The following is a 57671-nucleotide window of genomic DNA, read 5'->3' as shown; positions in this document are numbered from 1 at the left end:
CCCCAGCTTGATCGTCGTGTCGACGGGCAGCCGGTCACCGTCGGCGATCAGCAGCGCCGCCGCCAGCTGCGGGTCGTCGGCGAGGTCGTACAGGTTGCGATGGACGATCATGGCGCCCTGCGAATAGCCGGCCAGGATCACCTTGCTGGCGGGGCAGCGCTGGGTGAACGCTTCGTACTGGTCGGCGGTCGCCTCGGTGCCGTCGCCGACGCTGCCGAGAAACCCGAGCCAGCCGCCCAGGCTGCCCTCCAGCGGGACAGCCGTCGCGGGGTATTGCACGGCCTCGGCGTCGATGGTCCGGCCTTCGGCGGCCAGTTGTGCCTTCAGCTGCTGGTAGGACTGGTAGACCACCGAGCCCATGCCGCCGTTGGCGGTCAGGCCCGCGCCGTCACGCTGGCCGGATCCCGCTGCGCCGATCCAGTGAAAATCGGCGCATTCGGGGGCCGCCGACGCGGTACCGGTGGCCAGCCCGGCCAGCCCGATTCCTGCCGCCAGCACGACCGATCCAACCCGCCCAATCACCATGACTTCCTCCACGCTTGTCGCCATGTTGATCGCCGGCGGCGCCCCGTCGCGTTACGCCGCCACCACAGGTGGGCCGAACCACCTGGTGAGCGCGTCGATGAGCCCGGCTGGGGAGCGCTGGCCCACCCACGCCACATGTCCGTCGGGACGGATCAACACCGCGCCGGGCGCGCTGACCGTACCGAGCACCGGAAGCTCCCACCTTCCGCCGTAGCGGCCCGATACCAATTTGATTCGATCGGCCCAGCCGTGGATGTCGATCTCGGATGGTGCGGTGAGATCGAGCAGCACCGGGCGGGCGTCGTGGAGGAGCTCGAAGATACGCACCGAGCCGGTGGCGGTGCGCAGTTCGAGATCGGGCATGCGCCTGCCGAGCAGCGGGTGCCCGTCGCCAAGCTCGTACCGGATGTCGAGCCCGGACATGCGGGCCGCGTACCGCTTGCGGGGTTCGGCCATGCTCAGCAGTTCGGAGACGTTGTCGTGCAACGCCTTTGTGCGTTCGTCGGTGCGTAGCAGCGCGATCTGCGCCATCGTGGTGCGCAGCACCCGCGCGGCCACCGGGTGTCGTTCGGCGTGGTAGGTGTCCAGCACGGTGTCGGGTGCCCACCCGTTGATCACCTGCGCCAGCTTCCAGCCCAGATTGACCGCGTCCTGCACCCCGGTGTTGAGGCCCTGCCCACCCACCGGGTGGTGGATATGGGCGGCGTCGCCGGCCAGGAGAACCCGCCGGTCCCGATACGCCGCCGCCTGCCGCGTCGCATCGGTGAACCTGGCAATCGATGTGGGACTGTGGATTCCGAAGTCCGTACCGTACACGGCGGTGAGCGCGGCACTCAGATCTTCCAATGTGGGTTGGGTGGAAGGCCCGAGTTGCCGTTCGGTGACCATGACCCGGACCGGTTCGCCGTCCTTCTGCCGGTCCAGGCCGTGGATGCCGATGGCGTCGCGGTGGATTCCCCACTTCGGCTCATCACGCACCTCCACCGCAGCGATCAGGTAGCTCGTCGTCGGGTCCCAGCCCGTGAAGTCGATGCCGGCCGCCTTGCGGACCCTGCTGCGGCCGCCGTCGCAGCCGACCAGATATCGGGCGCGCAGCATTCGGCCGTCGGAGACCTCGACGACCACGCCGCGCTCGTCCTGGGTGAAACGCGTCACCTCCGATCCGCGCCGGATCGGTACTCCGAGTTCGCCGACCCACTCGGCGAGGAGACGTTCGATATCGCTCTGCCACAACGCAAGTCCGTAGGGGTGCGGTGTGGGAAAGTCGCTGATGTCCAGCCGGATCTGGGCGAACCCGGCAACCTGCACGGCCTGCCCGGCCGCGAGGAACCGCTCGGCGATCCCCCGCTGATCGAGTACCTCGAGCGTGCGGCAATGCAGCCCGCCGGCCCGCTGGCCGATCACCTGCTGACTGGTGCGGCGTTCGACGATCGCGACGTCCACCCCGGCCAGCGCCAGCTCGCCGGCCAGCATCAGCCCGCTGGGTCCACCCCCGGCGATCACCACGGCGTGATCGTGTCCACATTGGCGCACTCGCATACCCCCTGTGCAGTGAGTTTTCTTTCAGGGCAGCGATTCTGCAACGCACCGGGGGCCTTGCCGCAAGCCCCCCGGTGCGCTATATGTTGAAAGTGGCAGGGAGTCGTTCTCCCTGCCGGCCGCCTTTCCCGGTCACAACTGATTCGGAGGGCGATTGAACAACCCGCGCGAGGCAAAGCCGGCCACGGCCGCCGACGTTGCACGCGCGGCTGGGGTTTCACAGGCGACCGTCAGCTACGTGCTGAACAACGTCAGCGGGCAGTCGATCTCGCCGCAGACCACGGCGGCAGTCCTGCAAGCGGTAAAGCGCCTGGGATACCGCCCCAATCTCGTGGCACGCAACCTCCGCGTCGGTGGCAGCGGCCTTGTGCTCTACGTAGTTCCGCGGATGGCGCTCGGCGAGGTTCTGATGGAAGTCGGTAGCCGCCTGACGGCCGCCCTGGCGCAACGCGGGATCGTGCTCTCGCTGCAAATCGAGACCAACGATCCGCACGACGTGATCGCCGCCATTCATAACCTTCGCCCCGTTGCGGTAGCCAGTGTGTTTCCCCTGAGTGGCACTGTGCTCGACGCGGTGGCCGCCGCGGGCCTCCCACAGATCTACTTGGGCAGCGGCACCCTGCAGGCGCTCGGCGAGCTCAACGATGTCGTCGGCGAGCTGTGGGTGCAGCACCTCACGGCGCGAGGTCACCGTCAGTTGGCATTTGCGTATTCCGACGACGAGACAATGCGTCCACAAGGTGATTACTGGCTCGCCGGGCTACGCCGCACGGCAGCTGAACACGCCCTCCCGGAAGTGCTGTCGGCCACCGCGGCGAGAGTGGACGAAGACTCTGCCGCCGTCGCTCGATGGCACACCGCAGGGGTGACGGCGGTCTGCGCCCAGACCGAGCCGACCGCAATCGTCGTGATGCGGGCCTTGCGCCGGCTCGGTCTTCGATGCCCCGACGACGTCGCCGTGACCGCGGCAGACGCCGGGGCCTTCGGAGAACTGAGCGATCCGCCGCTGACGTCGGTGGCCTTCGATGCCGACGCGATCGCCAGCGCTTCAGTGACAGCCTTTCTGACCGAGCTCGGCTTTCCTCCGGACGAGGCGGCACCCACTCGGGCGTTTGCTTCCCTCGTGGTCCGCCGGTCGACGTAGGCAGCCGCGGTTCTTCCCTTCCAGACTCGCGGGTGTTAGATTGCCTACTTAATCGTATAAGTTTGTGCTGGAGAAATGGGCGATCCATGACGGTTACCGGCGCCGAGCGGGTCTATTACGACCCGTACGACTTTGCACTCAACGCCGATCCATATGCGGTTTTTCGCCGGCTGCGCGATGAAGCACCGCTCTACTACAACGACCGCCACGACTTCTTCGCACTCAGTCGTCATGACGACGTGTCGGCCGCGCTCGTCGACCACCGCACGTTCAGCTCGGCCCGCACCGCGATTGCAGAACTCATCAAGGCGAATATCGAGGTTCCGCCCGGGGTGTTGATCTTCGAGGATCCCCCACTACACGACGTCCACCGCAAGTTGCTGTCGCGGATGTTCACGCCGCGCAAGGTGCAGGCGCTAGAACCCCGCATCCGCGAGTTCTGCGCTGAAAGCCTCGATCCATTGGTGGGCACCGGCCGCTTCGATTTCGTCAAGGACCTCGGAGCACAGATGCCGATGAAGACCATCAGCATGTTGCTCGGTATTCCCGAGGCTGACCGCGAGGCGGTCCGTGATCACTCCAACGCCCAAATGCGAACACGCGACGGACGACCTCTCGACGCCTCTTTCGACGGCCTGTCCCAGGGTGCCGACATGTTCAGCGAGTACATCGAGTGGCGGGCGAAGAACCCGTCCGACGACATCATGACCGACCTGCTCAATGCCGAGTTCGAGGACGAGACGGGGACGGTGCGTCGGCTTACCCGGGCCGAATTGCTGAATTACGTCAACGTGGTGGCGGGTGCGGGAAACGAGACAACTGTCAGATTGATCGGCTGGGCAGGAAAAATACTTGCCGACCACCCTGGGCAGCGACGCGAGCTCGCGGAGAACCCGGAGCTCATTCCGCAGGCGATCGAGGAACTGCTTCGCTTCGAGACACCGGCACCCAACGTCGCGCGTTACGTGACGAGAGACGTTGAAATACATGGGCACACCGTCCCGGAAGGCAGCGTCATGTTGCTTCTCCTCGCCTCGGCAACCCGCGACAGTCGTCAGCATCCACCCGATGGCGATGTGTTCGACATCCACCGCGAGCAACACCCACACATAGTCTTCGGAGGTGGGGCCCACTACTGCCTCGGGTCGGCTCTGGCTCGGTTGGAGGGGCGGATCGCATTGCAGGAGATCCTCAACCGATTCCCGGAGTGGCAAGTAGATACCGGCAATTCACGGTTTTCGTCGACGTCTACCGGCCGCGGCTGGGACAGCCTGCCCACGATCACGTGAAAACCGTTCTGATCACCGGAGCGACGGCCGGCATCGGCTTGCACTGTGCCGAGCAGATCGCCGCTCGAGGACATCACATGGTCCTGGTCGGGCGCAGTGAGGACAAACTCGCCGCGGCCAGCACCCGCGTTCGCGCCGCCGGGGCACCGCGTGTCGACGCGCTGCTGGCAGACTTCGCGTCTCTGACTGCCGTGGACGCGCTGGCCGATCAGGTGCTGGCAACCTACGGGCATCTCGACGTTCTGATCAACAACGCCGGCGGAATGTTCCTGCACCACAGTCAGACTCAGGATGGCATCGAGGCCACCTTTGGGGTGAACCACCTTGCCGGCTACCTGCTGACCGAACGACTCAGACCGCTCATCGTCGCCAGCGCACCGGCGCGCATCGTCATCACCGCGTCGTCCGGGCACTACCGAGCAGCACCACCCCGTTTCGACGACTCCGACTTTCCGAAGGGGTACAACGGCTTTGCCGCGTACTACCGGTCAAAACTGGCAAACGTCCTCTACACCAGGGCATTGGCCAGCCAACTCGAGGGGACGGGCGTCACCGTCAACGCTCTGCACCCCGGAGCTGTCGCCACCGACATCTGGAACAGCACCCCCGGCTTCGCGCGCCCGCTCGTGGCGCTCACGAAACGACTGGTGATGATCTCACCGGCCGAGGGCGGCTCTCGGGTCACCCATCTGGCGCTTGATCCCGCGGTCGCGGAGCGGACCGGCAGTTACTTCGACCGCAACCGTGTGAAGCAGCCCTCCGGACTCGCGCGGGACGGCGCGCTGGCGGAACGGCTTTGCGAGGTAAGCGCCAGGCTTACCGGAATCGACGGAGATCGGAGCACGCAGTGAAGGCATGGCAGCTGACCGGTGCGAACCAACCTCTGCAACGTGTCGAGTGCCCCGACCCCTCACCTGGGCCGGGCGAGGTGGTCGTCGACGTCCGTGCCGCCGGCCTCTGTCACAGCGATCTCGGCTTCCTCGACGGCACCCTCACAGCGCTGCTTCCGAAGCTGCCCATCATCCCCGGTCATGAAGTGGCCGGCATCATCTCGGCGGTCGGCGCCAACGTATCCGGCCTCGACATCGGCGACCGTGTCGTCATCGCGCTCACGGAATCCGGCGCACCCGGCTGGTCGTGCGACGGAGGTTTCGCCGACAAGTGTCTGGCCTCGGCAAGCGGAGTCATCAAGCTCCCCGACCACCTGGACTTCAGCCAGGCCGCGACGGCCACCGACGCGGGCCAGACCGCCTACGCCGCGGTGGTGGAGATCGGTCGGCTGAGGCCGGGTGAGCGTGTCGGCATCGTCGGACTCGGCGGCCTGGGCCTGACCGGCGCCCGAATCGCCGTGCTGTGCGGCGCCGAGGTCGTGGCAGCCGAACCGAGATCCGAGGTGTGGGACCTCGCCAAGGAACGCGGCGTCGTCGAGGTGGTCAGTGATGTGCACGCCTTGGCGCCACATCAACTCGACATGATCATCGACTTCGCGGGCGTCGGCAGCACCACCGCGGGTGCGATCAGCGCCGTGCGGATGGGGGGACGCGTCATCCAGGTCGGCCTGGGTCGAAACGAAGCCACAATCCCCACCGCTGAACTCGTCTTCAAGGAGGTCGCGCTACTCGGTGCGCGGGGTGGCCACCCTGGAAACCTGGAAGCGGTCCTGGATTTCATGGCTGCAGGTGATCTCACCATCCCCACCGAGGCAATCGCCTTCGACGACATACCGAATGCCATCGAACGACTCAAAGCCGGAGCCGTCACCGGCCGACTGGTCGCCGAATCCTGATGCCAGGCCGGCCGTGACTGTGAACCGTCAGCTGCCGGAGTTGTGGGCGGCTTCGAAGAATTCGAGTTCCAGGCCCATAGCCCGCCGGTAGGCACGGCGCACCGGCGGGGTGTCCTCGGCCTCATCGTCGAGCAGCCGTTCCAGCAGATGAGCGATCTTCTCGAATTCCGGATCTGCGTAGGTCTGCACCCAGTGCCCATAGGGCCCGGCACAATCGGGGTCGAGGGACTGACCAAGCCACGCGTAGAGGCGCATACACGGCGTCATCGCCGCGTAGATGACACCGGTCTGCTGCGTCCCCGCGGTCGCGAGAAGGAATTCGGTGTAGGCCGACGTTGCCGCGAGCGGCTGCTCGCCGGCCATGTCGATCCCCCACGACTCGGCGTAGGACGCGTGCAGGTTCAGCTCGTCCCGGACGCCGGCGATCAGATCGGCCAACGCGAGCAGCGTCGAGGTGTCCGGACTGCGCGCTAGGGCCAACGCATATGCGCGGGCGAAGGATTCCAAGAAGTAGGCGTCTTGGGCCACGTACGTCGCGAACCGCTCACGCGGCAGCGACCCATCGGCGATCCCGCGCACGAATGGATGTGCCAGCACCTCGGCGGCCAGGTCGGCGTTGTCGGCCCACAACTGTGCGGACAGTGTCACCGCTGCGCCTCGGCGAGCAGGACACGCGCCACCCACTCGACATGGTTCAGCGACTCGTCCAACGTCAGCCGTCCGACTCGCAAGCCGGCGAGCGCGGCACTGAGTGCGGCGTTGAGGCCGAAGGTCACTTGCGGAATGACTTCGGGCGCAACGCCGGCCAGCAGGCGGTTGAACAGCTCGACGTTGGTGCGCTCCATCTGATCCAGAGCCGAGCGCACCTCGGGATCCGTCGACGTCATCATCTGCAGCATCAACGCGGTCATCTCGGGGTTGCGATTGAACGCCCGCTGGGCACGCCGCAGATAGTCCAACACCCCGGGTACCGGATCACTGTCCGAGGGACCTCCGCCGGCCAGGATTCGTCGGGTCAACCGCTTCTGCCAATCCGCCAGTGCGGCGGCCAGCAGGTTTTCCTTCGAGCTGAAGTACCGGTACAGGGTGGCCAGGGCGACTTCCGACCGCTGAGCGACATCGCGCATCTGAACGGCGTCGGCACCGACCTCGGCGATCAGACCGATCACCACTTCGATGATCTTCGCGCGACGCGCGAGTTGGCCGCTGGTCATCTCCGAGAGCGGGACGACACGTCCGGCCGGCGACACCAGATCGGGGACTGGCGTGTTGACTGTAGTCACCTCCCGTTCGAGAACACTCTTCTACGATGCTACGACATCTTGGCGCATAGAAGGGGCGTTATACCAGCTAAAACGGCATCCTATTCTTGACATGAGGTAGAACGGTGTTTCACTATGGTCTGCGCGACGGTATCCGCCGCGGTCTTGCGATGGGAGGACAGGATGTCCGGACCGGTTGGCCTGCCGGTGATCGACACGATGATCGGATTTCCCCACGAGGGAACCGCTCAATACGATTTCATCCGCAAGCAGACCAAGGACCGCCAGTCCAAAGAGGACTTCGACTTTCCGGTCGAGTACATGTTCAAGGACGTACCCAAGGGCCTTCCCACCGACGACCCGGTGTCGCTGCTGCTGCAGCAGATGGACCGGTTCGGCATCGAGAAGTCGATGATCGGGGTGAGCGAGGGCTCGGCGGCGGAGCTGGCGCTCAAGATGTTCCCCGACCGCTTCATCCCCTCGGGCGCCATCTCGGACCCCAATGACGTGATGGGTTCGGTGGCAGCGATCCGCCGCGAGTACGAGACCTACGGCATCCGCGCGACATCCGTTTTCCCGTCGGGCACCTTCCCGCAGGTGCCCATCGACGATCCGAAGATGTACCCGATCTACGCCACCTGCGTAGAGCTCGGGATCCCGATCTTCGTCTGCGCAGGCGTCCCAGGTCCGCGAATCCCCATGGCACCGCAAGAGGTTTCGCGGATCGACGTGGTGATGTTCGACTTCCCAGATCTGGTGTTCGTCACCCGCCACGGATGCGAGCCGTGGCAGGACCTTGCGGTGAAGCTGATGCTCAAGTGGCCGAACCTCTACTACTCGACATCGGCATTCGCACCCAAGTACTACCCCAAGGCCATCATCGACTACGCGAACACCCGCGGTGCGGACAAGGTGATCTACGCCGGCTACTTCCCGATGGGGCTGTCACTGGAACGCATCTTCAGTGATCTGCCCAAGGTTCCGTTCAAAGACGAGGTATGGCCGAAGTTCTTGTACGGCAACGCGGCCCGAATTCTAGGACTGGAGAGTTAAGGTTCCATGACTCTGCCAACCAGCGTGGCGATCACTATCGAGCAGGAGCAACTGGCCGAGGCAGTGGCCCAGTTCGCGGCACGGCATGCCCCGATCGACAAGACCCGAGCCGCCCTTGACTCGATTGCCGCCGGCGAATTGCCCACCTGGTGGGAGGAATTCACCGCTCACGGCTTCCACGCGGTACACCTTCCCGAGGATGCCGGCGGCCAGGGCGGCACTCTCGGCGACATGGCCTGCGTCATCGAAGCCGCCGCGGCCGCCCTGCTGCCCGGTCCGCTTCTGAGCACGGCGGTCGCCAGTGCGGTCGCCTGCCTGGCCGACGACTCGGCAGCGCAACTCATCTCCGACCTGGCCGCCGGCGCGACCGCGGCCGTCGTGCTGCCGGAGGACTCCGCGGTGCGGGCAGTGCGCGATGGCGCGGGCTGGCGCCTGTCCGGTTCGACCGGCAGCACACTGGGCGTCTGTGTGGCACAACATGTCTTGCTACCGGCACGCACCGACGACGGCGCCGATCTGTGGTTCGCCCTGGACCTGCGATCCGCAGACGAGAGCCTGCAGCTCGAGCAACAGCGCGGAACCGACCTCAGCACCGACGTCGGCGTGCTCATCCTGGCCGACTGTCCGGCCGACGATGCGGTGTCCGGGATAGACACCGAGCGGGCGCGCTGCGTGGTGGCCGCGCTGACGGCATGTGCGTCGGCGGGCACGGTCCGCAGAGGCGTCGAGACCGCCGTGGACTACATCCGCACCCGCGAACAGTTCGGCAAACCCGTCGGCTCGTTCCAGGCCCTGCAACACAAGGCCGCGGTCCTGCTGGTCAATGCCGAGCTGGCATCCGCGACGGCTTGGGATGCGGTGCGGGCGAGCGATGAAAGCATCGAGCAGCACCGACTGGCCGCCGCGTCGGCCGCCTTGATGGCCGTGTGTGCGGGACCCGACCTGATGCTGGACGCACTGCTGATGTTCGGCGCCGTCGGATACACCTGGGAGCACGACACCCACCTGTACTGGCGGCGGGCCACCAGCCTGGCCGCATCGCTGGGAACCAGTACGCGCTGGGGCCGCGAAGCCGGCGAGCTGGCCCGAACGCTGAAGCGTTCCACCGCAGTCAATCTCGGCGACGTCGAATCGGAGTTCCGCGCCGCTATCGCGAAGACACTCGATGAGGCCTCGGCACTGCGGAACGAGACGCCGACCGACGACACGCGAGCACCGGGCCTTGCCTACGGGTCGCAGCGGGACCTGCTGGCCAAGGCCGGCCTGGTCGCTCCGCACCTGCCCGCTCCGTGGGGTGTGGGGGCATCCCCCGTGCAGCAGGTGATCATCACCGAGGAGTTCGACAAGCGACCCGGATTGGTCCGTCCCTCGCTCGGCATCGCCGAGTGGATCCTTCCCACGATTCTCGCCAGCGGAACCGACGCACAACGTGAACGATTCGCGGAGCCGATTCTGCGCGGCACCCAACGGTGGTGCCAGCTGTTCAGCGAGCCGGGCGCCGGTTCTGACCTCGCGTCGCTGGGCACCCGCGCTGCGAAGGTCGACGGTGGCTGGCTGGTCAACGGCCACAAGATCTGGACCTCGTCGGCGCACGTCGCCCAGTTCGGCGCCATGTTGGCGCGGACCGACCCCGAGGCGCCCAAGCATCGCGGTATCAGCTACTTCCTGGTCGACATGGCCTCGCCCGGCGTCGAGATCAGCCCGATCAAGCAGGCCAGCGGCCACTTCGATTTCAACGAGGTCTTCCTGACCGACGTCTTCGTCCCCGACGAGATGCTGGTCGGCCAGCCCGGCCACGGCTGGGACCTCGCCGTGGCAACCATGGCCGTCGAACGCACCGCAATCGGCAACTACGTCAACATCGACCGCTCCGCGGCGTTGCGCCGGATGGCCGACGACGACGGTCCCGATCACGATGCGACTCTGCAGGCGCTCGGCGGCATCGAGGCCCACACCACCGCGATCAAAGCGATGGTCCTGCGTGAGACCTTGCGCCTGGTGCAGGGGCAGGGTCCCGGACCGACGTCGAGCATTGCCAAGTACGCGATGGTGTTGCTGCTGCGGCGCGCCTCCACCGCGACCCTCGGTCTCACCGGGCGCCTTGCCATGCTGGAGGATTCGGATCCCGCGGTGATCGCGCCCTACTTCGACATGCCGTCCGAGCTCATCGGCGGCGGCACCCCAGAGATCCAGCTGACCGTCATCGCTTCGATGATTCTGGGCCTGCCGCGGAAATAGCAGAAAGGACAGCCGCGATGACCACTGCACTTCCCTTCCAGTTCTTCGACTGTGACAACCACTATTACGAGGCCGAGGACGCCTTCACCCGCTATATCGAGCCGGCGTTCAAGAAACGCGGCATCCAGTGGGCGCAGCTCGACGGCCGGCAACGACTGATGGCCGGCGGCAGGGTCAACAGGTTCATCCCGAACCCGACATTCGACCCGGTGGGGAAACCCGGCGCCCTCGACGAGTACTTCCGCGGCCGCAACCCCAAGGGCGCGGACTTGAATTCTCTGTTCGGTGAGCTGGAACCGATCCGGGCCGAGTACCGCGACCGCGATGCGCGGATCGCCGCCATGGATGCCCAAGGCATGCAGGGCTGCATCATGCTGCCGACCCTCGGGGTCGGGATGGAACAGGCACTGCTGCCCGACCTGGACGCGACGGTGGCGACGTTCAAGGCATTCAACCGGTGGCTGGAGGACGACTGGGGCTTTGCCTATCAGGAACGGATCTTCGCCGCCCCTTACATCACGATGTGCCGCCCCGAAAACGCCGTACGCGAACTCGAGTGGGCCCTGGAACGCGATGCCCGATTCATCGTCATGATTCCCGGGCCGATCACCACCGAGATCGGCATGCGCCCACCGGGTGATCCGATGTTCAACGAATTCTGGCAGCTCGCCAACGATTCCGGGATCACCGTGTGCTACCACTCGGGTGAGACGTACTACGAGAAATTCATGCCGGCGTGGGGTGAGTCGGACTACATGATGTCGTTCCAGACGCTGCTCGGATTCCGAAGTCTGTTCAGCGGTGACGCGATCCAGGACACCTTCGCCAACCATCTGCACAACGGCCTGTTCCTGCGTTTCCCGAACCTACGGATGGCGTGTATCGAGAGTGGTTCGACCTGGGTGTTCCATCTGTTCGAGAAATTGACCAAGTCCTACGGCCAGATTCCGTTCATCTACAAGGAAGATCCTCGCGAGACGTTCAAGCGCCACGTCTGGGTCTCGCCGTTCTACGAGGACGAACTGGCCAGCCTGCAACGGCTTCTCGGTGTCGAACGGCTCATCATGGGCTCGGACTATCCCCACGTCGAGGGCCTGGCCGACCCGGCCTCCTACATCAAGGATTTGGAGAACTTCGACTACACGCCGGAGCAGTGTCGAAGCGTCATGCGGGACAACGGGATCGAGTTGTCGATTCGACGGCCGGCGTAGCACTTTCCGTGAAGGTCGCAAAGGCCGGCCTGGTCGCAATGCTGCTGGAGGCCGGTGAGGAGAACGCCGCTGTGTTGTTGGCCCGCTCCACGCTGCCCGATGAGCTCGACACCGAGCGCGACCTCGACGTCCTGCTCACCTTCGGACTGGAGCCTGAGCAGGTCGACGAGGTGGCGCGGATGACGATCGGCGAGATCGAGCCCGACGACGTGAACACCCGGCGCCGCCGTGACGCCATGGACAAGGCCGTCTCTCGGCGCTGGGCCGATCTGGTGGACCGCTGGCTGACCTAGGCGGTGGGTTCACCGGGAGTGGGGGATATCGGTGAGATTTTTGCAAGTTTCGACGACGACCCCCACGGTCGGCGTGCACAGGGTGAGGACAACGTTCAAGGACGTCAACGGGCCAGATCCCACTGACCGAAGTCGGGGGCCAGCACGTCGTCCACGTCGACGTGGACGCCGTCGATGACCGCTCCGGGATCGGAGGCGGTCACCACCTCGGTCTGAAACAGCACCGCGGCGGGCTCTCGGGCACCGCCAGACCAGGCCTTGGTCTGCCAGGCCCAGCGATATCCCGGCGTGCTGGAGTGCCCGACGACGCCGTCATCGATCGCCCAGCGGCATTGGCGAGCACCACCGTAAATGCCGGTCCGCTCGGCGCCGAGCACCGAGTTGATACCCCGAAACCACTCGATCGCGGTGGTCTTCCAGGCCTCTGAGCCGATGTCCTCGTCGACGCTGAAGAAGATCGGCGCGGAATCCGGGCCGCCCGCCGCACCGTGGAGGCGAAGGGCGGTCTGCGCATCGGCGACGCCGCCGTCGTAACCACGGGTGAAGTCCGACGGCGTCGGCCAACCTGGTTTGCCGAACTGGTAGCAGCTGACGACGTGCAGGCCCGCTGCGATCAAGCCGTCGGCGTAGTCACGGGTGACCGGCTTGAAATCGAAGGTGGCGCCCGGACGCAACTCGGACACGTACACCAACGCCCCGTCGTAGCCCGCGGCTTTGATCTGTTCGGGCGCGACCAGTCGCTCGGCGAAGTCGATCAGCCGCAGGCCGTCGGCGGAGGCCCTCGGTGCTCCGAGGACCGCCGCGCCGGCGAACGTCGCCAGGGCGAATCTGAAGACGTCGCGCCGGGACGCCGCCGGCGTCATGACCGGGCCGGAATCAGCGACGGGTCTCCCACACCGATGGTGATCTGCGGATTCGCGGCGGGGTCGAGCCAGTTCAGGATCGACCGCATCTCGTCGCGCCCGATGGCGACGCATCCCCAGGTGGGATTGCCGTCGGTGACATGCAGGAAGATTCCGGCGACCTTGCCCGGGATCCGCTGCGGATTGGAGGTGATGTTGACCGCGTAGTCGTAGACCGGACCTGAGTCGTAGAGGTTCTCGGCGATCCCCGACGGTTTCTGCGGGCTGCGCACATGGGTGTTGTACGTCGGTGACTTGGCGTCCTCGTCCCACCAATCCTGGTTGGTGGCCTGGAAATACGGCATCTTGGTGCCGGGATCGGGCTGCCGGCCGAAGGCCTGGTCGAAGCCGAAGGTGCCCTCGGGAGTGCGGTAGACACCGTCGGCGGGCGCTCCGACTCCGAGCTCACCCACCTTGGCCGGGGTGGGGCCCAATACCGCCTTCCAGTCCTGCCCGACCCGCTGGAAGGCGGTGAGCGTGCCGGTGGTCGCGCTGGCGGCGGGCACGCCGACGACGATCCACTGCGAAGGCTGGGCTGTGGGCTCGGCCACCGCGGTCGCGGCGAGCGGAATGCTCAGCAGCACCGCGCCGGCGCGCGCCGCTACTGTCGCCAGCTTCTTGAACGTGTTCACACAGCACCCCGGGGTATCGGACTCAGCTCAGAGCAGGTTCATGGTAACCGCGTCCAGCGGGCCTACCGGGTAGCGAAGCGCCTCAATCGTGGCTGTAGCCCAATTCGACGATGACTTCGTGATGGTGCGCAGCGGCATCGGAGAAGTCGACCGTTACGTGCTCGACCACGCCGCCGCGCAGGGGATTGGGCGAGGCGTAGTCAGCCGACACCGAATAGCCGACACTGCGACCGGCCGAAAGCGCCTGCAGCGGATCGAGAACCGGCATCCGCATTCCGGAAAACGTTGCGACCTCGCGATCATCAACCGTCAGCACCAAATCGCCAACGACTTCGAGCGGCCTTGTGCCCGAACCCGTCCGGGTGAACTCGACGCCGAATACACAACGCCCCAACCGGATCGGGTCGGTCGATCTGAGGGCCTGCTCCTCGCCCCCGATGTTGCCGACGTAGTGCAACCGGCCACCGGCGAGGTAGAGCGCGTGACCCCCCGATCGGTCGCCTTGGGAGAAGATCACGCCCTCAGCATCGGTGCTGTCGATCGCCACCGGCGCCCGAAGCGTGAAGCTGCGGCCACCGACCAGCCCGCTCATCGGGGTGCGGCCGGCGGGCGTGTCGGGGTAGAACTGAACGTGCCGGGGCGCGTCTGCTGCGTTGACCATCCCTCGGGTGACGAGCTCGGCCACGCTCAGGTCGTTCAGTGGATACCCATTGCAGCGCAGCGCCTCCTGGTGCCACAGGGCCTTGAGTTCGTCGAGTGTGTCGGGATGCTCGGCGGCGAGGTCACGGATCTGGCTGCGATCGGTCTCGATGCGGAACAATTCCCAGCGGTCCTCGCCGAACCTCGACCAGCCCGGGCGTCCGAGTGTCGCCGAGGTCGGCGGGTGCACAGCGCTGGCGAACCAACCGTCATGCCAGATTCCGCGGGTACCCATCATGGAATAGAACTGGGTGTGTTTGTCGCTGGGCGTGTCCGAGTCACGCAGTGCCGCGGCACAACTCACCCCGTCCAGCGGTTCCTGGACGATGCCCTTGACGAGTTCGGGCGGATCGATCCCGAGCAGGTCGTAGACCGTGGGCGTGATATCGCTGACGTGGACGTAGTGGTCGCGGACCTCACCGCGAGACGTCAGTCCGCGCGGCCAGGACAGCACGCACGGGTCGGCGATGCCGCCCTCGTGGGAGGCGTACCGCTTGAACAACTTGTAGGGCGTGTTGAACGCCATCGCCCATCCGTTCGAGTAGTTCATTTTGGTTCCCGGGCCGCCGAATTCGTCGTACCGATCCGCGGTCGGAGGCGCATCGACGCCACCGCGCATCGGGGTGAACTCGTCGAGGGTTCCCGACGGCCCGCCCTCGCCGCTGGCACCGTTGTCTGACATGGCGATGACGATCGTGTTGTCCAGCTGCCCGGTCTGTTCCAGATAGTCCAGGATCCGGCCGATCTGAGCATCGGTATAGCTGAGGAATCCGGCGAACACCTCGGCCATCCGGCAGGACACCCGCTTCTCGTCGTCGGACAGCGAATCCCAGGGCGTCACGGTGTCGTGCTCGGGCCAGGGCAGGCCCGCCGCGCTGGTGCATTCCGTGTAGGGATTCATCGGGGACAGCTCGGTGTCGTCGGGCAGCAGACCGAGTGCCTTCTGATTGGCCAGGGCGATGTCGCGATAGCGCTCGTAGCCCATGTCGAACCGGCCGCGGTACTTGTCGGCCCATTCGGTGTCGACCTGGTGGGGTGAGTGGCCCGCGCCGGGGCAGAGGTACATGAACCACGGCTTGTCGGGGGCCGCCGCCCGGTGGTCACGCAGGAACCCGATCGCGTTGTCGGCGAGGTCTTTTGACAGGTGGTACCCCTGCTCCGGTGTCGCCGGCGGGTCGATCGGGCGGCTGTCGGTGACCAGGCTCGGATACCACTGGTCGGTCATGCCGTCCAGGAATCCGTAGTAGCGGTCGAAGCCCCGGCTCAGCGGCCAGTACCGCCTGGACCCCGCCGCATGGCAATCCTCGGGCGGCGTCAGATGCCACTTGCCCACGGCGTAGGTCGACCATCCCCGCTCGGCCAGGACTTCCGACATCAGGGCGGTCTGAGCGGGGATGCGCCCGTTCTGTCCGGGATAGCCCTCGGCCAGGTTCACCACCGAGGACACCCCGACCGTGGTGGGGTTGCGTCCGGTCAGCAGGGCCGCCCGCGTCGGCGAACACAATGCCGTCGTGTGGAATTGGGTCAGCCGGATTCCGTGGTCGGCGATGCGCCTCATGTTCGGCATCTCGACCAGTCCGCCGAAACAGTCCCACGTCGCGATTCCGGTGTCGTCCCACAACAGGTAGAGGACGTTCGGCGCCCCCTCCGGTGCCGTCGCCCCCCGGTACGGGCCCCAGTCCGGGACGGAATCCCGGATGTCCTCGGCGATCTTGCCCTGGAACTCCACAGCGATGTCCTCCTGCGCTAGACGGCCGCGACCGCGGCGTTGGTGGTATCGGGTTCGGCTGGTGCCCCGTTGATCAACCACGGGTGAATGAGCGGACCGACCACAGCCACAACGGCCGCAATGCCGAGGCCGACCCAGAGATCGACGTTGGAGACCGAGTTCTCCAGCGCGAGGCCCGCCGCCACGGCCATCGCCACGAGTGCCATCTTGGCCATCAGAAACCTGCCGATCGGATGATGCGCGACGGGTCGGCCCAGACGGGCCGCCCACCACCGTACGGCCGTGGCCACCGTCATGACGATGGCCATCAGCGCAACCAGTCTCAGCGCGTGCTCCCACGGCGAACTCGTCCCCTGGGCCAGCCACAGAGTGCCGAACTTGATGCCGACGACCAGGTATCCCGTGCGGATCAGTGCCTCACGTGGGATCCGCAGACCGAAAACTGTCATAACTGACAGATTAGGGGAACGTGTCAGTCCTGACAACTTTTCTCGCGAGCGGTGTCATAGTTCTGATATGGCTACCGGCCTCGGCAAACGCGAGGAACACAAGATCGCGACCCGGCACGCCATCCAATCCGCGGCCGATGCCCTTTTCGACTCGCGCGGCTACGCGGACACCACGATCAGGGACATCGCCGACGCCGCGGGCGTGACCGAGCGGACGTTTTTCCGCTACTTCTCCGGCAAGGAATCCCTGCTGGTCCGCGATATCGAGGAGATGCTGCCGATCCTGGGTGCGGATATCAGGCGGCGCCCGGCGGGGGAAGATCCGCTGGACGCCGTCGAGAAGTCCTTCCTGAGCATGTTCGACCGGCTGCGCGAAACCCGCCCCAACCTGTCATGGCTGTTTCACGACGGACCGCCTGGGCCCAAGCTTGCGAAGTCGACGCCCGGACTGCTGCTGCAGTTCGAGCAGGAGATCATCGACGCACTGGTCGACCGCATGGGCCGCGACGAACATCAACCCCGCTCGGAATTCGCCGCCCAGGTGCTCGCCCGCTGCGCGGTGGCGGCTCTGCGCAGCGCCGGAATCAGGTACTGGCAGCTGGGCCAGGGTTCCGATGAGCGCCCGAGCGAGGTCGAACTGATCAGGGAGGCTTTCGCCGTCTTGCGGGGCAGCGAGAACCGCCAACCACCGGTGCGCGGCGGGTGAACAGGCCGGCCAACAGTACTGTCCTGGACCGTACCGCCACCTCGGCTCTATTGTGGGCGCTGTGACCCGGATTGTTGACTACGCCGCAGAGGCCTCCCCGTGGTCGCCGCGCGAGGCCGAATTGCTGGCCGCCACGCTGGAACTACTCCAGGAGCACGGGTATGAGCGGCTGACCGTGGACGCGGTCGCGGCGACGGCCAAAGCCAGCAAGGCGACGGTGTACCGGCGCTGGCCGTCGAAGGGTGAGCTGGTGCTCGCCGCCTTCATCGAAGGTATTCGCTGCGTGGCGGTTCCCCCCGAGACCGGGACGCTGCGGGACGACTTGCTCCACCTCGGCAAGGTGATCGCCGAGCAGGTCGGACAGCATTCGGCCACCATCCGCGCGGTGCTGATGGAGGTGTCCCGGGACCCCGCGCTGCGCGACGCGATGCAGCATCAATTCCTCGATCAGCGCAAAGCGTTGATGGAAACGATCCTGCGGCAGGCCGTCGACCGGGGTGAGATCGAGGCCGCGGCGATCAGCGATGACCTCTGGGACCTGATGCCCGGCTATCTGATCTTCCGCTCGATCGTGCCGAACCGGCCCCCGACGCAGGCGACCGTCCGGACCCTCGTCGACAACGTGCTCATCCCCAGCCTCACTCGGCGAATCGACTAGGCGAAGTGTTGCCCACGACAGTCCAGTACCGTACCGTACCGCCTAGGTGATCGGCCTCGGCTGACCCGAAAGAAGTCTTACCCGCCCAGATTTTCGCGACGCAGGTTATCGAAAGGCTAACGGGTGCATAGGTTTCCGATCGGAGCTCTGATCCAGCGGGGGTGGATGCTGGTGGTCACGGTGGCGGTGGTCGCCGCCGCGGGATTCGCCGTCTCCAGGCTGCACGCTGTGTTCGGCGCTCGTCACCCCACCTCGACCGGTGGCGCCCTTGCCGATGAGATCGTCCCGTTCAACCCCAAGCGAGTCGTCGTCGAGGTTTTCGGCCCGCCGGGCACCACCGCGACCATCACGTACACCGACGTGAACGCCCAGCCGCAACGCGCCGACGCCGTATCGCTGCCCTGGTCCTATGACACCACCACCGCGCAACCAGCGGTCTTCGTCAACGTCTCGGCCCAGAGGGACAGTGACTCGCTCGGCTGCAGAATCAGCATCGACGGCGTCGTCAAAGACGAAAGATCGGTCAACACGATGAACGCCCACACCTACTGCCTGGACAAGTCGGGATGAGCGACCAACAGGTCTCCGACCAGACGTGGACGCACCGGGTCGCACGGTTGTGCCGCCGGCTGTGCATACCGATCGTGCTGTTCTGGTTGGTCATCACCGTCGTCACCAACGCTCTGGTTCCGCAATTGGAGGTGGTGGGTGAGGCCCACAACGTCGCGCTGAGCTCACCCGACTCGCCGTCGCTGCAGGCGTTCCAGCGGATCGGGAAGGTGTTCGGGGAGTTCGACTCCGACAGCGCGGCCATGATCGTGATCGAGGGCGATCAACCGCTGGGAGCCGCCGCGCACCAGTACTACGACACCTTGCTCCAACGGATCGAGGCCGACCACAAGCACGTCCAGCACGTCCAGGACTTCTGGGGAGACCCGCTGACGGCGGCGGGCTCGCAGAGCCCCGACGGCAAAGCGGCCTACGTTCAGGTGTTCCTTGCCGGTAATCAGGGCGAGGCGCTGTCACTGGAGTCGGTCGACGCGGTCCGCGAGATCGTCGCCCACACACCAGCGCCGCCCGGCGTCAAGGCGTACGTCACCGGTGCTGCAGCGCAAGTGGCTGACCAGTTCGAAACGGGCGACAAGGGCACGACCAAGGTCACCTTGCTGACCATCGTGGTGATCGCGATCATGTTGCTGCTCGTCTACCGATCACTGGTCACCATGGTGCTGATGCTGATCACCGTCCTGATCGAAATGTCCGCGGCCCGAGGGATAGTGGCGTGGCTGGCCAACTCGGGATTCATCGGACTCTCGACGTACTCGACCAATATCCTCACGCTTCTGGTCATCGCCGCCGGCACGGACTACGCGATCTTCCTCGTCGGTCGCTATCACGAAGAGCGCGCCGCGGGCGTCGACCGCCAGACCGCGTTCTACGACACCTACCGGGGCACCTCACACGTCATCCTGGGTTCGGGCTTGACGATCATCGGCGCGGTCTACTGCTTGAATTTCACCCGTAACTCCTACTTCCAGAGTCTCGGCACCCCGGCCGCCATCGGGGTGTTCATCGCGCTTTTGGCCGCGTTGACCCTGGCCCCCGCCGTGCTGACCATCGGCAGTCACTTCGGGCTGATGGACCCCAAACACCGGGCGAAGACCCGCGGCTGGCGGCGGATCGGCACCGCCGTCGTCCGCTGGCCCGGGCCGATTCTCGTCGTCTCACTCGCGATCGCCCTGATCGGTCTACTCGCCCTGCCCGGCTACAAGACTAGTTATGACGTCGGTACCTACATGCCGGCCGATGCTCCGTCCAACGTCGGCTACACGGCCGCCGAGCGACACTTCTCCAAGGCCCGGCTCAATCCCGAACTGCTGATGATCGAGACCGATCACGATCTCCGGAATCCGACCGACATGATCCTGCTGGAAAGGGTCGCCAAGGCCGTCTTCCACACACCCGGCATCGCGATGGTCCAATCCATCACGCGCCCACTGGGAACCCCGCTGGACCACAGTTCGATCCCGTTCCAGATCAGCGCGGGCAGCCTGGGACAGATCAACAGCCTGCCTTTCCAGCAGGCCCGCGCAGCCGACCTGATCAAACAGGTGGGCGAGATCGACAAGTCGATCAACATCCTGCGACAGCAGTACGCTCTGCAGCAGCAGAGCTCGGCCGCCACCCACGAGCAGGTCGAGGCGTTCCACAGAACCGTCGAGGTGGCCCAGGATCTACGTAACAAGATCGCCAACTTCGACGACTTCTTCCGGCCGCTGCGCAACTACTTCTACTGGGAGCCGCACTGTTTCGACATTCCGGCCTGCGCGGCGTTCCGGTCGGTCTTCGACGCGCTGGACGGTATCGATGCTCTCACCGACCAGTTGGCCAATGTCACAGCGAGTTTGGACAAGCTGGATGCACTACAGCCGAAACTGCTGGCCCTGATCCCCCAGCAGATCGACAGCCAGCAGACCAACCGCGACCTGACGATGACGAACTACGCCACCCAGTCGGGCATCTACGATCAAACCGCGGCGGCGCTGGAGAACGCGACCGCTCTCGGCGCGGCGTTCGACGCCGCCAAGACGGATGACTCTTTCTATATACCGCCAGAAGCCTTCGACAACTCCGAGTTTCAGCGCGGCCTGCGGCTGTTCCTCTCACCCGACGGCAAAGCCGCCCGGATGATCATCACTCACGATGTCGATCCCGCTACACCCGAAGGTCTTTCGCATATCGAGGCGATCCGGCACTCCGCGCAGGAGGCGATCAAGGGGACCCCGCTGGCGGGATCGAGCATCTACATCGGCGGTACCGCGTCCACCTACAAAGACATCGCCGACATGGCCAAGTACGACCTGATGATCGCCGGGATCGCCGCACTGAGTCTGATCCTGCTCATCATGATGTTCATCACCCGCAGCATCGTCGCCGCATTGGTCATCGTCGGCACGGTGGCGCTGTCGCTGGGCGCCTCGTTCGGATTGTCGGTGCTGGTCTGGCAGTACCTGTTCGGCATGCCCTTGTACTGGGTCGTGTTGGCTTTGGCCGTGATCCTGCTGCTGGCTGTGGGATCGGATTACAACCTGCTGCTGATATCGCGATTCAAAGAGGAGATCGGCGCCGGCCTCAACACCGGCATCATCCGGGCTATGGCCAGCACCGGCGGCGTCGTCACCGCCGCAGGGCTGGTGTTCGCCTTCACGATGGCGTCATTCATCTTCAGCGATCTTCTGGTGCTCGGTCAGATCGGCACCACCATCGGCCTGGGCCTGCTGTTCGACACCCTGATCGTGCGCTCGTTCATGACGCCGTCGATCGCCGCACTGTTGGGGCGGTGGTTCTGGTGGCCCCTGCGCGTGCGGCCCCGCCCGGCAAGTTCGATGCTGCGGCCCTACGGTCCCCGCCCGGCGGTGCGCCAACTGTTGCTGTGGGAAGACTGACACGCAGTCCGTTCTCGGCAAAGCACATCGTTTTCACACCGATATCTAAGTTTGCCCCACTTGCAACACGGGTAACTTTGGTAACAGATGCCGATGTCTCGGCATCGCAGTTACCAGCGAGAAAGAGTCGAATGGATCACCCCTATGAACACAGTTCTCTACTTCAGCACCCGCGGCCCCGTCTATGAAACCCGCGCCTACACTCAGGCCGATATCAATCAGCTCGTCTCGAACCACCAGCTTCACTGCCTGACCAGTGCGGACCGGCAGTTCGACTTCTGGTTCAGCCCGTCGACGGCCGCATGCCAGCGTCACATCAATGAATGCGCAACTGAATTGCTTTTGGCAACAACCAATTTCACAGCGAAGTCGGTACCCCTGCTGCCTGGCTCGATCGTCGTCGCCACCCACGACTCCCGCGGTGATCTCGATGGACTGAGTTGGCAACAGCTCGATCTCCTGGTGCGCCGGAACCGCTCGCTGACCAACCGCGACCTGCGCGTCCTCGGCCGCAGGATTCAGCGTCACGATCGGCGTCAGGCACGTCGGGCACCGGCGGCCCCGACCGCAGCCCTGCGTGCCGCGGGGCGCCGCACGCCGGTCCCGCACTGAGTGCATCCGATTCTTCGCGGGCCCGATGCCGGCCGCCGTCGTCGGGATGCGGGCAACCCCGGGCCGTCCGTCGCTGATTCCCGCGCATCGGGCAAGCTCACGGCGGAAAAGGAGACGAACATCTGCCACGGACCGGCGCACACCGGCTGCGGTTTTCAAACGCGTTGCTGTGGTTGTTATTTCGTACGTTCGCGCGCTAGACGATCACGTTGACGCAGCGGATCTCGGTATCGTCGACTAGATGGCATCGGATCGGTCGGACTGGCCGGCGCGCCGGCGCGGGCTGAATTTCAGTCTGCGAGGCCGCCGTGATCCGGCGTCCGGTGCCGGTCAGCGCAGTCGAGTTTCGGCCAGTCTGGGCGACCGCCACACCCGCAGGGTCCTGGACCTCACGATCCGGCTTGCCGAAGTGATGTTGTCGTCGGGCTCGGGCACCGCCGACGTCGTCGCCACCGCACAAGACGTGGCGCAGGCCTACCAGCTGACGGATTGCGTGGTCGACGTACTCGTCACCACGATCTTCGTCTCGGCGCTGCCGACGGCCGACAGTCCGCCGGTCACCATCGTGCGGTCGGTACAGGCCCGGTCGACCGACTACACCCGGCTGGCCGAACTCGATGCGCTGGTCCGGCGCATCACCTCCGGCGGTGTCTCGGTTGACGAAGCCCACGAGGCCATGGACGAATTGACCGAACGGCCGCACCCCTACCCTCGCTGGGTCGCGACCGCGGGATGGGCGGGCTTCGCTCTCGGTATTGCGATGATGCTGGGCGGGACTTGGCTGACCTGCGTACTGGCCGCCGTCTCCTCAGCCCTGATCGACCGGGTCGGCCGGCTGCTGAATCGCGCCGGTACCCCGTTCTTCTTTCAGCAGACCGTGGGTGCTCTGATCGCCACCCTCGTCGCGATCGCGGCCTATCTGTTCGCCGGCCAGGGACCCACGGCGCTGGTGGCCACCGGGATCGTGATGTTGCTGTCGGGTATGACGCTCGTCGGCTCGGTGCAAGACGCCTTGACCGGCTACATGCTCACCGCGGTGGCCCGACTCGGCGACGTCCTGTTCCTGACCGCCGGAATCGTGGTGGGCATCCTCGCCGGGCTGCAGGTTGCCTCGGTCGCAGGCATCGAAATCGAACTCCACGTCGACGCCACCGAATCGTTCGTGATCCCGAATCAGCCGCTGGCGATTCTGCTGGCGGTCACGGGCGCGGGTCTGGCCGGGGCATGCCTGACCATTGCCAGCTATGCGCGCCCGCGCGCGGTGATCACCGCGGGCCTCGTCGCCGGTCTCGCCGAACTGGTGTTGATCGGCCTGGGGAATGCCCGCTTCGGTCAAGTGGTCGCCACCGGTACCGCAGCGGCCGGCGTCGGCTTGCTGGCCACCTTCCTCTCGATCCGGCAGCAGGCGCCCGCCCTGGTGACGGCGACCGCCGGGATCACGCCGATGCTGCCCGGTATGGCCGTCTTCCGATCGGTGTTCTACCTGGCCGTCGACAACAACTACGCCGGCGGGACGGCGCAGGCCTTGGCGGCGGCGGCCACAGCGCTGGCGATCGGGGCCGGGGCGGTGCTGGGTGAATTGCTCGGCTCGCCGTTGCGTTATCGCGCGGGCCGGTTCGGTGAGTTCTTCCGGGTCGACGGGCCGCCCGGGCTTCGACGAGCCGTGGGTCGTGTGGTCCGGTTGCGGCCGGCCGACGAACGCCCCGCCAAGCGGGGACCCCACCAGCGCTCGTGGAGCGTGCCCCTGGAACCCACCCCGGCCGACGAGAAAGACCCGCCGTCGCCCCGGCAGTACAGTGCGGCGTCCGACGCGCAGTAATACCTACTGCTCAGCAATGGTTGTCGCATCGCAATGATCGATGGACGGCAGTCGTGATTCGAACATTGTCCTTGTGAAGGGTTTTCGTGACTGCGAAACTGGGAAACCGCTGAACGCGGCGCAAGCTGCGACATCCGTCTACCCAAGGAGGTTCGGCGTGGACGCCGGAGATCCCCGACCGCCCGCCGCCGACAAGGAGCCCCCGCCGGGGGTGCTCAAAAAGGCCATTGCCGCTTCGGCCATCGGCAACGCCACGGAATGGTTCGACTACGGCATCTACGCCTATGGCGTCACCTACATATCCGCGGCGATATTCCCCGGTGACACCCAGCAGGCCACCCTTTTGGCGCTGATGACGTTCGCGGTGTCCTTCCTGGTGAGGCCGCTCGGTGGATTCGTGTGGGGTCCACTCGGTGACCGCCTTGGCCGGAAAAGCGTACTGGCGGTGACGATTCTGCTGATGGCGGGTTCGACATTCTTCGTCGGTTTGGTCCCGACCTACGCCGCCATCGGCATGTGGGCGCCGTTCCTGCTCGTCTTGCTGCGGATGATTCAAGGCTTCTCCACCGGCGGCGAGTACGGTGGCGCGGCCACGTTCATGGCCGAGTACGCCCCGAGTCGGCGACGCGGGATGCTGGGCAGCTTCCTCGAATTCGGCACGCTGGCCGGGTTCTCCGTCGGTGCGCTGCTGATGCTGGGCTGTTCACTGGCGCTCGGCGACGACCAGATGCAGGCGTGGGGCTGGCGGCTTCCGTTCCTGGTCGCCGCGCCGCTCGGCATGGTCGGCGTCTACCTGCGGTCACGGCTGTCGGACACCCCGGTGTTCCGGGAACTCGAAGCCAAGGGCGAAGCCGAACACGACACCAGCACGGAGTTCCGCGACCTGCTCACCCGGTATTGGCGACCCATCCTGCAACTCGGCGGCATGGTCGTCGCACTGAACGTCGTCAACTACACGCTGCTGAGCTACATGCCGACCTACCTGGAGAACGAAATCGGGCTCTCGGCCGACCAGTCTCTGATGGTGCCGATCATCGGCATGCTGTCGATGATGTTCTTCGTCCCCTTCGCCGGCCTGCTGTCCGACCGGGTGGGACGCAAGCCGCTGTGGTGGTTTTCCCTGATCGGCCTGTTCGTCGCTGGCGTACCGATGTTTCTGTTGATGGGCACCGGCTGGGCCGGAGCGGTGATCGGGTTCGCGGTGCTGGGACTGCTCTACGTGCCGCAGCTGGCGACGATCTCGGCGACCTTCCCGGCGATGTTCCCCACCCAGGTCCGGTATGCCGGGTTCGCGATCGCCTACAACGTGTCGACGTCCCTGTTCGGCGGCACCGCGCCGGCGGTCAACGACTGGCTGACCACCAGCACCGGCGACGTGCTGATTCCGGCGTATTACATGATGGGCGCCTGCCTGATCGGTGCGATCGCCCTGATCAAGGTGCCCGAGACGACCCGTTGCCCACTCAATGGCACCGTCACGCCGGGCACCGAAGACGCCCCACCCCCGGTGGCCTACGAGAAGGTGGCCGCCTGACCGGGGTGGTGGCGTGCAACGCGGGATAATGGCGCGATGCCAGGTGCTCACCGATCAGGGTTGGTCAAGCCGACACCACCGGAGTTGATGGAAGACACCGGGTCGGGCCTGGACTACGGGACCCGCCCGGACCGAATGGCCGGCGAACTCGTCGGCGCCGACCGCTTCTTCGTACGTAGTCACGCCCCCACACCGGCCATCGACACCACCGGGTGGACGCTGCACATCGATGGCAGCGGTGTGCGGCATCCGGTTTCGTTCGATTATCACGATCTGCGCGGGGCATTCCCGATCACATCCGTTGTCCGCACCATTGAGTGCGCGGGGAATCGCCGCGTGGAGTTCGGGCGGGAGGTCGGCCGGGTGTTCGACGGGACCCAGTGGGGGCGCACCGCCATCGGAACCGCCGAATGGACGGGCGTTCGGTTGCGGGATCTCCTGGAGCCTGCCGGCATCACAGCGGACGCGCGCGAGGTCATGCCCGAATCGCTTGATGCGATCCGCGCCCGCCGTCCACTACCGCTGGCCAAAGCACTGGCCGACGACACCATCGTCGCGTGGGCGATGAACGGCGAGGAGCTACCACCCGACCACGGTTTCCCGGCACGATTGGTCGTTTCGGGGTGGCTCGGAGCGGCGAGCATCAAATGGCTCGGCCGGATCGAGGTGGCCACGAGCCACCTCGAAGTTCCCTGGAATACCGTCGATTACGTGATGATCGGACCGAACTATCCGCCAGAGGGTGGTGCGGCTCGCGGCCCGGCGATCACCGAACCGGCGTTGTCCAGCCTGGTGGAGTTGCCCTGGCCGGCGCAGCTGCCTTCGGGCTCGCACATCGTTCGCGGTCGGGCGTTCGCCGGCGAGGCCACGATCAGTCGGGTGGAGTATCGGGTCGACGACCAACACTGGGAGCCGGCGACGATCACATCCGCCGGCGGTCCCGGCGTTTGGGCGCGATGGCAGTTCCGTTGGGACGCCTCGCCGGGAGAGCACGTTCTGCGCGTGCGAGCCGCCGATGATCGCGGTCGCGTTCAACCAGATTCCACTCCATGGAATGAGCTGGGCTACATGCACCAGTCGGTGCTCGCGCATCCGATCTCAGTCACCGTCGAAGCCGGAGCGGCCCAAGGTCTGATCGATCCGGCTTGACTAGGCTGGCCCGGTATCCACATGACTGCTTCCGCGCCCCTTCTCGCCGATCCGGATGACCTGTCGTCGGTGCGGGCGATGGGCGGCGACGCCGACCGCCTCTTCGCCGCATTCGCCGGCTGGGCCGAGGCCAACGGCACTCCGCTGTACCCGGCGCAGGAGGAGGCGCTGATCGAATTGGTCAGTGGCGCCAACGTCGTCCTCGCGACACCGACCGGATCCGGAAAATCGTTGGTGGCCACCGGGGCGCTGTATGCGGCGCTGGCCGCCGGGCGGCGCAGCTACTACACGGCACCGATCAAGGCGCTGGTCAGCGAGAAGTTCTTCGCGCTGTGCGCGGTGTTCGGCGCCGCCAACGTCGGGATGCTCACCGGCGACGCCGCCGTCAACGCCGACGCCCCGATCATCACCTGCACCGCGGAGATCCTGGCCAATGTCGCGCTGCGCGAAGGTGCCGATGCCCCGATCGGCCTGGTGGTGATGGACGAGTTCCACTTCTACGGCGATCCCGACCGGGGTTGGGCGTGGCAGGTACCGCTGATCGAGTTGTCCAAGGCGCAGTTCCTGTTGATGTCGGCGACCCTCGGCGACGTCACCTTCCTGCGTGCGGACCTCACCCGCCGGACCGGCAGAGCGACGGCTCTGGTGGCCGGCGCCGAGCGCCCCGTTCCGCTCTTCTACTCGTATGCGACCACACCCATGCATGAAACGATCGGTGACCTGTTGCAGACCAAGCAGGCCCCGATCTACGTCGTGCACTTCACCCAGGCCGCAGCACTGGAACGGGCGCAGGCCTTGATGAGCGTCAACGTGAGTACCAAGGACGAGAAGGCCGCGATCGCCGAGCACATCGGCGGCTTCCGGTTCTCCACCGCGTTCGGCTCGACGTTGTCGCGACTGGTCCGGCACGGCATCGGTGTACACCACGCCGGGATGCTGCCCAAGTACCGGCGGCTGGTCGAACAGCTGGCGCAGTCCGGACTGCTGACGGTGATCTGCGGAACGGACACCCTCGGGGTCGGGATCAACGTGCCGATCCGCACCGTCGTGTTCTCCGCATTGTCGAAGTACGACGGCACCCGTACGCGGCTGCTCAACGCACGGGAATTCCACCAGATCGCCGGGCGGGCAGGTCGAGCCGGCTACGACACCGTCGGCACCGTCGTCGTCCAGGCACCCGACCACGAGGTGGAGAACCTCAAACAATTCGCCAAGGTCGCCGACGACAAGAAGAAGCGTCGAAAGCTGGTGCGCCGCAAGGCACCCGAAGGCATGGTGCCGTGGAGTGAATCAACCATGACCCGACTGGTGGGGGCGGTCCCCGAACCGCTGACCAGCAACATGCGCGTGTCAACGGCGATGATCCTCGACGTCGTCGACCGTCCCGGTGACCCGTTTGTCGCGATGCGCCGGCTGCTGACGGACAACCACGAGCCGCGTAAGCGCCAGTTACGGCATATCCGGGAGGCCGTGGGCATCGCGCGCTCGCTGCTGCAGGCGGGGGTCCTCGAACGGCTCGACGAGCCCGCCCCCGACGGCCGGCGCTACCGATTGACCGTCGACCTGCCACCGGACTTCGCCCTGAACCAGCCGCTGTCGACTTTTGCACTGGCCGCTGTCAGCATGCTCGACCCAGACTCGGAATCCTTTGCCTTGGATGTCGTTTCGGTGATCGAGGCGACGCTCGAGGATCCGAGGCAGATCCTGGCGGCACAATTGAACAAGGCCAAGGGCGAAGCCGTCGCGGCGATGAAAGCCGAGGGCATCGAATACGACGAACGGATCGAGCTGCTCGATGACGTCAGCTACCCCAAGCCCCTTGACGATCTGCTGGGGTACGCATTCGAAACCTATCTGCACAGCAATCCCTGGGCCGCCGACGCCGCGCTGTCACCGAAATCGGTCGTCCGGGAGATGTGGGAGCGCGCCTTCACCTTCCGCGAGTTCGTCAGCGTCTACGGGCTGACCCGGTCCGAGGGTGCGGTATTGCGCTACCTGTCCGACGCATTCAAGGCCCTGCGCTCCTCGGTGCCGGCGGCCGCTCGGACCGAGGAGTTCACCGATATCGTCGAGTGGCTCGGTGAATTGGTGCGCCAGGTCGACTCGAGCCTGCTCGACGAATGGGAACAGCTCACCAGCCCCGACCAGCCGCATGACGTCCCGGTCGCGGTCCCGGCTCGCCCGCGGCCGCTGACCGGCAATGCCCGGGCGTTCACCGCGATGGTTCGTAACGCATTGTTCCGGCGGGTCGAGCTGTTCGCCCGGCGTCGCTGGGACGACCTGGGTGAGCTGGATGCCGGCTCCGGGTGGAGCGCTGATCGCTGGCAGGACGTCGGGCTCGAGTACTTCGCCGAGCACGACGACGTGGGTACCGGAGCCGATGCGCGGGGGCCGGCCCTGCTGATCATCGACCGCCGGCCCGATGTGTGGCGGGTGCGACAGATTCTCGACGATCCGGCCGGTGACCACGATTGGGGCTTCGAAGTGCAGGTCGACCTGGATGCCTCCGACGAGGCGGGTGTTCCCGTTCTGCACATCGTCGGCGTCGGTCGCCTGGACTGAGCGGGCACGAGCCCCGGTAGCGGCCTGAGCTGCGCCCGCACGATTAGAGGTTTTCCGTCGCCGGCAAATACCATCGACGACGCAATGAGCGATCAAGATCTAGACATCCGCACGGCCGGCACCGGGACGGCCGCGGCGAACCGGGTGGCGGCCGAGGCCGCCCGCCGGCGCACGTTCGCCGTCATCAGCCACCCCGACGCGGGCAAGTCGACGCTGACCGAGGCGCTGGTCCTGCACGCGAAGGTCATCACGCAGGCCGGTGCCATCCACGGCAAAGCCGGACGGCGAGCCACCGTGTCGGACTGGATGGAGATGGAGCAGGCCAGGGGCATCTCGATCACGTCGACGGCGTTGCAGTTCCCTTATCACTCACCAGACGGGCAGGACTGCGTCGTCAATCTGCTCGACACCCCCGGGCACGCCGACTTCTCCGAGGACACCTACCGGGTGCTGAGCGCCGTCGACTGTGCGGTCATGCTGATCGACGCCGCCAAGGGCCTGGAACCACAGACCCTCAAGCTGTTTCAAGTATGCAAGCACCGCGGCCTGCCGATCCTCACCGTGATCAACAAGTGGGACCGGCCCGGCCGTCACGCCCTGGAGCTTCTCGACGAGATTCAGGAACGGATCGGGCTCAAACCCACCCCGCTGACCTGGCCGGTCGGGATCGCCGGAGACTTCAAGGGTGTCCTGGATCGCCGCACCGGCAACTTCATTCGCTTCACCCGCACGGCCGGCGGTGCGACCGCGGCACCCGAGGAGCACATCGCCCCGGATCGCGCGCACGACGCCGCCGGCATCGACTGGGACAACGCGGTCGAGGAATGCGAGTTGCTCTCCGCCGACGGCGGCGACCACGACCAGGAGTCGTTCCTCGGCGGCGAGACGACGCCACTCCTGTTTACCTCGGCCGCACTGAATTTCGGCGTCAACCAGCTCCTGGACAATCTGGTCCGGCTCGCGCCGCCGCCCGGCGGACAGGTCGACATCGACGGCAATGTACGGCCCGTCGACTCGGCGTTCAGCGCGTTCGTGTTCAAGGTGCAGGCGGGCATGGACTCCGCCCACCGTGATCGCATCGCCTACGCCCGGGTGTGCTCGGGAACCTTCGAGCGCGGTGATGTCCTCACCCACGCCGCCACCGGAAAGCCGTTCGTCACCAAGTACGCGCAGTCGGTGTTCGGCCAACAGCGCTCGACACTGGACAACGCCTGGCCCGGTGACGTGATCGGACTGGCCAACGCGAATGCCCTGCGACCCGGCGACACCCTCTATCGCGATGTGCCGGTGCAGTTCCCGCCGATCCCGAGCTTCTCCCCCGAACACTTCTCCGTCGCCCGGGGCACCGACCCGAGCAAGCACAAGCAGTTCCGGAAGGGCATCGAACAGCTGGAGCAGGAGGGCGTGGTTCAGGTGCTGCGCTCAGACCGGCGCGGCGAGCAGGCACCCGTGCTCGCCGCGGTGGGTCCGCTGCAGTTCGAGGTCGCCAGCCACCGGATGGCCACCGAATTCAGCGCGCCGATCTCCCTGGAGGGACTGCCCTACACGGTGGCCCGCGCCATCGATCCCGAGGACGTGGCCGCCGTCGACAAGCAGGTGTCGATGGAAGTCCTCACCCGCACCGACGGCGTCATGCTGGCGTTGTTCACCACCAAATGGCGGCTGCAGGGATTCTGTGAGGACAACCCGGGGGTGCGGCTGCGCCCGCTGGTGGCCGCAGGTGACGACTGACCAACTCTGCGATTTCGGCGCGCAAACCGTCGCTACGCGAACGGAAACGCGCCGAAATCGCCTCACAGCCGGTTATCAGGGTTGAATTCATGACATGACCGGACAACGGCGCGGGTACGCGGTGCAGGCCCTGGCAAGCGCGGTGGTTCTCGTGGTGGGACTGGTGTGTTTCGCCGCCGACCGACACGGTGGCTCGATGCGTGGTGAACAGATCGGCGGACCTTACGCACGGTTACTCGCCGGGTCGACCGACCTCGGTCCCGCGCGCACCGACCTCGTCGAACTCGTCGCCACGCTGCACCAGCCGTCCCCACCCGTCCAACTCGACGCATGGGCTCGCACACAGGGACTCTCGGTGCGCTGGCGCGACGGCGACGGCTGGGCCGTCATCGAAGGTGCCCCCGCGGCGGTAGCCCGCGCGTTCGGTGTCACAGTCCACGATTACCGTACCCGCGGTGGCCCCCATGCCGGCCAGGTGTTCTACGCCTCACCGCAGCAGCCCGGCATCCCGGCCACCGCTCGCAGCGAGGTGTCCGGCGTCGGCCGCATCCTCGATTATCTGCCCTACCGGGAGACGGTCCCGCCGACCCCGCCGCTCGACGTCCCCGACGGCGGTCTGTTACCCGACCAGCTGCTCAGCGCCTACAACGTCACGCCGTTGACCCAACAGGGCTACACGGGCAAGGGCCAGACGGTCGTGGTGTTCGGTTTCGACGGATTCCTACAACAGGACATGGACAGCTTCGCCGCGTGGTTCCACCTGCCGCCGTTCGTCCCGGAAGTGGTCGGGGGTATGCCGCAACGCCGCGGCGGCGAAGCCAACATGGACTTGCAGGTGATCCACGCCGTCGCTCCGGACGCGAAGCTGGTCCTGGTCAATGCCCGGCCCTCGGTGGAGAGCGGCGGGGGCTTCCTGAGTCTGGCGAAGCTGCTGGAATCGGTGGACCACCAGTATCCGGGCGCGATCTGGAGTTTCTCGATCGGCTGGGGCTGCGACCGCCTGTTCACCGCGGCGGATCTGGCGCCGGTGCGCGCGGCCCTGGTAGCGGCTCTGCGCCGAGGCACCAGCGCGTTCATCGCCACCGGCGACCTCGCCGGACTGGAGTGCAAGGGCGGCCACAACTGGGCGGATCCGCCCAGCCCCGACGATGTCGGCGTCGATGCCGTGGGATCGATTCCGGAGATCACCGCGGTCGGCGGCACCCGGTTGTCCACGGACGCCGACGGGCGCTGGCTGGCCGAGCAGTCCTGGTACGACGTTCCTCTCACCCAGGGAACCGCGGGCGGTGTCTCGGAACTGTACGCCCGCCCGTCGTGGCAGACCGTCGACCCTGGCGCCGGTCCCCCCGGCAAGCGGCTGGTGCCCGACATCTCCGCGGTGGCCGACCCGAACACCGGTGTCAAGATCGTGTTCAACCAGCAGGTCCAAGTCGGCGGCGGGACATCCCAATCGGCACCGATCTGGGCCGGAATGGCAGCGGTCATCAACGAGAGACTGTCCGCGATCGGTGACAAGCCGCTCGGGGACATCAATCCCGTCCTCTACAAGGTGGCCCAGGGCTCACGCCTGCCGGCCTTCCACGACATCCGCCTCGGTGGCAACGCGATCAGCACCGGAAGCCTGACCGGCTTCGACATGGTGACCGGCTTGGGGACGCCCAACGTGGAGAATCTGGTGAAAGCCATTCTGCTGGCTCGATCGGCGGGCCGATGACCGAGGAGAAGGCCACCACCACCACGGAGCGGCGTCAGCGCCGTCCTCAGTATTTTCTCGTCCTCGGATTGTGGGTCGTCGGCCTGGTCGCGGCGCTGATGGTGCTGACCGTCATCGACCACCGGGTGACCAACGCACCGCTCTACGTCTGCCCGCCAGACTGCGGCCGACCCCCTACCGGGTTGCCGGTGGCCAACAACCCGCGCTTCGTCGCGCCGGACGGGGAGTTCTCGGTGTCCTATCCGGCACCCGGCGCGGCCTACACCGTAACCACCCAACCCAACGGGGTGAGCGCCGAATGGACCGCCGGTGATGGCGGGACTCTCCGGTTGTTCAGCCGGCCCGCCGAGGGGCGCGACGCCCGCCAGGTTGTCGAGCAGGTCATGGCCGACGATTTCCCCGACTCAGTGGTCGCCTACGAATTGCCGAACGCCACAGTCGGTTTTCAGCTCGGTTACGGCGTGGTCGCCAACTTCCAACCGGACATGCGAGCAGACCCGTTACGGGTCATCGTCATCGCCGCGGTCAAGAACGATCTCGCTCTGGTGGCCTCCGCCGACGGGCCGTTCCGGGAGTTCAGCCCCGAGTTCGGGCCAGGCCCGCCGTCGGCGGCCAACCTGCAGATCGCCCAGGACATGGGCAAGTACGTCGACAGCTTCAGCTGGCGCGACGACCCGCCGGCCTGATCCGGTCAGGTCGATGTGTCTTCTTCGACCGGAGCCGCTGTCCTGCGGCGGAGGCGGGTCGAGCGCGACGACGCGCGCGCGGCCGCCCCGCACAGCGGGCAGAACGGCATGTCGGGCACCACCTGCTGGCAATAGGTACAGACGATCGGCTCTCCGCCGGGCGGATCGGGCTCTTCGTTGAGGAGCGCGATCTGCAGGCCGGCTCGCAGTGTGACCAGGGCGATGGCCGCCAGCGCCACGTTGGCCACCAACTCGGCGGTGCGCTCCAGTTGGGCGGCATCGACCATGTACACCGCTGTATAGACAAGTAGTGCGATCACCGTGAGGATCGCCAGGGCCGTTCGCGGCCGCACCCGGCCGCGCCCGCGCGGCCGGCCAACGCGCATCCACAGCGTCAGTCCGAGCAGGCCGCCGAGCGAAGCCGCGGTCACCGGGTCGACGAAGCCGTACAGGATGGCTTCCTCGAGGAGTCGCCATGGTCCGTAGTCGGCGAGGATGTCCGTCGTGAACTGCGGCGCGAACCAGGTGAGAGTGCCTGCGCCCGAATAGAACAAGGCGCCGAGCGCACCGGTGACGAAACCATCCAGCGACTCATGCGTGGGCAGGCGCAGTAGCCGCACCACCACCACCGGCAACAACATCGGCACTATCCCGGCCAGCGTGATGACCAGGCCGAAGTTGATCACATGCTGCAGTTGCGAACTGACGCCCAGCGGGATGTCGTACGAGTCAGCGACGATCTGACCCGTCCACAGCCACCACCCCACGCCGAATACGACGCCCAGTACGGGGGCGAGCAGCCAGGCCCGACGGGGCATGTCCCGGAACACGTCGGACTGCCACAGGTACAGCACGAACAACAACTCCGCGCCGAGGGAGGCGGTGATGACCAGCGGACCGAGCAACCGGAGCATGGAGAACCCGACCAACGCGGTCAGCAGCAGAGCCATCCCGTGCCGAAACGGAGTGCGGATGCGTTCGGGCAACCGCGGGAACAGCGAACTGGTCACCATCGGGAGGTAGACCGGCTCACGGGGAGCCACGGCGAAGGCCTTGGGTCGCAGGAAAGCCCGGCTGCCGGGCTCCGGCCCCCTGAGGTCGGCGCCGCAATCGCTGCAGAACGCCGCTGTAGGCACCGTCGACCCACAGTGCGGACATTGCCGCGGCATCAAGTGATCAGGTTGGCGGACCGTCATTCTGCGGGTGAGGCTACCCCAAAGGCGCCCGCGCTCCCCTGGTAAGCAACTACTGCGCGAGGGTCGTCGGGAAGTTCGGGCCGAATCGGACCCCGCCGCCGACGCCCGAACCCGGTCAGTGACCCAGGTGGATCTGAACTCCTCGGGCCAGGAGTTGTTCGAAGCTGTAGCTGAATTCGCCGCGCCTGCCGACCGATACGACGTAACGATCCTGTCCCTCGGTGATGGGAAATGAGAAGGAAAACGTGCAATTGGCGCCGTCGCTCTTCCCGGCACCGAGCGACGTGGTGGTGAGCGTCTCCCCCTTGTCGTTCTTGACGATCACCGGGGTGCTGCTGCCGACGTCGGCGTATCCATTCGTTCCACGGCACGACGCCCCGTCCGTTTCGATCGCTCCCGTGCCAAGGCTATCGGTCAGGACGAAAACCCCTGATATTTTTGCCGATTCGAGGACCCGGAAGCCCTGGTTGAACTGCGGACAGAACGAGTCGACGGCGATCTTGTCAGCCAGCACACCCTGTTGTGGTCCGCCGTGTTCGAGCTGACTGCACACGTCATGCCCGTGGGCGACGGCATTGGCCTGCGAATTGAATTGGTTCATCAGCCCCGCGGTTTCGAGGGCTTGGACATAGTCGGTCTCGGGCGGTCGCCCCGGCCGATGGCCTGCCCACAGCAGTGCACCGATCACCGCACCGACCATGGCGATGACCGCCGTCGTCACACCGGTCGCCAGCCAGGTCGACCTGATACTCGACCGTGCGGCGGGCACCTCCACATACGCCGGCAGCATCCGACCGCCGACCGGGTCGTCGGACTGAGCCCGACCGTTGCGGACCCGGTTGGTCGGCCGCCCGGCGACGTAATACCGTCCCTCGAAGCGGGCCGTCGGATCCGGCCGCCACCCGGTCAACGCGTTCTGTGTTCGCGCGCCGCCGCAGCGCGCGCATGTGCCAGTGCCGTCGAGGTCGGCCCCGCAGTAGGGGCATACCGTCGGCGTTCCGGTCATCGCTGTCCCCAACCGCCGTACGCTCGGTGCTCCTGGATAGCCGAATCGTATCGGCGTGTGATGCCCGGTTGTCCGCGCGTTAGTGTGCTTTGGTCGCGTCAGCGAACCAGCGAAAAGAAAAGATGAGCACATCCATGACCGCACCAGCACAAACATCGCCGCTTGAAGCGCGGGTCGGCCACTACTACCAGATGGACGGCACCTACCTCGTCGGCCGCGAGAAGCTGCGGGAATATGCCCGGGCGGTGCAGGACTATCACCCCGCGCACTGGGATGTCGCCGCGGCCGCCGAACTGGGCTACTCGGATGTGATCGCACCGCTGACGTTCACCTCGGCGCCGGGTATGCAATGCAATCGCCGGATGTTCGAATCGATCGTCGTCGGTTACGACACCTACCTTCAGACCGAGGAAGTCTTCGAGCAGCACCGGCCGATCGTTGCCGGCGACGAGCTGGTCATCGATGTCGAGCTGACGTCGGTCCGCCGGACCGCGGGCCGAGACTTCATCACCGTGACGAACACTTTCACCGACACCGCGGGCGAGCGGGTGCATACCCTGCACACCACAGTCGTCGGTGTCACCGGCGAGGACATCGACGCCGGCGTCAAGGCGGCCGTGCAGAAGGCCATGATGCACGACATGAACATTCTCGAGGTCGGCAGATCCGATGCCGACTACGTGAAGGAACTGCGGCCCGAGGGTGAGACCCGGATCGCCCAGAGCGGCCTGACCCGCACGCCGGGGACCCGCAAGTTCGAGGACGTTACGGTCGGCGACGAGATCGCGGTCCATCACACCCGGGTCTCCCGCGGTGACCTGGTGAACTATGCCGGGGTGGCCGGTGACGCCAACCCGATCCACTGGGACGAGGACATCGCCAAGTTGGCCGGGCTACCCGACGTGATCGCCCACGGAATGCTCACCATGGGCTTGGGCGCCGGTTATCACTCCGCGTGGTCGGGCGATCCCGGTGCCGTCACCCGGTTCGCGGTGCGGCTGTCCCAACCGGCGGTGGTGTCCGCCAAGGAGGGCGCCGACATCGAGTTCAGCGGCCGCATCAAGTCGCTGGACCCCGAAACCCGTTCCGGTGCTGTGCTCGTCGGCGCGAAGTCGGGCGGTAAGAAGATCTTCGGCCTGGCGACGATGAACGTGCGCTTCAGCTGAGTCGGCCCGGCCCAGTCCCGCGAACGTCCGAGAGCCATCGGCCGATCCCCCGCAGGTCGGCGACGGTCCGACTCCACCCGGCGCAGTGCCGCATTGACGGCCGGCGCGGCCTCACAGCTGGTCGGATCCTGCAGAACGACCCGCCCTCCGGCGGCCGCGACCACCGCGGCCCCTGAATCGCTGCTCATCGGCGCACCGCCAATCCCTTGGCTTGCGCCGTCATTCCCGTGCGGGTTCGGTAGCGGTGGGGTCTACTAATGGCTATGCGGTTCGAGGGGGACGGCGAGCCCCTCTCCGACGTTGGGCCAGAGATCCCTGTCGAACTGGTCCGCACACTGCTGGGTCTCCTGCGACGCCGTCTCGGCCTGGACACCGCATGGTTGTCCTCCTTCCGCGACGGCATTCAGGTGTTCGAAGTGCTCGACGGCGAAGCCGAAACTCTGGGTCTGTCGTCAGGTGACCGAACCAATCTGTCCGACACCTACTGTGTGCGCGTCATCGACGGGCGCCTGCCGGCGATCATTCCGGACACCGCGGCCAATCAGACCACCCGCGCACTGCCGATGACCCGCGCATTGAAACTCGGCGCCTATGTGGGTGTGCCGGTACCCAGCCCCACCGGGGCGACGATCGGGATGGTGTGCGCCGTCAGCCGGGAGGCCAAGCCGTACCTCGCCGACACCGACCTGCGCGTGGTCAACCAGGTCGCCGACCTCATCGGGACGCTCCTCGAATCCCCGGTGAAATTGCCCGACACCACCGCGGCCCAGTGCGCGGCAATGCAAAAGGTGTTGTCCCAGAACGACTTCGAAGTGGTCTTTCAGCCGGTCCACGACGTGGCCTCCGGCAGGGTGATCGGGGTCGAGGCGCTCGCGCGCTTTCCGCACGCTCCATTCCGTCCCGACGCCTTTATCGCGCGGGCGGCGCAGATGGGACTGGGGATCGCGTTGGAGACCGCGATCCTCAACCGCGTCATCTCGCTGGTGCCGCGGTTACCCGAAGACGCATTCGTGGCGGTGAACATCTCCCCCGCGGCGGCTTCGGTCGCGCCATGGGGTCAGCTGCTGGGCGACGTCGACCCGACCCGAATCGTATTGGAACTCACCGAACACGACGCCGTCATGGACTACGGCGCACTCGATGAGGCACTCGATCCCTGTCGGTCTCGGGGCGTCCGGATCGCGGTCGACGACGTCGGTGCCGGATTCTCCTCGTTCTCCCATGTGCTCGAGCTGGGACCCGAATTCGTCAAGATCGACCAGTCGATCACCCGTAATATCGATGTCGACGATGCCCGCCGCCGGCTGGCGCAAGCCATCGCCGAGCTCGCCGGACAGATGGGCGCCACCGTGATCGCCGAAGGTGTGGAAAGCCAGGGTGAGCTCGACGTCGTGAGCGCCGTCGGTATCACTGCTGCACAAGGGTTCTACCTGAGTCGTCCGCGGCCCCTCGCGCACGGATTTCGGGCTGCCGACGGCACCGCGGCACCGGCCGATCTTCTGCAGACGACCGTCGACCTGCTCGGTGAGCGGCGGTTCGAGCTGGCGCTCGCTCATTCCCCCATCGGTATGGCCGTCGTCGGTTTGGACGGGACATTCCTACGCACCAACCGGGCGCTGCGGGCCATGCTCGGTTACAGCAAATGGGAACTGGCCGATCTGACCTTCCAGGAGATCACCCACCCCGAGGATCTGGACGCCGACGTGGCCCTGCTGAACGAGTGCCTCGAGGGACGGCGGCGTTCCTACCGGATCGACAAGCGCTACATCGCCGCCGACGGTCACATCGTATGGGGCGCACTCACCGTCGTGATCGTGCACGCCCCGCGGGATCGGCCGCGCTACTTCGTATCTCAGATCGTCGACGTGACCGCCGACCGCCTCCGTGAAGCCGACCTGGCCCGACAAGCTGCCACCGATCCGCTCACCTCGATCGCCAACCGGTCGGCCGGCTGGAAGCGGCTCGAACAGCTCGATGCGAGCGGGGCGGGCTATGGAGTTCTGTTCTGCGATATCGAGCGATTCAAGTCCATCAACGACCAGCGCGGCCACCGCGCCGGCGATCGGTTGCTGGTCGAAGTCGCCTGCCGCCTGCGCGAGGCCGTCAGGGACGCCGATATGGTGACCCGTTGGGGTGGCGACGAATTCCTCGTGATCACCGACCTTGTCGACGACCCGGAGTTGGAGCGGATGGCCGAGAAGATCACCGACGATCTGGACAACAAGCCGGTGACGCTCAGCGACGGGACCCAGGTCTCGGTCGGATTGACCATCGGGTGTGCAGCCCATCGCCCGGGCGACGAACGCTCGGTCGACACCGTGCTCGACCTGGCCGACCGGGCCATGTACGAGAAGCGCCAGCACCGCCGCGGCCGACGCTAGCCGCTACGAACATTCATCGGCGGTATCCCGATGCTGCGGTCGCCGATCGGATCGAGCATCCGCTGATTCATCCCGACTTGTCCAGGCAATAGGTGAACGCGTTGAGCGTGTGCACCGTTCGCTCGTCTTTCACCGCATCGTCGATCTTGATCCGGCAGCCGATCCAGTCACTGTCGCCCTGGGCGGAGACGTTGACGAAGACCGCCGGTTGGGTGGTGGTCGTGTCGTAGGCCCACGGCAGGGTGACGCCGTCGGCCCGCTGAGGTTGAGCGTTGACATCGGTATAGGTGATCGTGGCGATCGTGCCCGGCGGGCCGAAAACCTCCATGACCACGTGCTTCGGGTTGAACGGGACAATGTCGTTACCGGCACCGCTCGGAGTCGACGTGACGTCCTGGGAGCCGAAGATGCCGTGCAGCCGGTAGACCGCGAACCCGGCCACCGCCACCACGACCACCGCGACCAGCAGCATCCAGCGTTTGCTCAATCGGCGTCCGATTGAAACCCGCTGCATCCGTGACCCTTTCGTGAACGGCGACAGGCGCTGACGGCGAGGACAGTTTTGTAGGTCGGCTTATCAACTAGATTGACCGTACGGTACCGGACCGGACTGCACAACACCGAACCGGGCGTCCGCGGCGTCTCGTCGCGGCCGGATTCGTCACTCGCGCTAGCGCTGGTGCACCGATTCCCAGGTGTACGGGTCCTCGGGGTGGCCGGAGCCGCCCAGGATGAAGGTCCGGTCGCTGCGATCGGACCGCGCGATGGCCGCGAGCCACGTCGCGACGGTGCTGAAGCGATTCCGCACCCCGGTGAGAAATGCGATGTGGATGAAGCCCCAGCCGAGCCAGCCGAGGCGTCCGCAGAGCTTCACCGGTCCGGCCTGCAGTACCGCGTGGCCACGACTGATGTACGCGGCGGATCCGAGGTCGCGATAGCGGAACGGCTTCCGGGGGTCGCCGTCGAGGTCGCGCCTGATGCACCCGGCAGCGTGCAGTCCGCCCTGCATGGCGTTCTCCGCGACGCCGGGCAACTCGTCGCGGCCGGCGAGGTCCCCGATGACGAAGACCTCGGGATGCCCGGGCACCGAGAGGTCGGCGTCTACGGCGATGCGGCCGGATCGGTCGGCCTGGGCACCGAGCATCTCGGCGGCGTGCCGAGCGAACGGCACCGCCTCGACCCCGGCGGTCCACAGCACGGTGCGGGCCGGGTAGTCCTGGCTCGCGCCACTGTGTTTCGAGGTGACGGTGACCCCGTCGCGACTGACGTCGGTGACGTGCACACCGAAGTGCATCTCCACGCCCAACTTCTCGAGGATCCCCTGCGCCCGTTCGGCCAGGGCGGGGGCGAAGCTCTTGAGCACGCGGTCACCACCGTCGAACAACAGCACCCGAGCCTCCTCCGGCTGGATGCTGTGGAACTCGTTCGCCAACGATCGCGTGGCCAACTCCCGGATCTGGCCCGCCAATTCGACACCCGTGGGACCCGCGCCGGTCACCGCGAAGGTCAGCCACCGGTCACGCTCGGGGCCGGGCGGCAAGGTCTCGGCGATCTCGAACGCGGCGAACACCCGCCGCCGGATGGTGATCGCGTCGTCCAACGTCTTCATCCCGGGCGCCCAGGTTGCGAACTCATCCTTGCCGAAATACGACTGGCACATCCCGGCGGCGATCACCAGATAGTCGTAATCGAGGTCGAACGTTGTCTCGTCGGGGCGACGGGCCGTGACTCGGCGCGCACCGGCGTCGAGCCGGATCGCCTCGCCGAGCAATGTCGTGACATTGCGATGGTCGGCGAGCTCCTCGCGCAGCGACCGGCTGATCTGTCCGATGCTCAGCGTTCCGGTCGCGCATTGATACAGCAGCGGCTGGAACACATGGCAGGCCGCACGGTCCAGAAGGGTGACGTCTGCGTCGACATTCTGGAACCGACGCGCGCAGAAGAGACCGCCGAACCCGCCGCCGATGATGACCACTCTGGGCCGCCCGTTACCCATCTCTCAACTCCTACCCGCTGGAAGCCGATTCACCCCAGAGGTGCCATTTGCTCCGGTCAGCCGCGCGGCCACACGATCATGGGCACCGCCAACGCCCGCATGATCTTGCTTGCCGAATGGCCGAGGAAGAGCCGCTTCGGCTGCGCCAGCCGGCTGGAGCCGACGAGCACGATCTCGCTGTCCTGGAAGTCCAGCTCCTGCACTGCGTCCTCAAGCGAATGTCCCTGTCCCACAACACTCGTCACCACGGCGCCGGTTCCAAGCGCGGCAGTCGCCTTGTCCACCAGAGCGGCGGCATGCTGATGCGCCAGCTGGGTCCACTCGTAGCGGCGCTCATCGCTACCACCCTCGCCGACAGCGATGAGCGACATCAGCCGCAGCGGCACCTTCCACTCGGCCGCCAGGCGAATCGCGTTGTCGACCAGGTTCTCGTTACCCGGGCGCATCCCTATCGCACAGGTGATTCGGGTGACACGGGCCTGGGGTTCGTACTCGGTAGGGGCGAGGGCCACCGGTACCTCCGAGGCGTGCAGCAGAGCGTCGGCCAGACTTCCCAGCCCGAACCGCCCGCTGCGGACGCGGTGGAAGGTGCCGACCACGATCAGCGCCGCCTCGCCCTGGTCGGGATCAGTCGCGGCGTCGAGCAGTCCCTCGGTGATGGAGTCCGCTCTGCGCAGGTGACCTTCGGCCGTGACGTCGACCGGCACCTGTGCCAGCCCGTCCGCAAGCCATTCCCGGCCCTGCTCCTCGAGCTCGGCGTTGAACGCGTCATCGGGTGAGTAGCGATGAAAGGTCGGGGCGTCACTGGGCAGAACCGAGACCAGATCCAGTGTTGCGCCCGAAGACCGGGCCAGGGTCGCCGCGAGATTGACCGCATCGAGGCCGCGGTGGCGGGGGCCATAACCGACGACGTACCGCATGCTTGGTGACGCTAACACGGGCGATGGGCGCGGGCTCGTCTACTGCAGAAACGTTCTCGCCCTGGGAAGCTGAGCGGGTTGGTGTCGTGCAAACAATGCCGGAGCATCCGCCGCTGTGGTAAGCCACAGCGTACGAATCCGGACGATCTGATGATGGTGGGTCGAAGATGAGTCAACTTGCCTCCGGGCCGAAGGGCACCACCCAGCTCGCCCGGACGCTAGGACTGTGGGCGATCGTGGGCCTCGGCCTGGGCTACATGACGCCGACGGTCGTGTTCGACACCTTCGGCATCGTCTCGACCGAGACCGGGAACGTCGTCCCGACCGCCTACATCTTCGCGCTGGTGGTCATGATGTTCACCGCGATCAGCTATGGCCGGATGACACAAATCTTCCCGTCCGCCGGTTCGGCCTACACCTACACCACCGAGACCATCAGCCCCAACCTCGGCTTCCTGATCGGGTGGTCGGCGTTACTCGACTATCTGCTGCTGCCGTTGGTCAACGCGCTGATCATCCGCAGCTATCTGTATTCGTTCTTCCCGTCGGCCCCGGCCTGGATCTGGGTCGTCGTCTACGTCGCCATCATCACCGGGATGTGTTTGTTCAGCATGACCAACACCTCGCGGGTCAACATGCTGCTGGTGGTCTTCGAGGTGGTCCTGATCGGAGTGTTCCTCATCCTGGCCGCAAAGTCTCTGATCGACGGGATGGGCAACGGGACCCTGTTCTCCACAAAACCGCTGTGGCACGAGGGCGTCCACCTCAATCTGGTGATCACCGGAGCCACCATCGTGGCCTTCTCGTTCATCGGTTTCGACGCGATCACGATGTACACCGAAGAAGCCAAGGATGCATCCCTCGTGCCGAAAGCGATCATGCTGGCACTGCTGATCGGTGGTGCCATCTTCTTCGTCACCGCGTTCTTCACCCAGTCCCTGTTTCCGGACGTGTCGCACTTCAGCCAGGAATCGCTGGAGAACAGCGCGCTGCCCGAGATCGCCTTCAACGTCGGCGGGCACCTGTTCAAGATCCTGTTGACCTCGGCGGCGTTCGCGGCCACGGTGGCTTCCAGCCTTGCTTCCCACGCATCGGTCTCACGGCTGCTCTACGTCATGGGGCGCAACGGTCGCGGCCCGATCGGGCGCTTCTTCGGGTACCTGCACCCGAGCTTTCAAACCCCCGCGTACGCAATCATCTTCGTCGGTGCGGTGTCGCTGCTGGCGATTGGGTTCAACCTCGACTTCGTGGCCTCGCTGATCAACTTCGGCGCCTTGGTCGCGTTCACATTCGTGAACCTGACCGTGATCGTCTACTTCGCCTACCGCCGCCGCGAAGTCCATGGCGCCCGTCAGATATTGCGGAACATCGCGCTGCCGGCAATCGGCGTGCTGCTCACAGTCGTTCTGTGGCTGTACCTTTCGGCCGACTCCACCCGGTACGGCATCATCTGGTTCGGCATCGGGATCGTGGTGCTGCTGTGGCTGACGCGCTTCTTCCGCCGGCCGATCACCGTCAACATGGGTGAGGCCGAAGCCTAAGCGGTCAGAAGACCGTGATGTGGACGTGGTTGAAGTGGTTGGCCACTCGCCACATCGTGTACGACACCCCGAAGCGATCCGACTGACTCTGGATGTCGGCATTGATCGCGTCACCCAATGCCATATCCGAGCCGATCATGATGTCCAGGGCGTGGCCACTGGGGTGATCGGGAAGCGAATCAGCGCGTACACCGCCGATGGACTGCACACCGGGGAAGGTGGCAATGATGTACGCCGCCAGCGTTCGCGCGTTGGGAACCAGACCGCCCATCCCGACCGTGGGGATCGCACCACCCGGTCCCAACAGAGCCTGCTGAGCGGCCGGCAGCGCGTAATAGGTCGCCCGGACCAATCGGACCTGGCCCTCGACCTCCGCTTGCTTGGTCTCCAGATCGCTACGCACGACTGCCGCAGCGTCGGCGGCCTCTTTGGCGGCGGCCGCCGATTCGGCCGAGGCCGCCGCGGCGGTATCGGCCTGCCGCTGGGAGTCGCGGAAGTCCCGCAACTGCTCGGACATCTGGTCGGTGATCGTCCGCTGGAAGGCCAACTCGTCAATCAGGCGCTGGGGCGAGGCGGCCGTGAAGAACGCACTCACGCTATCGGTGCGCCCGCCGGCATAGAACGCGGCCGCGGCCTTGTCGACGGTCCCCTGATAGTCGGCCAGCTGCGCGTTGGTGGCTTCGAGCACCGCCAGGTCCTCGGCGTGCCTGCGCTCCGCGTCACTCTGCAGCTGCAACTTCGTGTCGAGGTCTAGCTGGACGGACTGGGCGGTTTCGATCAGCTCCTCGGCCTGCCTGGTCAGCTCGTTCAGCTTGGCCAGCTCGTCCACTTCCGGCTCGGCGTACGCAAACCCGGCGGACACCACACAGAGCGCCGTCACTATCGCGGCTGCCGCCGCTGTCCTGCTCGGACCGAATTTCGGCGCGATAGGCCGGTGCAACTTCACGAGTGCGCATCCTTAACTGCCGCCGACGTCGTCTTCGTCGAACATGCCGACCCATGTGCCTCAGGTCACGGAAAGGTTACGAAACGGCGCGGAGGTTGTCCAACCGTGGGGTCCGCGAGCGCGCGGCTAGCTCGTCACATCTCGGGTCGATACTGAACTCGGGGCGCCGCGCGACAGCGAGTTGGCAGCCCGACAAACCAGTGCGGCCAGTCGCGAGTGGCTGTCGGGCTGCATCCGCTCGGCCGGACCGCTGATCGCGACCACCCCGATGGGACGGCCGTCCACCTCGAATACCGGCGCGGCGATGGTCATGCTGGGAGCGTTCACGTCGCCGCTGGCGGCATAGCCCTGGGCGCGGCACGCGTCCAGCAGAGCAGCCAGCGCCGCATCGGGCGGCCCACCGAGCAGTTCGGCTTGCCGCTCGTCGCTGAGGAAGGGAAGCAGGATGCGCCCGGTGGCGCTCTCGCGCGCGGGGACGGGGGTCCCGATGCGCGGCACCATGCGCAGCGGCTGTTGACTCTCCGCCACCTGGGATACCACCAGGCGCGGGCCGTCCGGCTCGTTGAAAATCGCCGTCTCACCGGTCTGCACCGCCAGCTGTTCCAGCACCTGCTGGATGCTCTGGCGCAGGTCGGACTTGGCGCGTGCGCTGTGGGCGATGTGCTGGACGCGCGCGGTGGGTTCCCACCGCGTCATCTGGTCCTCGCGCGGCTGAATCCACCCCTGCTCAGACAGCGTCACCAGCGAGCGCTGCACCGCGCTCTTGTCCATGCCCAGCATCCGCGACAAGGCCGCGACACCCACCGGCTGATGGGCGGCCACCGCCTCGAACACGGTGAGAACGCGCGCACCCGTCGAACTGCCCTTGACGGCCAATCGGCACCTCGTTACAGTCTGTGTTAGTTAGTGATTCACTGTATCACTTAATGACATGTTAGCAACGACCTCGGCGCGAAGGGAAACCAAACACCATGTCGTCCGCCCACTTCAGACCCCTGCGGGAAGACCTTTCGTTCGGCGCGCGGGTCAGCGGCGTCACGCACGCAGCGCTGGAAGACGAACACCTCCGCGACCGGCTCCGCCGCGTCTTCGACGAGCGCGGGATGATCCTGTTCGAGGACGTCGAACCCGACCCCGAACTACAAGTCGAGATCAGCAAGGTGTTCGGTCCGCTCAAGGACCATCCGGTTCCGTCCGTGCCGCGCGCCAACGGCGCCCTGCATCCGGGCGTCGTCGAGATCGGCCAGGCACCGCGTGAGGGCAACATCGTCATGGTCGACGGCAAGGAGGTCACGTCGTGGCTGCCCTGGCACTTCGACCATTGCTACAACAACGAACTCAACTACGCGGGTGTGCTGCGCTGCGTGACCGGCGTCAGCGAGGGCGGCCAGACCGGATTCGCCGACGGTATCGAGCTTTACCAGGCGCTGTCGCCGGCACTGCGACAGCAGATCGAGGACCGCAACGTCCTGTACAGCTTGAATCTGCGCTTCCGGGACATGCGCTTTGGCCTGACCGACGGATTCCGCGAGGTTCAGCCCCATCTGCGCCTGCAAGAGACGATCGACTTCGGCAAGAAGAACCTCCCGCGTGCCGTCCATCCTGCGGTGTGGACCCGCCGCAGCGGCGAGAAGGTACTGCACATCTCTCCGTGGATGGCAGAGGGTCTCGAGGGTGACGAAACCGCCGACGGAGACCAGCTCCTCGAAGCGGTGTGCAAGGCGATGCTGGCTGCGATCAAGCCCTACTTCCACACGTGGCGGCCCACCGACATGGTGATCTGGGACAACCTGCGGATGCTGCACGCCGTCACCGGTCACGATCCGAACGAAGCCCGGTACATGCACCGCACCACGATCAAGGGCGATTACGGCCTGGGCTATTTCGAGGGAAACGTGCAAGGCGACAGGATCCTCGAGATGACGGTCTGAGCATCGGTACGAGGTCGGCGCCACCGGCCGGACCAGACTCCCCAAGCGGTTCGGCGGCACGGGGTGATGGCCGCCGCTGTCGTGGTCGTGGCCGGAAAGGCCTTTGTGGCGTGGCTGACCACCGACGTCATCGTGTTGAGCGTGGCGCAGTTCGTCTGCGGGTGCATACATCGCCGCGGACGGGCACATCGTGTGGGGCGCACTGACCGTCGTGATCGTGCACGCCTCGCGAAATCGGCCGCGCTACTTCGTATCACAGATCGTCGATGTGACCGCCGACCGCATCCGTGAGGTCGATCTGGCCCGTCAAGCGGCCACCGACCCGCTCACGGGGCTCGCCAACCGGTCGGCCGGATGGAACCGCCTCGAACAACTCGAAGCCAGCGGAGCCGGTTATTGCGTTCTGTTCTGCGACATCGAACGGTTCAAAGCGGTCAACGACCGACGCGGTCACCGGGCCGGTGATCGGCTATTGGTGGAGGTGGCCTGCCGCCCGCGCGCGGCCGTCGGAGACCAAGGCATGGTCGTCCGATGGGGCGGTGACGAGTTCCTGGTGATCACCGACGCCCTCGACGACACGGAGTTGGCCGGCCTGGCCGACCGGATCACCGACGATCTGGACAACAAACCGGTCATGCTGGGCGGCGATGCGCACATCTCGGTCGGCTTGACGATCGGATGCGCAGCCCACCGACCGGGCGACGGGCGCTCCATCGACGCCGTTCTCGACCACGCCGATCAAGACATGTACGACAGGCGGCGGCAACGACGCACGACACCGGTTGCGGGGCGGTGATGCCATTCCCCTCGTGCAGGGGTGTTCGCGGTTCAGTTGAGCACCGCCTCACGTTCGCTTCACGCCCAACCATGCGCGGCATGTGGGCTCGATGACCAAGTCGTTGGCATGGTTCATGACGTTTTCGGCCCACAGCCCGATGCCGGCCACTCCCAGCTGCGGCCACCAGTTCGCGGCGACGTTCGACACCTGCAGGCGTCGGCATGCCCACAGCCTCGGCCGCCGCTCCAACGCTGATCGACTACGCCATGCGACAGATCCCCGCCCAACACATCCGGGCTGCTGGCCACTCCGGGGTGATCAACTACGTATCGACGTCGCGGCCCGGATCGAGTTTCGGCGCCAGCCGATCACCCTGCCCTACGCCCAGTCCCTGACCGCCGCCGGATTGGTGATCGTCAGCAACTACCAGTACGGAAAACCGGGCGGGACGGCGCCGTCGGACTTCACCCGCGGCTTCGCCGGTGGCGTATCCGACGCGCGGACCGCCTGGCACCTGCACACCGCGGCAGGCGGCGGCCGCAGCGCACCGATCTTTTTCAGTGTCGACGACGATATCGACCGCACCACCTGGAACAACCTGGCGCTGCCGTGGTTTCGCGGAATCAACTCGGTGATTGGCGTGCAACGCACCGGTATCTACGCCGGCATCAACCCCTGCCAGTGGGCCGCCGCCGACGGTGTCATCGGTCGGTCACGCGCACCCGGGCACGTGTGTGCATGGCAGACCCGGTCCTGGTCTCGCGGTCAGATCTACCCCGCCGCGGTTCTCTACCAGCGCATCATCGACACCGCCTCGAATCCGGGGCCCGTGGTCGGCGGCATCCGCGTCGACGTCAACGACGTCCTGGCCCAGGATTGCGGCCAGTGGAATCTGCATCCGTGAGGGCAGGAGTGCGGTTTCCACCTCCCCACGGGCGCAGACATATGGTGGTGTTCACCACGACACAAGGCCTCAAGGAGGACGACGGGCCGCGACCCTCTCGGGAGTAACCGATGCTCGGTGACCACGGCGCTCGCCGAGATCTCGAACGAACCGACCTCGACCCGAACGATGGTGCCGAGGTCGACGAACGGTCGGCGGGGGAACACACGGCCGAGAAGAAGTCGACCTCCGTTCGACGCTGGATCGGCTTCGGCGGCGGTCTGCTGCTTGCGGTGCTGGTCTACCTGCTGCTGCCCGCCGACCTGTCCCACGCGGCCAAGGTGACCGCCGGCATCGCGGTCCTGATGGGCATGTGGTGGATGACCGAAGCGATCCCGATCCCGGCCACCGCCTTGGTGCCGCTGGTCGCCTTTCCGGTGCTCGTAGACGACATGAGCGTCTCCGGTGTCGGCGCCTACTACGGCAGCGATGTGATCTTCCTGTTCATGGGCGGATTCCTGCTCGCCCTGGCGATGCAGCGCTGGAACCTGCACCGGCGTATCGCGTTGTTGACCGTGCGGGCGATGGGCACCAGCGCCACCCGGGTGATCGCCGGTTTCATGCTCGCAACCGGGTTCCTGAGTATGTGGGTCTCCAACACCGCCACCGCGGTGATGATGGTGCCGATCGGCGTCTCGGTCCTGATGCTGGCCGGCACGGTCTCTGCGGAGGGCGAGGGCGGCACGGACGCAGTCGAGCAGCAGGTGAAGAAATCGAACTTCGGCACGGCTCTGATGTTGGGCATTGCTTATGCGGCCTCGGCCGGCTCCCTCGCGACGATCATCGGCACCCCGCCGAATGTGTTGCTGGTGGGCTACCTGCAGGATGAGCAGAACATCACCATCGGCTTCGGCCAGTGGATGCTGCTGGGTCTTCCGCTCGCCGCGGTCCTGCTGGTAGTCATCTGGCTGCTGCTGGCCAAGTTGATGTTCAAGCCGGAGATCGACGAGATCCCCGGCGGCAAGCAGCTATTCGACACCGAGCTGGACAAACTCGGAGCCACCTCCAGCGGTGAGCGGCGCGTGACCGTGGTCTTCGTCCTCGCCGCGGTCAGCTGGATATCGTTCCCGCTGGTGTGGGATAAGCCTCCGGTCTCCGACGCCGGCATCGCCGTCTGTGCCGCGCTGCTGCTCTTTGTTCTGCCGGCCGGGTCGATGATGGGCGAGCGGCTGCTCGACTGGGCCACTGCGGTACGACTCCCGTGGGCTGTCCTGCTGCTGTTCGGGGGTGGTCTGGCGCTGTCCGCTCAGTTCAGCTCCTCGGGACTCACCGCGTGGATCGGCTTGCAGGCGCAGAGCCTGAAGGGGCTGCCCGTTGTGCTGCTGGTGGGGGTGATCACGACCGCGGTGGTCTTCTTGACCGAGGTGACGAGCAACACCGCCACCGCGGCAACGTTCCTGCCGGTGATCGGCGGCGCCGCGGTGGGCATCGGCCAAGATCCTTTGTTGCTGACGATCCCCGTCGCCCTCGCGGCGACGGCGGCGTTCATGCTTCCGGTGGCCACTCCGCCCAACGCCATCGTCTTCGGCACCGGCTATGTCAACATCGGTAACATGGTCAAAGGTGGGATCTGGCTGAATCTGGCGTCGATCCTGCTGATCAGTGTGGCCACCACCACGCTTGCGGTGTGGGTCTTCAACATCGCGACCTGAAGCCCGCTGCGAACCTCTGCGGCCACCGAGCGGGCAGATCGCCTACGCCGGAGGCCCCTGTGAGGATGAGCGATCCGACCATACCTGGTGGAACTTGCCGGTTCTCGGGTCGGGGCCGGGCGCTTCGGCGGCTTGTTCCACCACGATGGGTGCGGTCCCCAGGCTGGCGAAGAACGCCTGCAACCGCTCATCGAGCGCACGCCACATCTGCTCCGGGTCGGCGTCAGACGACATCTCCAGTCGCACCCTCAGTGATCGCGCGCTGGTCCGGATCGCCTGGCACCGATGCACACCGGGGGTCTCCTCGATGACCTCTACGAGGGCCAGCGGCAGCACCGTAACCGCTGTTTCGTCCGGTCCCGCGAATGAGAGGAGGTCGCTGGTGCGGCCTTCGACGGTGATTGCCGGCAGCCGATTACCGCACGCGCACGGGGTGGCGGCCAGTTTCACGCGGTCGCCGAGGTCATAGCGGATCAGCGGCTGCACCCGGTTGGCCAGGTCGGTGAGCAAGACAGTGTGGGAGACAACACCCGGTGCGACGGGCTGGTAGTTCTCGTCGACCGGCTCGAGAAGGTACCAGTCGCTGTTGACATGGAACAGACCGTGATGGCATTGCGTCGACAAGCCCGGGAATTCAGCTGAACCATAACGGTTCTCGACCGGGCAGCCGAACGCCGACTCGATGTCGCCGCGATGCGCGGCCGTCAGCTGCTCGCCTGTGGTGATCGCCAGTAGGGGCTGGATCATCAGCCGGCCAGCACGTTGTTCGCTGGCCAGCAACGCCACGGCGCTGGGGTAGCCCTCGAGGACCGTTGGCTGAAACTCGTTGATTTCGCGCACCAGATCCGGCAGCGGTCGCAGCACCGAGAACACACGCACGCGGTCGGCCATGAAGGTGCTGCGGCGACGGACAAACGCCCAGGCGGCGGAGGCTCCGACGTGCCCGCCGGTGACGAACAGTGCCGCCACCCGCAGCCCGCGCCGCAGCACCCCACATAGAAAGTTCCATCGAACGATGAACTGCCACTCACCGCGACGGCCCACGAACAGGAACAACGCCGAGTACGCGTCGTCGTGAATCAGGATGGCCGGCTCTCCGCTCGTTCCCGACGTCGTCGCGACGAAGTAGCGGCCCAGGTAGCGGGCCCCCAGCAGCGAGTGGTCGGACAGGAAGTCACGCCGCAGCGACGCGATGGTGATGTCCGGATCCGTCACCCAGTCGTCGAAGTGCGTCATCAGCTCGCGCTTGAACACGACGGGCAGCGACGCAAGCGAAACCGGCCCCGGTGCAACGTCTCGGTACAGGCGGCGATAGTACGGTGACGCCGTTCGGGCATGCCGCACCAGCGCCTGCAACCGCACCCGCTGGCGGCGCGCGATCGCCGTGTCGTCACCGCGCCGGAAACGCCAGGCCTCCCAGGCGATCACCACCACACGAACCGTTGTGCGAATTCTGGCAAGTTGGCGCGGGAATGTGCGTCGCATGTGCGCTCCCGGTTATCTAATCGAACTAACTGGTGCCCGCCGGCGATGTCCAGACGCAAAAGACAACGGCACGTCGTAGAAGCACACCGACCACAGTAACCACACCGAGATCAGCGGGGCCGTCTGGGCGAACGGAATGATCTTCGGCGCCGCGGCATGACAGAGCTTCACATCACGGTGGCGGCGACATGCTGGAGGTCTTCGCGTTTGCCTGGCCCGGTACATGTCCCTGACCTGGGCAGTTTCGCTGCGTCTCACGACGGCTGCACCAGGGTCCGTCTCACAAACTGCTTCATTTCCCTGCGGCCGGTGCTTGCAACCGACCGTGAGAACGTGGAATCGATTGTGAGACACGCTAACAACTCATCTGGGTTCCGCTTCCGCGTGGTGAACGCCAATGACCCTCAGCTGCGTGATCGGGGGAATCCCGGTCTCGCCGCGACCGGCGCGGGGCTGTCATGCCGGATGGAGGCGGTGTGCGGATCCGAAGCGTAACGTTATAGATGCGCTCAACGTAGAGCGTTGTCGAGGAGGTCTCAGCAATGACCACTCTCCGTAAAGCAGGCCCGGTGATCCTCGGTGCCGCCGCACTGGCGGCCGCTGTCCTCTCCGCGGCCCCGGTAGCATCGGCCGATCCCGGTCCGGTGCCGTCCGCCCCCTGCTACAACGGCATCACCCCGTTCAATCCCTACGTCGATAACTGCTCCATTCCGTCGCGCCCGTCCCGCGTCCTGGGCTCGGCACCGGACCAGACCGCGATTCTCAACTGCAGTGTCGGCAGCCGGACGTTACGAGCGATATGTTTGTCGCAGTTCGTCAATGGCGGGCCATATCCAGGGATCGCGGTGGGTATCGGATAGTCGTTCCGGCCCGGGACCCAACACCACCACCGCGCCACACCGCTGCCCGGTACTGATTCTGGTGGCCACCGCCATCCGCCGGTGTATCTCTGCACAGGTGCAGTCGCGGGGCATCCAGCCACGATGCGCACGCCTGCCCACACGCTCGTGTCGAAGTCAACGAAAAGCTTAGCGTGCCAATCTAAATCGCGGCCGGAGTGCCGCGGCGCTCCGGCGCCACTAGCGTCCACCTGCAGTTACACAAGAACGTCATACCGGCCGATTACCATTCCACCGGCGCCCTGCACGGCTCCGATGGGAAGGATGAGACGTGAGTTACACCGCCGCTGACATCACCGAACTCGACGATGTCCAGCACACACGCCTACGGCCGGCGGTCAACCTCGGTCTGGATGTCCTGAACACCGCCCTGCGAGAACTGATCGACAACGCGGTGGAAGAGGTGGCCGACCCCAGCCACGGCGGGTCAATCGTCACGATCACACTGCACGCCGACGGATCGGTCAGCGTTGCCGATGACGGGCGCGGACTGCCCGTCGACACCGACGCGGCGACCGGGAAGAACGGCATCGTCAAGACGCTGGGTACCGCGCGTGCCGGCGGGAAGTTCGACGTGCACGCGGACGCCACCAGCACCGGAGCCGGCCTGAACGGAATCGGCGCCGCCGCCGCCGTCTTCATCTCCGCCCGTACCGACGTCTCGGTCCGTAGGGGCGGAAAGACCTACCTGCAGAGCTTCGGGCGCGGCTACCCCGGCGTGTTCGAGGGCAAAGACTTCGACCCCAACGCTCCATTCACCCGCGCCGACGCACAGAAACTGCGAGGCATCGGCAACCGCAAGCCCGACGCCCAGGGCACAGAAGTGCGCATCCTGTTCGACTCGGACGTCGTACCCGATTCCAGCATCGACATCGGCGAAGTACTGCTGCGCGCCCATGCGGCGGCACGGATGTCGCCCGGTGTGCAGCTGACCGTCGTCGACGACGGCTGGCCCGGCGACGAGATCCCGCCGGCGTTGCTCGAGCCGTTCAACGGCCCTTGGGGCACCGACACGCTGCTGGATCTCATGTGCACCGCGGCCGACGCACCAGCGCCCGCCGTTCGTGCTGTCGTCGAGGGCCGCGGCGAATACACCACCGGCCGTGGACCCACACCGTTCCGGTGGTCGCTGACGGCCGGTCCGGCCGAGCCGGCGACGGTGGCCGCGTTCTGTAACACCGTGCGCACTCCGGGCGGAGGGTCACACCTGACCGCGGCCATCAAAGGCTTGTCCGATGCGCTGTCCGAACGGGCGTCCCGCATTCGCGACCTGGGCCTGGCCAAGGGCGAAGAAGGCCCGGAGCCACAGGATTTCGCTGCGGTCACCGCGCTGGCGGTCGACACCCGTGCCCCCGATGTGTCGTGGGACTCCCAGGCGAAGACGGCGGTGTCCTCGCGCTCATTGAACGTGGCGATGGCTCCGGATGTGGCACGCAGTGTCACCGTCTGGGCGGCCAACCCCGCCAACGGCGACGCCGTGTCGCTGTGGACGAAGCTGGCCCTCGAGTTCGCCAGGGCGCGGCGCAGCGCCGAAGGCGCCAAGGCACGGTCGCGTGCGGCGTCCAAGGCCAAGGGGCTCGGCACGAATCTGTCGTTACCACCGAAACTGCTACCCAGCAGGGAAACTGGGCGTGGGTCGGGAGCAGAGCTGTTCCTGTGCGAGGGCGACTCCGCGCTCGGCACCATCAAAGCCGCACGCGACGCGACGTTCCAGGCCGCGTTCCCGCTGAAAGGCAAGCCGCCCAACGTGTACGGGTTCGCCCTGAGCAAGGCCCGGGCCAAGGACGAATTCGATTCGATCGAACGGATTCTGGGCTGCGGGGTGCGCGAGAAATGTGACCCGGAGCAGTGCCGCTATGACCGCATCCTGTTCGCCTCCGACGCCGACCCCGATGGCGGCAACATCAACTCGAGCCTGATCTCGATGTTCCTGGACTTCTACCGCCCGCTCGTCGAAGCCGGGATGGTGTACGTCACGATGCCGCCGTTGTTCGTCGTCAAGAACGGTGACGAGCGGATCTACTGCCAGGACGAATCCGAGCGTGACGCGGCGGTGGCCCAGTTGAAAGCCACCTCGAAACGCAAGGTGGAAGTTCAGCGCAACAAGGGCCTCGGCGAGATGGACGCCGACGACTTCTGGAACACCGTGCTGGATCCGCAGCGGCGCACGGTGATTCGGGTCCATCTCGATGACGACGAAAAAAAGCTGCACCACACGTTGTTCGGCGGACCGCCCGAGGGCCGGCGCACGTGGATGGCCGATGTGGCCGCCCGTGTCGACACCTCTGCGCTGGACCTCGACTAGGAGTATCACGTGACTGCCACGCTGGACATTCCCGAACAGAATGCCGATCTGGTGCTCGACCAGAGTGCCGATGACTACTGGAACCACTACCAGCTGACGTTCGCGCTCTACAGCGTCAGCGACCGCGCCATCCCGTCGGCGTTCGACGGGCTGAAGCCGGGTCAACGACGTCTGCTCTATCAGATGCACGATTCGAGGCTGCTGCCCGGCAACAAACCGCAGAAGTCCTCGAAGGTCTGCTCGGCGGTCACCGGTAACCTGCACCCGCACGGTGGTGCGTCGATGTACGGGGCCGCGGCACTGATGGCTGCCGAGTTCCAGCGCGTGAAAGTGATTGACGGACAAGGCGCATTTCCCCGCATCCAGGGAGACATTCCCGCCGCCGACCGCTATACCGAGATGCGGCTGTCGGCTCCCGGCGCGGCGCTGACCGCCGAACTCGACGACCACGCGGTGCCGATGGTGACGACGTTCGACGGCGAGTGGACCGAGCCGACGATGCTGCCGGCCCAGTGGCCGGTGCTGTTGTGCAACGGCGCGGTCGGCATCGCCGAGGGCTGGGCCACCAAGGTGCCGGCGCACAATCCGCGAGAGATCATGGCCGCCTGCCGGGCGTTGCTGAAGACGCCGAACATGACCGACGACAGGTTGGTGAAGCTCATTCCAGGACCCGACTGGGGGTGCGGGGCCACCGTGGTCGGCACGGCTGGTCTGCGGGAGTACATCACCACCGGCCGGGGCGCATTCACGGTGCGGGGCACGGTGAGCGTCGACGGTAAGAATTGCGTCATCACCGAACTGCCGCCCGGTGTCGCGAGTAACACTGTGCAGGAAAGGATCCGGGCGCTCGTCGAGTCCGGCGAGATGTCCGGCGTGGCCGACATGTCGGACCTCACCGATCGACGCAACGGGCTCCGCATCGTGGTCACCGCCAAACGCGGCCACAGTGCTGATCAGATCCGCGAGCAGCTGCTGGCGCTGACTCCACTGGAGTCGACCTTCGCCGCCAGCCTGGTCGCCCTCGACGAGAACCGGGTGCCGCGCTGGTGGTCGGTCCGCGAGCTGATATCGGCATTCCTGCATCTGCGGGATTCGGTGGTGCTGCATCGCAGCGAATACCGCTTGGAGAAAGTCACTGCGCGCCGGCACCTGGTGGCCGGCCTGATGACGATCCACCTCGATATCGATGCCGCGGTCGCGGTGATCCGCGGCTCCGACACCGTCGACGAAGCACGCCAAGGATTGCAGGAGCGGTTCGCCATCGACGCCGTCCAGGCTGATTACGTTCTGGCGCTGCAGCTTCGGCGGCTCACCAAGCTCGACGTCATCGAACTGCGTGCCGAGGCGGACAAGCTCGACGCCGAGTTCGCCGAATTGACTGAGTTGGTGACCAACCCGGACGCGCGCCGGAAGGTGATCGACTCCGAGCTCGTCGAGACCGCGAAGCTGTTCAAGGGACCGGAGTTCGACCGCCGGACCGTGCTGGACGCCGAGGGTGTTCCGGTGACGCCGGGCGCCGACGAGGACGGCCCGCGCGAACGAAAGGTCAACGCCGCCTGGCGTCTGGATGATCGGGGGGTGTTCTCCGACAGCCACGGGGAGCTGCTCACCTCGGGTCTCGGGTGGGCGGTGTGGACCGACGGGCGGGTGAAGTTCACCACCGGAAATGGTCTGCCGTACAAGATCCGCGATATTCCGGTGGCACCGGATATCACCGGGCTGTTGTGCTCGGGGGTGCTCCCGCTCGGTTACCACCTGGCACTGGTGACGCGCCGAGGCAAAGTCCTGCGTATCGATCCGGCCGCGGTGAATCCGCAGGGCGCGGCGGGCAACGGGGTGGCCGGGATCAAACTGGCCGGCGACGGTGACGAGGTGATCGCCGCACTGCCGGTGTCCTGCGGCAACGGCGAGGCCATCCTGTCGGTGTCCGAAAAGGCCTGGAAGGTCACTGAAGTCGCCGATATCCCGGTGAAGGGCCGCGGCGGTGCCGGCGTCGGCTTCCATCCGTTTGTCAAGGGCGAGGACACCCTGGCCTCGGCGTCGATCTCGGCCACCGGCTACGTGCGCGGCAAGAGGGCCGTCCGCGCCGAGAACCGCGCGAAGGCGTCGATCAAGGGGGCCGGGACGGACGTGACACCGGCGGATCAGCCGTGAAGCGGGGGGTCGCCGATGAACTCCACCCCGGCGCTGATCGCAGGTCGGTGGCGCAGGACTCGGTAATGGGCCAGTCGGCCGAGCCCTTTTGTGGTCAAGAATTGTGCGCCCTGCCATGACGCGGCCAGGCGCTCGCTGGCGGCATACGGGCTGTCCGGGTCGTCGGGGTCGTGGATGAGCAGCAGCGGAGGGTAGTCGGCCCGTCGACCGACTCGGGTCATATTCGTCTCATGCAGCGGCATGGCGATGCGTCTTTCCAGACGACGGTGCAGGCCCGTGCGGATACGTCGACCGAAGCCATGGCGTGCGGCGAACAGGTCAAGATAGAGCGGAAAGTCGCCCATGGGCGCGAAGAAGACCAGTCGTCCCACCGGTGCACCCTGCGCGGCCGCCAATGCGGTCGCGTTCGCGCCGAGTGAGTGAGCGACCACCGCGTGGGCGGACCCATGGGTCTCGATCATGGCCGCAATCGCGTCGGCACACTCGGTGGCTGTGGTGCGCCCGGGGGCGAGCGCACCTGGATCGGATTCGTTGTGACTGGGCAGGTCGAACGCGATGACCCGATACCCGGCCTCCACCAGCGGTTTGACGAACATTGCCAAGTGCGGGCGCTGTCCGCCCCAACCGTGCACCAGATATATCGGCGGCCCCTCGCCCCATTCCTCACCAACGACCCGATGCCCATCCCAATACGCTTCTACCGGCCTGCCTGGGGACACACCCGGTGGCATGCGCAGTCTCGACTCGAGAATCGGTGGGGTGCACCACAACTCGACCGCCCACCGGGATCCCCACCACGGCGCGAACCGCTCGAGCAGCGAAAACCGCCGGCGCACCCGCTCATCGACCGGGGGAAGAATTCCAGAACCGACGACGTCGAGCGGAGGGATCTCGGCGGGCTGCCCGGGCGCCGACGCCGGTTGGGGTGCTCCGTCCGTCATGAACCTCGATCGTAGTACGGGCTCGGACGGGCGTGGCGGCGTCGGGACTATCCGGTGAAGCCC

General features: G+C 66.1%; 47 protein-coding genes and 1 pseudogene (2 of these 48 running past the window's edge). 30 read left to right on the top strand and 18 right to left on the bottom strand.

Annotated features, from left to right (window positions below; all coding sequences use genetic code 11):
• Positions 1 to 549: the 5' portion of a cutinase family protein gene (locus tag ORI27_RS03805; RefSeq protein WP_265995172.1), read on the bottom strand. It extends 300 nt beyond the left edge of the window; the window shows 549 of its 849 coding nt (coding positions 1–549); its start codon is at positions 547 to 549; its stop codon lies off the left edge, out of view.
• A 27-nt stretch (positions 550 to 576) separates the two neighbouring features.
• Positions 577 to 2064 (bottom strand): FAD-dependent monooxygenase, encoded by a 1488-nt coding sequence (locus ORI27_RS03800; protein ID WP_265995171.1) that lies wholly within the window; start codon positions 2062 to 2064, stop codon positions 577 to 579.
• A 154-nt stretch (positions 2065 to 2218) separates the two neighbouring features.
• Between ORI27_RS03800 and ORI27_RS03795 the strand changes: the two genes are divergently transcribed.
• The 4 genes from ORI27_RS03795 to ORI27_RS03780 all read left to right on the top strand — a co-directional run bounded on the left by ORI27_RS03795 (position 2219) and on the right by ORI27_RS03780 (position 6283).
• A complete protein-coding gene (locus tag ORI27_RS03795; RefSeq protein WP_265995170.1) occupies positions 2219 to 3208 on the top strand; it encodes a LacI family DNA-binding transcriptional regulator in 990 nt (329 codons plus the stop codon).
• Between the two features lie 86 nt (positions 3209 to 3294).
• Complete coding sequence (locus ORI27_RS03790; RefSeq protein WP_265995169.1) at positions 3295 to 4497, top strand: cytochrome P450; 1203 nt, start codon at positions 3295 to 3297, stop codon at positions 4495 to 4497.
• Positions 4494 to 5348 (top strand): SDR family NAD(P)-dependent oxidoreductase, encoded by an 855-nt coding sequence (locus tag ORI27_RS03785; RefSeq protein ID WP_265995168.1) that lies wholly within the window; start codon positions 4494 to 4496, stop codon positions 5346 to 5348. The genes ORI27_RS03790 and ORI27_RS03785 overlap by 4 nt, the downstream gene beginning before the upstream one ends.
• The gene (locus ORI27_RS03780; protein WP_265995167.1) at positions 5345 to 6283 is read left to right on the top strand and encodes a zinc-binding dehydrogenase; all 939 of its coding nucleotides are present in this window, start codon (positions 5345 to 5347) and stop codon (positions 6281 to 6283) included. Before ORI27_RS03785 ends, ORI27_RS03780 begins: the two co-directional genes overlap by 4 nt.
• A gap of 27 nt (positions 6284 to 6310) precedes the next feature.
• On the opposite strand, the gene ORI27_RS03775 is transcribed toward ORI27_RS03780, so the two are convergent.
• Both ORI27_RS03775 and ORI27_RS03770 read right to left on the bottom strand, forming a co-directional pair.
• A complete protein-coding gene (locus ORI27_RS03775) occupies positions 6311 to 6931 on the bottom strand; it encodes a TenA family protein (RefSeq protein WP_265995166.1) in 621 nt (206 codons plus the stop codon).
• Entirely contained in the window at positions 6928 to 7566 is a 639-nt protein-coding gene (locus tag ORI27_RS03770; RefSeq protein WP_265995165.1) for a TetR family transcriptional regulator, read from the bottom strand. The genes ORI27_RS03775 and ORI27_RS03770 overlap by 4 nt, the downstream gene beginning before the upstream one ends.
• Before the next feature lie 162 nt (positions 7567 to 7728).
• On the opposite strand from ORI27_RS03770, the gene ORI27_RS03765 reads away from it, so the two are divergent.
• From ORI27_RS03765 to ORI27_RS03750, 4 genes are read left to right on the top strand one after another with little or no spacing between them, the layout of a single operon-like run.
• Complete coding sequence (locus tag ORI27_RS03765) at positions 7729 to 8598, top strand: amidohydrolase family protein (RefSeq protein WP_265995164.1); 870 nt, start codon at positions 7729 to 7731, stop codon at positions 8596 to 8598.
• A gap of 6 nt (positions 8599 to 8604) precedes the next feature.
• A complete protein-coding gene (locus ORI27_RS03760; protein WP_265995163.1) occupies positions 8605 to 10836 on the top strand; it encodes an acyl-CoA dehydrogenase in 2232 nt (743 codons plus the stop codon).
• A gap of 17 nt (positions 10837 to 10853) precedes the next feature.
• Positions 10854 to 12047 (top strand): amidohydrolase family protein, encoded by a 1194-nt coding sequence (locus ORI27_RS03755; protein WP_265995162.1) that lies wholly within the window; start codon positions 10854 to 10856, stop codon positions 12045 to 12047.
• 8 nt (positions 12048 to 12055) lie between these two features.
• Positions 12056 to 12340, top strand: coding sequence for a hypothetical protein (locus ORI27_RS03750; protein WP_265995161.1), 285 nt, complete (start codon positions 12056 to 12058; stop codon positions 12338 to 12340).
• A gap of 104 nt (positions 12341 to 12444) precedes the next feature.
• Here the strand turns inward: ORI27_RS03750 and ORI27_RS03745 are convergent, their stop codons facing one another.
• From ORI27_RS03745 to ORI27_RS03730, 4 genes are all read right to left on the bottom strand, one after another.
• On the bottom strand, positions 12445 to 13203 hold the full coding sequence (locus ORI27_RS03745; protein WP_265995160.1) for a DUF1906 domain-containing protein: 759 nt from the start codon (positions 13201 to 13203) through the stop codon (positions 12445 to 12447).
• On the bottom strand, positions 13200 to 13874 hold the full coding sequence (locus ORI27_RS03740) for a L,D-transpeptidase family protein (protein ID WP_265995159.1): 675 nt from the start codon (positions 13872 to 13874) through the stop codon (positions 13200 to 13202). The genes ORI27_RS03745 and ORI27_RS03740 overlap by 4 nt, the downstream gene beginning before the upstream one ends.
• 82 nt (positions 13875 to 13956) lie before the next feature.
• On the bottom strand, positions 13957 to 16308 hold the full coding sequence (locus ORI27_RS03735; RefSeq protein WP_265995256.1) for an arylsulfatase: 2352 nt from the start codon (positions 16306 to 16308) through the stop codon (positions 13957 to 13959).
• A gap of 11 nt (positions 16309 to 16319) precedes the next feature.
• A complete protein-coding gene (locus tag ORI27_RS03730) occupies positions 16320 to 16751 on the bottom strand; it encodes a hypothetical protein (protein WP_265995158.1) in 432 nt (143 codons plus the stop codon).
• A 67-nt stretch (positions 16752 to 16818) separates the two neighbouring features.
• Here ORI27_RS03730 and ORI27_RS03725 point away from each other — a divergent pair, with 67 nt between their 5' ends.
• From ORI27_RS03725 to ORI27_RS03670, 12 genes are all read left to right on the top strand, one after another.
• The gene (locus tag ORI27_RS03725) at positions 16819 to 17457 is read left to right on the top strand and encodes a TetR/AcrR family transcriptional regulator (RefSeq protein ID WP_265995157.1); all 639 of its coding nucleotides are present in this window, start codon (positions 16819 to 16821) and stop codon (positions 17455 to 17457) included.
• 49 nt (positions 17458 to 17506) lie between these two features.
• Positions 17507 to 18115 (top strand): TetR-like C-terminal domain-containing protein, encoded by a 609-nt coding sequence (locus tag ORI27_RS03720; protein WP_265995255.1) that lies wholly within the window; start codon positions 17507 to 17509, stop codon positions 18113 to 18115.
• A gap of 123 nt (positions 18116 to 18238) precedes the next feature.
• The gene (locus tag ORI27_RS03715; protein ID WP_265995156.1) at positions 18239 to 18685 is read left to right on the top strand and encodes an MmpS family transport accessory protein; all 447 of its coding nucleotides are present in this window, start codon (positions 18239 to 18241) and stop codon (positions 18683 to 18685) included.
• A complete protein-coding gene (locus ORI27_RS03710) occupies positions 18682 to 21561 on the top strand; it encodes an MMPL/RND family transporter (protein WP_265995155.1) in 2880 nt (959 codons plus the stop codon). Before ORI27_RS03715 ends, ORI27_RS03710 begins: the two co-directional genes overlap by 4 nt.
• A gap of 144 nt (positions 21562 to 21705) precedes the next feature.
• Entirely contained in the window at positions 21706 to 22173 is a 468-nt protein-coding gene (locus ORI27_RS03705; RefSeq protein ID WP_265995154.1) for a hypothetical protein, read from the top strand.
• Positions 22174 to 22414: 241 nt separating this feature from the next.
• Positions 22415 to 23992: a threonine/serine exporter family protein gene (locus tag ORI27_RS03700; RefSeq protein WP_265995153.1), complete on the top strand. Its 1578-nt coding sequence runs from the start codon at positions 22415 to 22417 to the stop codon at positions 23990 to 23992.
• Between the two features lie 157 nt (positions 23993 to 24149).
• Positions 24150 to 25526, top strand: coding sequence for an MFS transporter (locus ORI27_RS03695; protein ID WP_265995152.1), 1377 nt, complete (start codon positions 24150 to 24152; stop codon positions 25524 to 25526).
• 36 nt (positions 25527 to 25562) lie between these two features.
• On the top strand, positions 25563 to 26675 hold the full coding sequence (locus ORI27_RS03690; RefSeq protein ID WP_265995151.1) for a sulfite oxidase: 1113 nt from the start codon (positions 25563 to 25565) through the stop codon (positions 26673 to 26675).
• A gap of 21 nt (positions 26676 to 26696) precedes the next feature.
• A complete protein-coding gene (locus ORI27_RS03685) occupies positions 26697 to 29237 on the top strand; it encodes a DEAD/DEAH box helicase (RefSeq protein WP_265995150.1) in 2541 nt (846 codons plus the stop codon).
• Positions 29238 to 29321: 84 nt separating this feature from the next.
• Positions 29322 to 30968 (top strand): peptide chain release factor 3, encoded by a 1647-nt coding sequence (locus tag ORI27_RS03680; RefSeq protein ID WP_265995149.1) that lies wholly within the window; start codon positions 29322 to 29324, stop codon positions 30966 to 30968.
• A 94-nt stretch (positions 30969 to 31062) separates the two neighbouring features.
• Entirely contained in the window at positions 31063 to 32682 is a 1620-nt protein-coding gene (locus tag ORI27_RS03675) for a S53 family peptidase (protein ID WP_265995148.1), read from the top strand.
• Complete coding sequence (locus ORI27_RS03670) at positions 32679 to 33368, top strand: hypothetical protein (RefSeq protein WP_265995147.1); 690 nt, start codon at positions 32679 to 32681, stop codon at positions 33366 to 33368. Before ORI27_RS03675 ends, ORI27_RS03670 begins: the two co-directional genes overlap by 4 nt.
• Before the next feature lie 5 nt (positions 33369 to 33373).
• Here ORI27_RS03670 and ORI27_RS03665 read toward each other — a convergent pair whose 3' ends face one another.
• Both ORI27_RS03665 and ORI27_RS03660 read right to left on the bottom strand, forming a co-directional pair.
• Complete coding sequence (locus ORI27_RS03665; protein ID WP_265995146.1) at positions 33374 to 34504, bottom strand: zinc ribbon domain-containing protein; 1131 nt, start codon at positions 34502 to 34504, stop codon at positions 33374 to 33376.
• 175 nt (positions 34505 to 34679) lie between these two features.
• Positions 34680 to 35570, bottom strand: coding sequence for a DUF732 domain-containing protein (locus ORI27_RS03660; RefSeq protein WP_265995145.1), 891 nt, complete (start codon positions 35568 to 35570; stop codon positions 34680 to 34682).
• 134 nt (positions 35571 to 35704) lie between these two features.
• Between ORI27_RS03660 and ORI27_RS03655 the strand changes: the two genes are divergently transcribed.
• Together ORI27_RS03655 and ORI27_RS03650 are read left to right on the top strand one after the other, a co-directional pair.
• Entirely contained in the window at positions 35705 to 36736 is a 1032-nt protein-coding gene (locus ORI27_RS03655; RefSeq protein WP_265995144.1) for a fused (3R)-hydroxyacyl-ACP dehydratase subunits HadA/HadB, read from the top strand.
• 263 nt (positions 36737 to 36999) lie between these two features.
• Positions 37000 to 39117 (top strand): EAL domain-containing protein, encoded by a 2118-nt coding sequence (locus tag ORI27_RS03650; protein WP_265995143.1) that lies wholly within the window; start codon positions 37000 to 37002, stop codon positions 39115 to 39117.
• Positions 39118 to 39184: 67 nt separating this feature from the next.
• On the opposite strand, the gene ORI27_RS03645 is transcribed toward ORI27_RS03650, so the two are convergent.
• From ORI27_RS03645 to ORI27_RS03635, 3 genes are all read right to left on the bottom strand, one after another.
• Positions 39185 to 39631, bottom strand: coding sequence for an MmpS family transport accessory protein (locus ORI27_RS03645; RefSeq protein WP_265995142.1), 447 nt, complete (start codon positions 39629 to 39631; stop codon positions 39185 to 39187).
• A gap of 156 nt (positions 39632 to 39787) precedes the next feature.
• Positions 39788 to 41113: an NAD(P)/FAD-dependent oxidoreductase gene (locus ORI27_RS03640; RefSeq protein ID WP_265995141.1), complete on the bottom strand. Its 1326-nt coding sequence runs from the start codon at positions 41111 to 41113 to the stop codon at positions 39788 to 39790.
• Between the two features lie 56 nt (positions 41114 to 41169).
• The gene (locus ORI27_RS03635) at positions 41170 to 42033 is read right to left on the bottom strand and encodes a universal stress protein (protein ID WP_265995139.1); all 864 of its coding nucleotides are present in this window, start codon (positions 42031 to 42033) and stop codon (positions 41170 to 41172) included.
• 167 nt (positions 42034 to 42200) lie between these two features.
• On the opposite strand from ORI27_RS03635, the gene ORI27_RS03630 reads away from it, so the two are divergent.
• Positions 42201 to 43574, top strand: a complete 1374-nt coding sequence (locus ORI27_RS03630; RefSeq protein WP_265995138.1) for an APC family permease — start codon at positions 42201 to 42203, stop codon at positions 43572 to 43574.
• A 4-nt stretch (positions 43575 to 43578) separates the two neighbouring features.
• On the opposite strand, the gene ORI27_RS03625 is transcribed toward ORI27_RS03630, so the two are convergent.
• Both ORI27_RS03625 and ORI27_RS03620 read right to left on the bottom strand, forming a co-directional pair.
• Entirely contained in the window at positions 43579 to 44520 is a 942-nt protein-coding gene (locus ORI27_RS03625; protein WP_265995137.1) for a coiled-coil domain-containing protein, read from the bottom strand.
• A gap of 126 nt (positions 44521 to 44646) precedes the next feature.
• Positions 44647 to 45396, bottom strand: a complete 750-nt coding sequence (locus tag ORI27_RS03620) for an IclR family transcriptional regulator (RefSeq protein ID WP_265995136.1) — start codon at positions 45394 to 45396, stop codon at positions 44647 to 44649.
• Between the two features lie 95 nt (positions 45397 to 45491).
• Between ORI27_RS03620 and ORI27_RS03615 the strand changes: the two genes are divergently transcribed.
• The 4 genes and pseudogenes from ORI27_RS03615 to ORI27_RS03600 all read left to right on the top strand — a co-directional run bounded on the left by ORI27_RS03615 (position 45492) and on the right by ORI27_RS03600 (position 49824).
• Positions 45492 to 46451 carry a TauD/TfdA dioxygenase family protein gene (locus ORI27_RS03615; RefSeq protein WP_265995135.1) on the top strand — a complete coding sequence of 320 codons (960 nt, stop codon included), beginning with the start codon at positions 45492 to 45494 and terminating at the stop codon, positions 46449 to 46451.
• A gap of 190 nt (positions 46452 to 46641) precedes the next feature.
• Entirely contained in the window at positions 46642 to 47247 is a 606-nt protein-coding gene (locus tag ORI27_RS03610; protein WP_265995134.1) for a GGDEF domain-containing protein, read from the top strand.
• Positions 47248 to 47450: 203 nt separating this feature from the next.
• Positions 47451 to 48133: pseudogene (locus ORI27_RS03605) on the top strand (DUF1906 domain-containing protein).
• Between the two features lie 110 nt (positions 48134 to 48243).
• Positions 48244 to 49824: an SLC13 family permease gene (locus tag ORI27_RS03600; protein WP_265995133.1), complete on the top strand. Its 1581-nt coding sequence runs from the start codon at positions 48244 to 48246 to the stop codon at positions 49822 to 49824.
• A gap of 42 nt (positions 49825 to 49866) precedes the next feature.
• On the opposite strand, the gene ORI27_RS03595 is transcribed toward ORI27_RS03600, so the two are convergent.
• The gene (locus tag ORI27_RS03595) at positions 49867 to 51309 is read right to left on the bottom strand and encodes a phenylacetate--CoA ligase family protein (protein ID WP_265995132.1); all 1443 of its coding nucleotides are present in this window, start codon (positions 51307 to 51309) and stop codon (positions 49867 to 49869) included.
• Positions 51310 to 51851: 542 nt separating this feature from the next.
• Here ORI27_RS03595 and ORI27_RS03590 point away from each other — a divergent pair.
• The 3 genes from ORI27_RS03590 to ORI27_RS03580 all read left to right on the top strand — a co-directional run bounded on the left by ORI27_RS03590 (position 51852) and on the right by ORI27_RS03580 (position 56667).
• Complete coding sequence (locus ORI27_RS03590; protein WP_265995131.1) at positions 51852 to 52169, top strand: hypothetical protein; 318 nt, start codon at positions 51852 to 51854, stop codon at positions 52167 to 52169.
• Positions 52170 to 52479: 310 nt separating this feature from the next.
• Positions 52480 to 54513, top strand: a complete 2034-nt coding sequence (locus tag ORI27_RS03585; RefSeq protein WP_265995130.1) for a toprim domain-containing protein — start codon at positions 52480 to 52482, stop codon at positions 54511 to 54513.
• Between the two features lie 9 nt (positions 54514 to 54522).
• Complete coding sequence (locus ORI27_RS03580; RefSeq protein WP_265995129.1) at positions 54523 to 56667, top strand: DNA gyrase subunit A; 2145 nt, start codon at positions 54523 to 54525, stop codon at positions 56665 to 56667.
• Here ORI27_RS03580 and ORI27_RS03575 read toward each other — a convergent pair.
• Positions 56658 to 57608 carry an alpha/beta hydrolase gene (locus tag ORI27_RS03575; protein ID WP_265995128.1) on the bottom strand — a complete coding sequence of 317 codons (951 nt, stop codon included), beginning with the start codon at positions 57606 to 57608 and terminating at the stop codon, positions 56658 to 56660. The genes ORI27_RS03580 and ORI27_RS03575 overlap by 10 nt on opposite strands.
• 47 nt (positions 57609 to 57655) lie before the next feature.
• A protein-coding gene (locus ORI27_RS03570) for an oxygenase MpaB family protein (protein WP_265995127.1) crosses the window boundary here: on the bottom strand, positions 57656 to 57671 show its 3' portion. The gene runs 1373 nt beyond the window's last position; 16 of the gene's 1389 nt are visible here — the last part of the coding sequence; its start codon lies off the right edge, out of view; its stop codon occupies positions 57656 to 57658.

This window comes from Mycobacterium pinniadriaticum (genome assembly GCF_026242045.1).
GTDB classification, from domain to species: Bacteria; Actinomycetota; Actinomycetes; order Mycobacteriales; family Mycobacteriaceae; genus Mycobacterium; species Mycobacterium pinniadriaticum.
This window is presented reverse-complemented; position numbering and strand designations above follow the sequence as displayed.

What these genes read in the sequence shown, in the direction of transcription:
- ORI27_RS03700 (WP_265995153.1), top strand. Translation starts at nt 22,415, where the DNA reads ATGGCATCGGATCGGTCGGACTGGCCGGCGCGCCGGCGCGGGCTGAAT.
- ORI27_RS03630 (WP_265995138.1), top strand. Translation starts at nt 42,201, where the DNA reads ATGAGTCAACTTGCCTCCGGGCCGAAGGGCACCACCCAGCTCGCCCGG.
- ORI27_RS03760 (WP_265995163.1), top strand. Translation starts at nt 8,605, where the DNA reads ATGACTCTGCCAACCAGCGTGGCGATCACTATCGAGCAGGAGCAACTG.
- ORI27_RS03660 (WP_265995145.1), bottom strand. Translation starts at nt 35,570, where the DNA reads ATGACCGGAACGCCGACGGTATGCCCCTACTGCGGGGCCGACCTCGAC.
- ORI27_RS03765 (WP_265995164.1), top strand. Translation starts at nt 7,729, where the DNA reads ATGTCCGGACCGGTTGGCCTGCCGGTGATCGACACGATGATCGGATTT.
- ORI27_RS03615 (WP_265995135.1), top strand. Translation starts at nt 45,492, where the DNA reads ATGTCGTCCGCCCACTTCAGACCCCTGCGGGAAGACCTTTCGTTCGGC.
- ORI27_RS03680 (WP_265995149.1), top strand. Translation starts at nt 29,322, where the DNA reads ATGAGCGATCAAGATCTAGACATCCGCACGGCCGGCACCGGGACGGCC.
- ORI27_RS03800 (WP_265995171.1), bottom strand. Translation starts at nt 2,064, where the DNA reads ATGCGAGTGCGCCAATGTGGACACGATCACGCCGTGGTGATCGCCGGG.
- ORI27_RS03685 (WP_265995150.1), top strand. Translation starts at nt 26,697, where the DNA reads ATGACTGCTTCCGCGCCCCTTCTCGCCGATCCGGATGACCTGTCGTCG.
- ORI27_RS03790 (WP_265995169.1), top strand. Translation starts at nt 3,295, where the DNA reads ATGACGGTTACCGGCGCCGAGCGGGTCTATTACGACCCGTACGACTTT.
- ORI27_RS03645 (WP_265995142.1), bottom strand. Translation starts at nt 39,631, where the DNA reads ATGCAGCGGGTTTCAATCGGACGCCGATTGAGCAAACGCTGGATGCTG.
- ORI27_RS03730 (WP_265995158.1), bottom strand. Translation starts at nt 16,751, where the DNA reads ATGACAGTTTTCGGTCTGCGGATCCCACGTGAGGCACTGATCCGCACG.
- ORI27_RS03600 (WP_265995133.1), top strand. Translation starts at nt 48,244, where the DNA reads ATGCTCGGTGACCACGGCGCTCGCCGAGATCTCGAACGAACCGACCTC.
- ORI27_RS03690 (WP_265995151.1), top strand. Translation starts at nt 25,563, where the DNA reads ATGCCAGGTGCTCACCGATCAGGGTTGGTCAAGCCGACACCACCGGAG.
- ORI27_RS03710 (WP_265995155.1), top strand. Translation starts at nt 18,682, where the DNA reads ATGAGCGACCAACAGGTCTCCGACCAGACGTGGACGCACCGGGTCGCA.
- ORI27_RS03725 (WP_265995157.1), top strand. Translation starts at nt 16,819, where the DNA reads ATGGCTACCGGCCTCGGCAAACGCGAGGAACACAAGATCGCGACCCGG.
- ORI27_RS03670 (WP_265995147.1), top strand. Translation starts at nt 32,679, where the DNA reads ATGACCGAGGAGAAGGCCACCACCACCACGGAGCGGCGTCAGCGCCGT.
- ORI27_RS03640 (WP_265995141.1), bottom strand. Translation starts at nt 41,113, where the DNA reads ATGGGTAACGGGCGGCCCAGAGTGGTCATCATCGGCGGCGGGTTCGGC.
- ORI27_RS03705 (WP_265995154.1), top strand. Translation starts at nt 21,706, where the DNA reads ATGAACACAGTTCTCTACTTCAGCACCCGCGGCCCCGTCTATGAAACC.
- ORI27_RS03650 (WP_265995143.1), top strand. Translation starts at nt 37,000, where the DNA reads ATGCGGTTCGAGGGGGACGGCGAGCCCCTCTCCGACGTTGGGCCAGAG.
- ORI27_RS03635 (WP_265995139.1), bottom strand. Translation starts at nt 42,033, where the DNA reads ATGCGGTACGTCGTCGGTTATGGCCCCCGCCACCGCGGCCTCGATGCG.
- ORI27_RS03755 (WP_265995162.1), top strand. Translation starts at nt 10,854, where the DNA reads ATGACCACTGCACTTCCCTTCCAGTTCTTCGACTGTGACAACCACTAT.
- ORI27_RS03745 (WP_265995160.1), bottom strand. Translation starts at nt 13,203, where the DNA reads ATGACGCCGGCGGCGTCCCGGCGCGACGTCTTCAGATTCGCCCTGGCG.
- ORI27_RS03595 (WP_265995132.1), bottom strand. Translation starts at nt 51,309, where the DNA reads ATGCGACGCACATTCCCGCGCCAACTTGCCAGAATTCGCACAACGGTT.
- ORI27_RS03675 (WP_265995148.1), top strand. Translation starts at nt 31,063, where the DNA reads ATGACCGGACAACGGCGCGGGTACGCGGTGCAGGCCCTGGCAAGCGCG.
- ORI27_RS03655 (WP_265995144.1), top strand. Translation starts at nt 35,705, where the DNA reads ATGACCGCACCAGCACAAACATCGCCGCTTGAAGCGCGGGTCGGCCAC.
- ORI27_RS03575 (WP_265995128.1), bottom strand. Translation starts at nt 57,608, where the DNA reads ATGACGGACGGAGCACCCCAACCGGCGTCGGCGCCCGGGCAGCCCGCC.
- ORI27_RS03590 (WP_265995131.1), top strand. Translation starts at nt 51,852, where the DNA reads ATGACCACTCTCCGTAAAGCAGGCCCGGTGATCCTCGGTGCCGCCGCA.